Origin of the sequence: Bacillus sp. z60-11, assembly GCF_046464135.1 — a bacterium.
Lineage (GTDB): Bacteria > Bacillota > Bacilli > Bacillales > Bacillaceae > Bacillus > Bacillus sonorensis_A.
This window is the reverse complement of the sequence record NZ_JBIYSN010000005.1, coordinates 114,279-171,949: the sequence shown is the minus strand read 5'-3', so window position 1 is coordinate 171,949 and position 57,671 is coordinate 114,279. Positions and strand designations below refer to the sequence as shown.

56 protein-coding genes, 3 pseudogenes and 1 other annotated feature (2 of these 60 cut by a window edge) are annotated in these 57,671 nt (G+C 46.3%); of the genes and pseudogenes, 45 read left to right on the top strand and 14 right to left on the bottom strand.

Annotated elements, in window-relative coordinates; genetic code table 11:
• Positions 1–1,156: the 5' portion of a T7SS effector LXG polymorphic toxin gene (locus tag ACINLD_RS15520; protein ID WP_410207063.1), read on the bottom strand. It extends 275 nt beyond the left edge of the window; only the first 1,156 of its 1,431 coding nucleotides appear in the window; it begins with the start codon at positions 1,154–1,156; the stop codon falls past the left edge of the window.
• A gap of 290 nt (positions 1,157–1,446) precedes the next feature.
• Between ACINLD_RS15520 and ACINLD_RS15515 the strand changes: the two genes are divergently transcribed.
• The 8 genes and pseudogenes from ACINLD_RS15515 (at position 1,447) to ACINLD_RS15480 (ending at position 4,462) form a co-directional block, all read left to right on the top strand.
• Positions 1,447–2,547 carry an aspartate phosphatase gene (locus ACINLD_RS15515; protein WP_410207062.1) on the top strand — a complete coding sequence of 367 codons (1,101 nt, stop codon included), beginning with the start codon at positions 1,447–1,449 and terminating at the stop codon, positions 2,545–2,547.
• Positions 2,544–2,684, top strand: a complete 141-nt coding sequence (locus tag ACINLD_RS15510) for a hypothetical protein (RefSeq protein WP_277691692.1) — start codon at positions 2,544–2,546, stop codon at positions 2,682–2,684. The genes ACINLD_RS15515 and ACINLD_RS15510 overlap by 4 nt, the downstream gene beginning before the upstream one ends.
• Positions 2,685–2,791: 107 nt before the next feature.
• Positions 2,792–2,906 (top strand): annotated as a pseudogene (locus ACINLD_RS15505) (M15 family metallopeptidase); the annotation flags it as partial.
• Between the two features lie 27 nt (positions 2,907–2,933).
• A pseudogene (locus tag ACINLD_RS15500) lies at positions 2,934–3,005 on the top strand (hypothetical protein); the annotation flags it as partial.
• Between the two features lie 114 nt (positions 3,006–3,119).
• A pseudogene (locus ACINLD_RS15495) lies at positions 3,120–3,293 on the top strand (peptidoglycan-binding domain-containing protein); the annotation flags it as partial.
• A 113-nt stretch (positions 3,294–3,406) separates the two neighbouring features.
• Positions 3,407–3,475: a hypothetical protein gene (locus ACINLD_RS15490; RefSeq protein WP_410207085.1), complete on the top strand. Its 69-nt coding sequence runs from the start codon at positions 3,407–3,409 to the stop codon at positions 3,473–3,475.
• 260 nt (positions 3,476–3,735) lie between these two features.
• Positions 3,736–3,930, top strand: coding sequence for a hypothetical protein (locus tag ACINLD_RS15485; protein ID WP_277691691.1), 195 nt, complete (start codon positions 3,736–3,738; stop codon positions 3,928–3,930).
• Positions 3,931–3,937: 7 nt separating this feature from the next.
• Complete coding sequence (locus tag ACINLD_RS15480; protein WP_277691690.1) at positions 3,938–4,462, top strand: GNAT family N-acetyltransferase; 525 nt, start codon at positions 3,938–3,940, stop codon at positions 4,460–4,462.
• 224 nt (positions 4,463–4,686) lie between these two features.
• Here the strand turns inward: ACINLD_RS15480 and ACINLD_RS15475 are convergent, their stop codons facing one another.
• The 4 genes from ACINLD_RS15475 to ACINLD_RS15460 all read right to left on the bottom strand — a co-directional run bounded on the left by ACINLD_RS15475 (position 4,687) and on the right by ACINLD_RS15460 (position 9,799).
• The gene (locus ACINLD_RS15475) at positions 4,687–5,139 is read right to left on the bottom strand and encodes an SHOCT domain-containing protein (protein ID WP_277691689.1); all 453 of its coding nucleotides are present in this window, start codon (positions 5,137–5,139) and stop codon (positions 4,687–4,689) included.
• A gap of 129 nt (positions 5,140–5,268) precedes the next feature.
• The gene (locus ACINLD_RS15470) at positions 5,269–6,849 is read right to left on the bottom strand and encodes a glycoside hydrolase family 32 protein (RefSeq protein ID WP_410207061.1); all 1,581 of its coding nucleotides are present in this window, start codon (positions 6,847–6,849) and stop codon (positions 5,269–5,271) included.
• Positions 6,850–6,894: 45 nt separating this feature from the next.
• Positions 6,895–8,349 (bottom strand): glycoside hydrolase family 68 protein, encoded by a 1,455-nt coding sequence (locus tag ACINLD_RS15465; RefSeq protein ID WP_410207060.1) that lies wholly within the window; start codon positions 8,347–8,349, stop codon positions 6,895–6,897.
• Between the two features lie 355 nt (positions 8,350–8,704).
• Positions 8,705–9,799, bottom strand: a complete 1,095-nt coding sequence (locus tag ACINLD_RS15460; protein WP_410207059.1) for an NADH-dependent flavin oxidoreductase — start codon at positions 9,797–9,799, stop codon at positions 8,705–8,707.
• Between the two features lie 174 nt (positions 9,800–9,973).
• Here ACINLD_RS15460 and ACINLD_RS15455 point away from each other — a divergent pair, with 174 nt between their 5' ends.
• Positions 9,974–10,309: a winged helix-turn-helix transcriptional regulator gene (locus ACINLD_RS15455; RefSeq protein WP_026588858.1), complete on the top strand. Its 336-nt coding sequence runs from the start codon at positions 9,974–9,976 to the stop codon at positions 10,307–10,309.
• 48 nt (positions 10,310–10,357) lie between these two features.
• On the opposite strand, the gene ACINLD_RS15450 is transcribed toward ACINLD_RS15455, so the two are convergent.
• Together ACINLD_RS15450 and slrR are read right to left on the bottom strand one after the other, a co-directional pair.
• Positions 10,358–10,882, bottom strand: coding sequence for an NAD(P)H-dependent oxidoreductase (locus ACINLD_RS15450; protein ID WP_026588857.1), 525 nt, complete (start codon positions 10,880–10,882; stop codon positions 10,358–10,360).
• A gap of 423 nt (positions 10,883–11,305) precedes the next feature.
• Positions 11,306–11,764: an HTH-type transcriptional regulator SlrR gene (slrR, locus tag ACINLD_RS15445; RefSeq protein WP_026588856.1), complete on the bottom strand. Its 459-nt coding sequence runs from the start codon at positions 11,762–11,764 to the stop codon at positions 11,306–11,308.
• Positions 11,765–12,000: 236 nt separating this feature from the next.
• On the opposite strand from slrR, the gene ACINLD_RS15440 reads away from it, so the two are divergent.
• From ACINLD_RS15440 to ACINLD_RS15370, 15 genes are all read left to right on the top strand, one after another.
• The gene (locus ACINLD_RS15440; protein WP_026588855.1) at positions 12,001–12,744 is read left to right on the top strand and encodes a YveK family protein; all 744 of its coding nucleotides are present in this window, start codon (positions 12,001–12,003) and stop codon (positions 12,742–12,744) included.
• On the top strand, positions 12,734–13,426 hold the full coding sequence (locus tag ACINLD_RS15435) for a CpsD/CapB family tyrosine-protein kinase (RefSeq protein WP_179115685.1): 693 nt from the start codon (positions 12,734–12,736) through the stop codon (positions 13,424–13,426). Before ACINLD_RS15440 ends, ACINLD_RS15435 begins: the two co-directional genes overlap by 11 nt.
• A 264-nt stretch (positions 13,427–13,690) precedes the next feature.
• Positions 13,691–15,508 carry a polysaccharide biosynthesis protein gene (locus tag ACINLD_RS15430; RefSeq protein WP_077736107.1) on the top strand — a complete coding sequence of 606 codons (1,818 nt, stop codon included), beginning with the start codon at positions 13,691–13,693 and terminating at the stop codon, positions 15,506–15,508.
• 12 nt (positions 15,509–15,520) lie between these two features.
• On the top strand, positions 15,521–16,669 hold the full coding sequence (locus tag ACINLD_RS15425; RefSeq protein ID WP_077736108.1) for a glycosyltransferase family 4 protein: 1,149 nt from the start codon (positions 15,521–15,523) through the stop codon (positions 16,667–16,669).
• Positions 16,666–17,508 (top strand): glycosyltransferase family 2 protein, encoded by an 843-nt coding sequence (locus ACINLD_RS15420; RefSeq protein WP_077736109.1) that lies wholly within the window; start codon positions 16,666–16,668, stop codon positions 17,506–17,508. The genes ACINLD_RS15425 and ACINLD_RS15420 overlap by 4 nt, the downstream gene beginning before the upstream one ends.
• Entirely contained in the window at positions 17,501–18,661 is a 1,161-nt protein-coding gene (locus ACINLD_RS15415) for a glycosyltransferase family 1 protein (protein WP_077736110.1), read from the top strand. Before ACINLD_RS15420 ends, ACINLD_RS15415 begins: the two co-directional genes overlap by 8 nt.
• 3 nt (positions 18,662–18,664) lie before the next feature.
• On the top strand, positions 18,665–19,768 hold the full coding sequence (locus tag ACINLD_RS15410; protein WP_026588849.1) for an EpsG family protein: 1,104 nt from the start codon (positions 18,665–18,667) through the stop codon (positions 19,766–19,768).
• 68 nt (positions 19,769–19,836) lie between these two features.
• A complete protein-coding gene (locus ACINLD_RS15405; RefSeq protein ID WP_026588848.1) occupies positions 19,837–20,868 on the top strand; it encodes a glycosyltransferase in 1,032 nt (343 codons plus the stop codon).
• An 11-nt stretch (positions 20,869–20,879) separates the two neighbouring features.
• A complete protein-coding gene (locus tag ACINLD_RS15400) occupies positions 20,880–21,959 on the top strand; it encodes a polysaccharide pyruvyl transferase family protein (protein ID WP_077736111.1) in 1,080 nt (359 codons plus the stop codon).
• Positions 21,956–22,975, top strand: a complete 1,020-nt coding sequence (locus ACINLD_RS15395; protein WP_026588846.1) for a glycosyltransferase — start codon at positions 21,956–21,958, stop codon at positions 22,973–22,975. Before ACINLD_RS15400 ends, ACINLD_RS15395 begins: the two co-directional genes overlap by 4 nt.
• Positions 22,972–24,528 carry an MATE family efflux transporter gene (locus ACINLD_RS15390; RefSeq protein WP_236251198.1) on the top strand — a complete coding sequence of 519 codons (1,557 nt, stop codon included), beginning with the start codon at positions 22,972–22,974 and terminating at the stop codon, positions 24,526–24,528. The genes ACINLD_RS15395 and ACINLD_RS15390 overlap by 4 nt, the downstream gene beginning before the upstream one ends.
• A gap of 19 nt (positions 24,529–24,547) precedes the next feature.
• Complete coding sequence (locus tag ACINLD_RS15385; protein WP_077736112.1) at positions 24,548–25,150, top strand: sugar transferase; 603 nt, start codon at positions 24,548–24,550, stop codon at positions 25,148–25,150.
• A complete protein-coding gene (locus ACINLD_RS15380; RefSeq protein WP_026588843.1) occupies positions 25,150–25,785 on the top strand; it encodes an acetyltransferase in 636 nt (211 codons plus the stop codon). Before ACINLD_RS15385 ends, ACINLD_RS15380 begins: the two co-directional genes overlap by 1 nt.
• 14 nt (positions 25,786–25,799) lie before the next feature.
• Positions 25,800–26,945: a DegT/DnrJ/EryC1/StrS family aminotransferase gene (locus ACINLD_RS15375; protein ID WP_026588842.1), complete on the top strand. Its 1,146-nt coding sequence runs from the start codon at positions 25,800–25,802 to the stop codon at positions 26,943–26,945.
• 10 nt (positions 26,946–26,955) lie between these two features.
• Complete coding sequence (locus tag ACINLD_RS15370; RefSeq protein WP_410207058.1) at positions 26,956–27,927, top strand: polysaccharide pyruvyl transferase family protein; 972 nt, start codon at positions 26,956–26,958, stop codon at positions 27,925–27,927.
• 16 nt (positions 27,928–27,943) lie between these two features.
• On the opposite strand, the gene yvfG is transcribed toward ACINLD_RS15370, so the two are convergent.
• Entirely contained in the window at positions 27,944–28,159 is a 216-nt protein-coding gene (gene yvfG, locus ACINLD_RS15365; RefSeq protein ID WP_026588840.1) for a protein YvfG, read from the bottom strand.
• Between the two features lie 74 nt (positions 28,160–28,233).
• Here yvfG and rpoN point away from each other — a divergent pair, with 74 nt between their 5' ends.
• Entirely contained in the window at positions 28,234–29,526 is a 1,293-nt protein-coding gene (gene rpoN, locus ACINLD_RS15360; protein WP_256860325.1) for an RNA polymerase factor sigma-54, read from the top strand.
• A 30-nt stretch (positions 29,527–29,556) separates the two neighbouring features.
• Here rpoN and ACINLD_RS15355 read toward each other — a convergent pair whose 3' ends face one another.
• Complete coding sequence (locus ACINLD_RS15355) at positions 29,557–31,245, bottom strand: L-lactate permease (RefSeq protein WP_026588838.1); 1,689 nt, start codon at positions 31,243–31,245, stop codon at positions 29,557–29,559.
• Between the two features lie 191 nt (positions 31,246–31,436).
• On the opposite strand from ACINLD_RS15355, the gene ACINLD_RS15350 reads away from it, so the two are divergent.
• From ACINLD_RS15350 to ACINLD_RS15335, 4 genes are all read left to right on the top strand, one after another.
• A complete protein-coding gene (locus tag ACINLD_RS15350) occupies positions 31,437–32,177 on the top strand; it encodes a FadR/GntR family transcriptional regulator (RefSeq protein WP_026588837.1) in 741 nt (246 codons plus the stop codon).
• 157 nt (positions 32,178–32,334) lie between these two features.
• On the top strand, positions 32,335–33,051 hold the full coding sequence (locus tag ACINLD_RS15345) for a (Fe-S)-binding protein (RefSeq protein WP_077736115.1): 717 nt from the start codon (positions 32,335–32,337) through the stop codon (positions 33,049–33,051).
• 41 nt (positions 33,052–33,092) lie between these two features.
• Complete coding sequence (locus ACINLD_RS15340; RefSeq protein ID WP_026588835.1) at positions 33,093–34,520, top strand: LutB/LldF family L-lactate oxidation iron-sulfur protein; 1,428 nt, start codon at positions 33,093–33,095, stop codon at positions 34,518–34,520.
• Positions 34,517–35,239: a lactate utilization protein C gene (locus tag ACINLD_RS15335; protein ID WP_077736116.1), complete on the top strand. Its 723-nt coding sequence runs from the start codon at positions 34,517–34,519 to the stop codon at positions 35,237–35,239. Before ACINLD_RS15340 ends, ACINLD_RS15335 begins: the two co-directional genes overlap by 4 nt.
• Positions 35,240–35,579: 340 nt before the next feature.
• Here ACINLD_RS15335 and ACINLD_RS15330 read toward each other — a convergent pair whose 3' ends face one another.
• Positions 35,580–35,693, bottom strand: a complete 114-nt coding sequence (locus ACINLD_RS15330; protein WP_372708937.1) for a CocE/NonD family hydrolase C-terminal non-catalytic domain-containing protein — start codon at positions 35,691–35,693, stop codon at positions 35,580–35,582.
• A 565-nt stretch (positions 35,694–36,258) separates the two neighbouring features.
• On the opposite strand from ACINLD_RS15330, the gene ACINLD_RS15325 reads away from it, so the two are divergent.
• Complete coding sequence (locus ACINLD_RS15325) at positions 36,259–36,948, top strand: ABC transporter permease (protein ID WP_142246080.1); 690 nt, start codon at positions 36,259–36,261, stop codon at positions 36,946–36,948.
• Positions 36,948–37,880: an ABC transporter ATP-binding protein gene (locus ACINLD_RS15320; RefSeq protein ID WP_026588831.1), complete on the top strand. Its 933-nt coding sequence runs from the start codon at positions 36,948–36,950 to the stop codon at positions 37,878–37,880. The genes ACINLD_RS15325 and ACINLD_RS15320 overlap by 1 nt, the downstream gene beginning before the upstream one ends.
• Before the next feature lie 89 nt (positions 37,881–37,969).
• Here ACINLD_RS15320 and ACINLD_RS15315 read toward each other — a convergent pair whose 3' ends face one another.
• On the bottom strand, positions 37,970–38,845 hold the full coding sequence (locus tag ACINLD_RS15315; RefSeq protein WP_410207057.1) for a LysR family transcriptional regulator: 876 nt from the start codon (positions 38,843–38,845) through the stop codon (positions 37,970–37,972).
• A 128-nt stretch (positions 38,846–38,973) separates the two neighbouring features.
• On the opposite strand from ACINLD_RS15315, the gene ACINLD_RS15310 reads away from it, so the two are divergent.
• Positions 38,974–39,480 carry a YbhB/YbcL family Raf kinase inhibitor-like protein gene (locus tag ACINLD_RS15310; protein ID WP_077736120.1) on the top strand — a complete coding sequence of 169 codons (507 nt, stop codon included), beginning with the start codon at positions 38,974–38,976 and terminating at the stop codon, positions 39,478–39,480.
• 49 nt (positions 39,481–39,529) lie between these two features.
• Here the strand turns inward: ACINLD_RS15310 and ACINLD_RS15305 are convergent, their stop codons facing one another.
• A complete protein-coding gene (locus tag ACINLD_RS15305) occupies positions 39,530–42,385 on the bottom strand; it encodes a S8 family serine peptidase (RefSeq protein WP_410207056.1) in 2,856 nt (951 codons plus the stop codon).
• A gap of 282 nt (positions 42,386–42,667) precedes the next feature.
• Between ACINLD_RS15305 and ACINLD_RS15300 the strand changes: the two genes are divergently transcribed.
• A complete protein-coding gene (locus ACINLD_RS15300; protein WP_026588828.1) occupies positions 42,668–42,985 on the top strand; it encodes a hypothetical protein in 318 nt (105 codons plus the stop codon).
• Between the two features lie 51 nt (positions 42,986–43,036).
• Here the strand turns inward: ACINLD_RS15300 and ACINLD_RS15295 are convergent, their stop codons facing one another.
• Positions 43,037–43,510, bottom strand: coding sequence for a hypothetical protein (locus ACINLD_RS15295; RefSeq protein ID WP_026588827.1), 474 nt, complete (start codon positions 43,508–43,510; stop codon positions 43,037–43,039).
• 314 nt (positions 43,511–43,824) lie between these two features.
• Positions 43,825–44,067: a binding site (T-box leader), on the top strand.
• A 77-nt stretch (positions 44,068–44,144) separates the two neighbouring features.
• Here ACINLD_RS15295 and ACINLD_RS15290 point away from each other — a divergent pair.
• The 11 genes from ACINLD_RS15290 (at position 44,145) to ACINLD_RS15240 (ending at position 56,743) form a co-directional block, all read left to right on the top strand.
• A complete protein-coding gene (locus ACINLD_RS15290; RefSeq protein WP_372708939.1) occupies positions 44,145–45,488 on the top strand; it encodes an amino acid permease in 1,344 nt (447 codons plus the stop codon).
• Positions 45,489–45,628: 140 nt separating this feature from the next.
• Positions 45,629–46,636, top strand: coding sequence for an LLM class flavin-dependent oxidoreductase (locus ACINLD_RS15285; RefSeq protein ID WP_026588825.1), 1,008 nt, complete (start codon positions 45,629–45,631; stop codon positions 46,634–46,636).
• Between the two features lie 316 nt (positions 46,637–46,952).
• On the top strand, positions 46,953–48,347 hold the full coding sequence (locus tag ACINLD_RS15280) for a sugar porter family MFS transporter (RefSeq protein WP_026588824.1): 1,395 nt from the start codon (positions 46,953–46,955) through the stop codon (positions 48,345–48,347).
• A gap of 291 nt (positions 48,348–48,638) precedes the next feature.
• Entirely contained in the window at positions 48,639–49,679 is a 1,041-nt protein-coding gene (locus ACINLD_RS15275) for a sugar-binding transcriptional regulator (RefSeq protein ID WP_026588823.1), read from the top strand.
• Positions 49,680–49,712: 33 nt separating this feature from the next.
• Entirely contained in the window at positions 49,713–50,720 is a 1,008-nt protein-coding gene (gap, locus tag ACINLD_RS15270) for a type I glyceraldehyde-3-phosphate dehydrogenase (protein ID WP_026588822.1), read from the top strand.
• Between the two features lie 162 nt (positions 50,721–50,882).
• Positions 50,883–52,067, top strand: coding sequence for a phosphoglycerate kinase (locus tag ACINLD_RS15265; RefSeq protein ID WP_026588821.1), 1,185 nt, complete (start codon positions 50,883–50,885; stop codon positions 52,065–52,067).
• A 30-nt stretch (positions 52,068–52,097) separates the two neighbouring features.
• Positions 52,098–52,859: a triose-phosphate isomerase gene (tpiA, locus tag ACINLD_RS15260; RefSeq protein WP_026588820.1), complete on the top strand. Its 762-nt coding sequence runs from the start codon at positions 52,098–52,100 to the stop codon at positions 52,857–52,859.
• Complete coding sequence (gene gpmI / locus ACINLD_RS15255; RefSeq protein WP_026588819.1) at positions 52,852–54,387, top strand: 2,3-bisphosphoglycerate-independent phosphoglycerate mutase; 1,536 nt, start codon at positions 52,852–52,854, stop codon at positions 54,385–54,387. The genes tpiA and gpmI overlap by 8 nt, the downstream gene beginning before the upstream one ends.
• Positions 54,388–54,409: 22 nt before the next feature.
• Positions 54,410–55,702 carry a phosphopyruvate hydratase gene (gene eno / locus ACINLD_RS15250; protein ID WP_026588818.1) on the top strand — a complete coding sequence of 431 codons (1,293 nt, stop codon included), beginning with the start codon at positions 54,410–54,412 and terminating at the stop codon, positions 55,700–55,702.
• Between the two features lie 137 nt (positions 55,703–55,839).
• On the top strand, positions 55,840–56,472 hold the full coding sequence (locus tag ACINLD_RS15245) for a type 1 glutamine amidotransferase family protein (RefSeq protein ID WP_026588817.1): 633 nt from the start codon (positions 55,840–55,842) through the stop codon (positions 56,470–56,472).
• A gap of 190 nt (positions 56,473–56,662) precedes the next feature.
• The gene (locus tag ACINLD_RS15240; RefSeq protein ID WP_256860326.1) at positions 56,663–56,743 is read left to right on the top strand and encodes a putative holin-like toxin; all 81 of its coding nucleotides are present in this window, start codon (positions 56,663–56,665) and stop codon (positions 56,741–56,743) included.
• A 311-nt stretch (positions 56,744–57,054) separates the two neighbouring features.
• On the opposite strand, the gene ACINLD_RS15235 is transcribed toward ACINLD_RS15240, so the two are convergent.
• Positions 57,055–57,399, bottom strand: a complete 345-nt coding sequence (locus ACINLD_RS15235) for a hypothetical protein (protein WP_077736156.1) — start codon at positions 57,397–57,399, stop codon at positions 57,055–57,057.
• Positions 57,400–57,482: 83 nt separating this feature from the next.
• Here ACINLD_RS15235 and ACINLD_RS15230 point away from each other — a divergent pair, with 83 nt between their 5' ends.
• A protein-coding gene (locus tag ACINLD_RS15230; protein ID WP_142246081.1) for an MFS transporter crosses the window boundary here: on the top strand, positions 57,483–57,671 show its 5' portion. The gene runs 177 nt beyond the window's last position; the window shows 189 of its 366 coding nt (coding positions 1–189); it begins with the start codon at positions 57,483–57,485; its stop codon lies off the right edge, out of view.

The following is a 57,671-nucleotide window of genomic DNA, read 5'->3' as shown; positions in this document are numbered from 1 at the left end:
CAACATAATTTGGAGGCAATTTTCCTGTCTTTTTCAAGCTATCTACTAGTGGATTAGCTAACTCGGTTGCTTTTAAGACCTCTAAAAATTTTGAATGGAGAGCAATGTTGGTTGCACCAGATTTAATCTGATGTTTAGAAATATCCTTGGCTGTATTCGCACTTTTCCCAACCTTAGAAACTTCGTCAACTTTCAAGGGGTTTTCGGTTAAAGCCTGCCTGATTTCACTCGCTTTTCCAAGTTTGCCTATCTTTCCTGGTCCCCATGGCATTTCAAATTTTTTAACTTCAACATCTGATTTTTTAATTATATATTTTTTGAACTTAATTTCTTTTAGTGCATCTGGATTATTTACCGATTTATTGTGTATTTTGTACTTTTTTATTAATTTTTTTAGTCGGTTAGGCGCGGCGGCAAGTGTATCGACATCTGAATCTTTCTGATTTCCCAATTTCTCTAGCATGATTTCCATTGGAGACGGCTCGGCTTTTTCTAGCTCTCCCTTCAGACCGTCGATCGGACCCTTGATGTTTGTATCCTCATCCGGCTTTAAAATCGAGCCTTTTTGATAGCCGGTGATTTCAATTTTAGGCCCTGTGTACATTTTTTCAAGCCATGTAATATATTTTTGCATCGTTTCAAGGTCATTTTCAGCGGTTTTGAGGGCGTTTGTCTGCTCCCTGTCAAAGGTGTGCAGCTTTTCAATCGTCTGATTGATGTCTTTCGTTGCTTTTCGGTTCTGTTCGTGAAAATCGTTATCGTTCAAATCCGGCAGATCGACAATATGGTTGACTTTCGCCATCGTGGCATTTGCTTTGGATACCAAGTGTTTAGTTGTTCGGTCAGCTGCATTTAATCCTTGTTCCAATTCGTGTTCGAGGAAAGCTTGCGAAATAAATCCGTTATGATTCGGTTCAAGCGATTCCAGGTCATTTTTCATTTTTTTCAAAGCTGACTGATATTCTTCAATAAAAGATTCATAGAACCGGAGGAAAGGGGTGTGGCATTCCTCATAAAAAGAACGAATCGCGTCTCCGCCTTTTCCTTTTAAAGCATCTTCAAGGGACGTGATTCCATCCACACCTTTTTTGACTTTGGCCATTTCTTCTGATTGCTTTTTTAATTGTTCCAGCGTTTGGTCAATTGCATGATGCAACGCCTGAACGTCAAGGGTCTTCCCATTCTCCTCTAATACTAATGGTTACAATCAGTATAGAGTTTACCGCTTTACGGAAAGGGATTGGTTAATAAATCCTTTATACTCGTGAAAATGAATCATATTGATCAGGTCAAAAACCCTATTGAGAAACTTATAACCCTTACATTTCTTTTATTGGGATAAAATAGTTGTCGATATATCATTTTTTCTGTAAAATAAGTTTATATGCAGAAAAAGGAAATATAATATTTTGAATATTTAAAACTGATGGAAAGGATGACCGGGGGTTGGAGAAAATAGCCTATGAAAAAATCGGACAGGCAATTAATGAATGGTATAAGATAATCAAACAAAATAATGTACCGAAAGCTACTGAAATGCGGGAAGAGATACAGAAGAATTTACCTCAAATGGAGAAGAACCAGGATGTTTTGCTTTATTTTAATTTGATTGATTCTCGTTTTAAATTAATGACTGAGAGCTTCAATGAATCAGGCAGTCTGTTAAAAGATATAGAAAAACAGGCTTTGGAAGAAGAAACGGATAATATGATCCAATACTATTTTTATTTCTTTTCTGGGATGTATGAGTTTTACAAAAAGAATTTCACAAAGGCAATCAATTTTTACAGAATCGCGGAAAGTAAGCTAATTAAAATTGATGATGAAATAGAGAAAGCGGAATTCCATTACCGATTGGCTGTTGCCTATTATGAAATAAGGCAAAACTTCTTCTCGTTAAACCATGCGGAAAAAGCGCTCGAATCTTTCACTGCACATGATACATATGAAGAAAAAAGAATCAATTGTCAAATGGTTATTGCGGCAAATTACGTTGATTTATACAGGTTTGAGGAAGCAGAAAAGCAATATAACCTGGCAATAAAGACGGCAGCTACTTTCGGTTATAAGTTTTCAGAAAGTTTAGGATGTTTCAATTTGGGAATTTGTCATGAACGCAGAGAAATGTTGTCGGAAGCTAAAATTTATTTTAGAAAAGCGATTGAAATACCTGAGCATCGAGAATCGGTCATCTGTATTCGTTCCATGTACATGCTAAGTAGGGTTCTATATAAAATGGATTTTCTGGAAGATGCGCGTATGTGGTACAAAAAAAGCCTATCGCGAGCAATTGAGGAAAATGATAACGTATATCAAGCGAAACTCAAGATCATATACTGTTTGTATGATCAGCATGATTTGCAGGACTTAGAGAAAGCTATGGAGCAGCTTCAGGACAAAAATTTGTGGTCAGATGTTGCAGATTTGGCTATAAATGTGGCTTACTATTTCAAAAAGCAGGGAGACGCTGAAGTTTCGTCGAAATACTTTGAGAAAGCTTGTCATGCTAAAGATCAAATCCTTAAATTAACGGAGGCGTTGTCATGAAAAAAGCGAAATTTCTTTGTGGAACTTTAATTTTGGGTAGTCTGCTTGTCTTTAGTTTTGCAAATGAGCCAGCGGGGAAAGCAGAGTTTGGAACTTCAGGAACAATGAAAATCGCTGAAAATGCAGTATTTATATAAGATTTATCAGAGATCAGCCCTTCAAAAAAGAAGGGCGTTTTTATTTGAGATTAACTCCGATTTCTTGTTCGTTGTGGAACGATTACGGATCTGCGGACGTTAAAAAAGCGATGAACTATGCGAAGTCAGTCGGCTTTGAATGGGGCGGAGATTGGTCCGGATTCGTTGATAAGCCGCACTTACAATTCAACTATCGCGGGTATGGAAACGGATACTTTTGGCGGCAAGGCGACATCTTCTAAAGCAGCACTGGCTTCTAAGACGAAAAACTATCTTGAAAGATTTAACTGCGGTGCGGTCGAAGGTATTTTCGGAGCTAAAACAGGAAAAGCGGTTCGGTCGTTCCAGAAGGCGGTGGGGCTTGGCGTAGATAGTCTGAACTGTCCTAAAACGAAGGCTACGCTTGAGTCGTACAAGAAACCTTTGAAGGGAAAATATCCGTTTTCTGACGGAATCATCAAAGTAACGAGTCCGCTGACAAAAGGAAAGAAAGTAACGCAGGTTCAAACCGCATTGGCTGCGTGTTACTTCTATCCGGAAAAAGGCGCAAAGAACAACGGAATCGACGGCTATTACGGAAAGAAAACAGCGAACGCAGTCGCTCGGTTCGTGCTTCTTGGGCTTACACTCGTAAACCAGACGCTTACGATGACGGGGCCCAGTCCGCTTCCGGTCGATGAAAACGATGTGCAGCAATTTATTTCGCTTGTGCGTTTACCGGAGTGGCTTCGCTGTGGGTGTATTGGAAAAATAACGACGTTACGAAGAAAGCGATGACTAAGGGCGAATAGAATAGATAGCGGAACAATTTCGGAGAGGACGTTTGAGACGTTTTCTCCGATCATTTTCGTTAAATTTTCCATGAGCAAAAACATGTCATACTTTTGCCACCTAAGGGTGATTAAAAAATTTACGATGGGAAAGCCTAAAAAAGGCAACGTATGGTGCAGAAAAACTTGTTTTCGTTGTGCCAATATTTTATAATCGTAATATACATTGACTATTCGCTGAATGTATATTACGATTACCATCTCAAAAAGGGTGATCGAACATGAGCGAAAGTGGGGATGATAAAATGGGCGTAGCAAAACCAATCAAGCCTATGCGTATTGAATTCGAAAATGAAAAGCAAGCTGAAGCGTTTGAAAAGTGGGCTTACTCTAAAGAAACGTCTATGAGCGAAAGTGCTATCCGTGTTCGGGAGGCGCTAGCAGCTTATAGAAAAATGAAAAAACGATCTAGGTGATTGAAGAGTGGCTCATCTGGTTGAACTGTTTGACGAGGTTCTTTCCCCGGAGCATCGATCAAAAGTAGATAATTTCAAATGCGAATCGGAGAAAGATGTAGAAATCTTTTTAAAAAAGGATTCTTGGGAGTTACAGGAATATAACATGACCCTTACCCGACTGTTCTTCAATAAAGATGGAGACCTCGTTGGGTATTTTACTTTGTTCAATGAATCTGTACCGAAAGTGGGTAGAGATAAATTAAAAAAAGAGAATTGGAGATTGCCTAATTCAGAAAAAAGTTATCCTGCTGTTAGATTACATTATCTCGGTGTAGATGAGAGGTACCAAAGGCAAGGAATAGGATATACGATATTAATATCGGCCATCGATGTTTGTACAAAAATTTCTAAACTATCTGGTTGCGCATTCGTCTCTGTACAGGCTTTGAACAGTGCAGTGGAGTTTTATGAAAAATACCATTTCAAACGGGTTGCAACGGAAAAGAATTATGTTAATATGTTACTTAAATTAGAAGACGCTGAAGAATAATTTACATAACTCAATCAGACGAAGACTGCCGAAACCGATCGACGGTCTTTTTATAATTTGCGAAACGTGAAGGAACGACTAAATAAAGGAAATTTTGGCGGGCGCCTGCGTTTAAGAGATATTCATAATGACTTTAAGCTAATGAAGGCTTGAAAAGGGGTCTAGATTAGTTCAAAAAGCCCTGTCCGAATCAGGTTAGGGCTTTTGTGTTCTTGATATCTCATTTAAATTCCGAGGATCTGTTTTTTCTTCGCAATAAATTCCTCCTCAGTGATTATTCCTTGATCACGAAGGTCAGCAAATTGTTTTAATTCTTCTGCGCTGGATGGTTTTGAGACGAAGTTATTGGTCGAAGGCTCTTCATTTAGATATTTTTCTATTAACTCTTTCGCTTCAACAAAGCCCTTATACTGTTGTTTATTTTTACACATAATTGTATTCTCATCTTTTACGGCGTCAAAAATACTTTTTCCCTTTTGTTCGGAACTTCCGGAGAATGAAAATTGTATGTAGCCGGCAGTAAGTACAGGCTTTTTAAGTTGAATTCCCGAGATACTATTCAGACGGATCTCTTTTTCTCCCTTACCACTTCCTAAAAACCTACTGTACTTGAGTATAACTTTCGTCGGTGTCACAACTACACTCCCATTACTCCCTTTGAATTCCCTCTGCTCCAACCTTTCTCCTCCTTATCCTTACTTTTCTTTTAGTGCAAATAACTCATTCATATCTGTAATATTAAACTCTTTGATAATTTTTTCAAGTCTTTTCATTAAAAAAACAGGTGCCCAAGGACACCCGTTTCCCTAATCGCGAACCGAACGAAAGTGTTTGATTTTCAGATTTTCAAAGACGGCTGTCCCGTTTTCGGCAAAGAGTGTGATGCCTGTATCATTGATGCCTGGGAATGCTAGATTTGAATGTGTCGTTTGGCCGTCATCAATAAATGCTTCGATCGTGTTTTTGTCTACGATAATCGTCAAATGAACTCTTTTTTTGTTCGGGTCAAAGGGGGCTCTGCTTTCAATAAACGTGCGGGTGCTGTCCGGCTGTCCCGTAGCTCCTCTGTTCACATAAGAGTATCCGCTTTCAACAAAAATGCCTGTGTCGATATGACGCTTTCGATCTGCTGATTCCCTGAGCCTCAATCCCACATTTGTGAGATCAGACCATGTGATATCCGTTTCAAGCTGATAAGTGTCGCCTTTGACATGGAGCGTTTTTGAACCGGTCACCTTCATTTTTTCGAACTCATCGGTTGAAACGGTCAGCTCATCCAATTGATCGATCGGCTGAGAGGCGAGAGTATAAGAATCGCCGCCTTTTCGTTTTAGTTGAATTTGGCGAACGATCGAATCGGTGCCGTTAAAACCTTCCCGCCATGTCGGCGTGCGGTTTGAATAATCCCAGTTGTTCATCCATGCCAAAGCATAGCGTTTGCCGTACGGGTCGCTGGCCTTACCGTCCTCAAACGTTACCCCCGCATACCAGTCAAAGCCGTAGTCCAGCCACTGGGGCTCTTCATCGTCTGCAGAGAATTCCGTTCCATTGAAGCTGCCTGTCCAGTATGCATACGTATTCGGTTTTCCGTCAGCTTTGCCATTGGCGCTGGCGCCAAGCACCCATTTGTATGTCCCGTCATCTGCACGCATCTTAAAGAGGTCAGGACATTCTATAATGCCGATATTCCGTGTCTGAAATCCTCCTGTATAGCGCCATTCTTTCAGGTTGGCAGATTCGTAAAAACCGATTTTCTCTCCTTCCGCAAGAACCATGACCCATTTATGATCCTGTTCATCCCAAATCACTTTCGGATCTCTGAAATCTACGGTGCCCGGATTTGGCAAAACCGGTTCATCACTGTAAGGCTTAAATGTTTTTCCTCCGTTTTTGCTGTACCATAAAAATTGCTCTTCTTTTCCGTTATCGGCCGAAGGCTGTGTCATGATGGCGATGACCGTGTCCTCGCCAAATCCCGCCGTGTTTTGTGAGTCGACAACAACCGAGCCGGACCATGGATCACCATTTTTGGTTGTATATTTCGGGATGGCGACACCTTCATCTTTCCAATGCACAAGGTCGTCTGACACCGCATGGCGCCACTCCGTCCCATTGCCGTCCGGATAATCGCGATTATAGAGATAATAGTAATGATATTCTCCATTGAAATAGACAGGCTTCTGTGGGTCGTTTTTCCATTTGTCAGGCGTTGTCAAATGGAATGCCGCCCGATATTCCGGAGTGCCCGAGTGTTCTCCTCTTTTTTCCGAATCCCGGACTGAAGCCATCATCACCATGAAGATTCCTAGACAAACAGTTAAAATGCTGATCCGCTTATATACTGTTTTCTTCAAGCAAATTCCCCGCTTTATTTTCTTAGATGACATACGAAAAGAAAATGCCGATATTCACCGGCATTTTCCTCTGTTGATTTATTCGTTCACTGTTAATTGTCCCTGCGCAAGAATGCTGTTTTTGACAACGGATGTTTTCGATCCTTTGATCTTCAGCAAAAAGCTTGGTGCAAACGTGCTGTGGTGTTCGGTTGAAATACCTCTGTTTGTAATATAGCTCGTGATCACGACATTGTTGCCCTCGGCTTGCGGCACTGCAAAATGTGAGTAAGTAAATGTGATGTCATTGTAATCTTGATCCATGTGCAGCACAAGTCCGGTTTTGTTTAACGGTTTGAACGGTCCAGTTAAAGAATCGGATACATACCCGAGCATGTAGATGTCTTTTTCGCCGATGCCGTCGATGGTCATTTTTGAGCCCCTTGAGTCAGTGAACAGATACCATTTGCCATTCATTTTAAAGAGATTGGCGCGTTCGATTTCATCTGTCACTGTATTGGAAGCGATCAATGGCTTCATGACTTTTTTCAATGTATAATCATCGTTTAATTCAATGATTCCGAGCGCTCCATTTGCTAAAGAAGCATCCTTTTTCTTCGAACCGTTGAGCAGTTTGCTGCTTTCTTCCCTGAAGAAGTTCTTGCTTCCGCCGTAGTAGGTTCTGTTCAAGAGAGAATTTTCCCCTTGATAGCCGGTTTTTGTTCCTGTATTGGCTTCAAAAACGAGATATTTGTGGCCATGGTCTTCAACATAATGCGGATCTCTCATCGTATGGTTGTCGCCGGAACTGTAATTGCCTTCATCAATGAATTGCTGGATGTTTTGATAGACTGTGCCGTTACCGCCGTCAAAAACGGATTTGTAATCCTCGACACCTTCTATTTTCAGTGAATCGCGATCTGGCTGGGAGAAATTAACCTGTGCGGTCGCCAGTGTTTGTTTGCCGTATTGCTTGCCTGAAAAAGAAGTGTAAAACAATCTGACTTTTCCGTCTTTTGTCAGTGTTGCAGAGCCTGACCATTCCTGTGTTTGAAGTTTTAGGTATGGATCGTTGGGATCGAATTTATCGCTGTCCTTAAACACTTTGCCGGAGTTTTTCCAGCTGTTGATTGATTTTTCGCCTTCCTTTTTATAGAACATGTAGATGGATGTGTCATCGACATTATTCGGGTTGCCTGCTAAAGCAAAAACAAGCTGATAGCCATGGTATGTAGCGACTGTCCCGTCGGCGTTTTGCAACGGCCAGCTGTCCCACACGTCTAGATCAAACTGCTTTCCTGAACCGTCATAAGCTTTTGCCGAAGGAATGTTTTGAATCGTGTTTGCATCAAATTGAGGTACTTTAAATTGTTCACTCTTTTGCTGCTCAGGGATTTTCAGCATGTCTTTCCTTGTAATATGGGAAAATCCGTAGCTTTTTTTGTAATCTTTTGTTCCGCTTTCTTTTGCAAAAGCTTGCGGCGCTGCTCCAGCGAGCAATGCTGCTGCAAAGGTTAATGCTGTAGCTTTTTTTGCAATGTTTTTGATGTTCATCGAAATTCCTCCTTTTGATTTTTGATCGTGTGCATATGTCTTAAAAATAAGCTTCGCCCCATCATCACCCCTATTCGCAGGATTGCAACCCTTAAAAGAGCAGAAAAAAGACCTAAAATGTGTAAGGTTATGCACGGCGAAAGATAGACTTTGCCCTCTACACATTTTAGGTCTTGCCTGATGAACAGTAACAATCCCGACGTTATTGAATTACCATCATTCTAATATACTCATGTCTAGGACTCAACTGGTCTAAGTTCCTCTTTTATCATCCATTTTTTTGAAAATGACATCAATTTTAAGTGAAAAGACACCTTTTTTATATGAATCTATAGTCCATATAAGGGGGAAATCGTCAATCGCTGAAATCAATATACATCGGTATAGTTTCCCAAAAGGCGTCTGGAATCACGAGCTTTCGCTGATCATGTCTTGACAGGGTTGTTTGAATATCGGCCTCTTTTCCGGCTTGGACTTTTTGAAGCCATTCCGGATCCATCAGAAGTCCCCGCCCGATTCCGACGAGATCGGCTCCTGTTTCGAGCGCTTGAAGGGCGTCTTCCGGTGTGTGTACTTGCCCGGCTCCGATCAGGGGGATGCGGTCCCCGGCGGCTTCCTTGATCAGTTCCATCCTTGTGCGGGATCTGTCTGCATCACGGCGCGGGAAGGACCGGAAATCAATGAGAGAAACGTGCAGGTAATCCAATGCTTGTTCCCGCAGTACATTGACGAAAGACAACGTTTCATCCATCGTGATTCCAGGTGTTTCCGGCTCTTCGGGCGAAAATTTGTAGCCGATGATAAAGGATGGTTTATGGCAGCTTTCCGCTACGCGTCTGATTTCTTCTATGATCTGAAGCGGAAACCTCATCCGTTTTTCTAAAGTGCCGCCCCAGCTGTCATTGCGCCGGTTGTAATAAGGGGAGAAGAACTGATGGATGAGAAACCCGTTTGCACCGTGAATTTCGACTCCGTCAAACCCGGCTTCGATCGCTCTTCGCGCCGCCTGGCCGAAAGAATGGATAAGGTCTTGAATTTCTTGGTCAGACAGCGCTCTTGGTACAGGTGCATTCGGTTGATTCGGAGCGACAGCGCTGGCGCTGACTGTTCGTTCTATACCTTTGGCTCCGGAATGGAACAGCTGCAGGATTGCTTTTGCTCCGTGTTTCTTTAAAGTGGCTGCAAGCCGGGTTAATCCTGGGATTTGCTCATCGTTCTCAGCTCCGGGGATGCCGGGAAATCCGGTTCCGGGCTGTACGGTTGTCGCAGATGTGATGACCATCCCGACTTCTATTGCCCGCGCGGCATAATAGACCAGTTCGTCATCAGAAATGAATCCTCCCGGCAATGAGGATGAATGCCCCATTGGCGGCATGATGATCCTGTTTTTCAATTGGATTCCGTTTTTAAAAGTAAACGGGGTGAATAAGGAAGCGTATTGTTTTTTCATGTTTTTTTCTCCTTTTTGATATAACAATAGCAACCACCGGGAGGCTCCACAAGAACGCAATTTTTTTATATATGCTTTATAAAAATAAACCGTAAGATCGTTCTCTTGAATGCTCTGGCGTCCATATGGTAGGATCAAGTCAAAATTGGCGAATGAGGCAATGGAGGAATTGCTATGTATTCAGCTGTCGACCATAAAAAATGCTCTTCTTTAATTCAGGATGTATTGAAAATTTTCTCTGGCAAATGGTCATTTTTGGTTCTCGCCGAACTCATTCAGGGCAAGCGGCGATTCAACGAGCTCAGAAGGAACTTGGGAAACGTCAACACGAAAGGATTAACTGACACATTAAGACATCTTGAAGAAAGCGGTATGATTTCCCGGAAGGTGTTCCCAACGGTTCCTATTACTGTTGAATATGCATTAACAGAAAAAGGTAAAGCGTTCCACAGCATCTTTAAAGAGATGGCCGCGTGGGGGGAAAAGTGGATGGATGAACGTGAACGATAGCCGAAAAAATAACGAAACCCGACTTTTCAGAGTCGGGTTTTTTTCGATCTAAAATGATTTCAAAAGATGATCTCTGTATGTTTTCGCGCTTTCGGCGAGCTCGCTTTCACCGGTTGAACCGGCTCCGTAAAACACGTACGGCGGAAGATAGGTTGCGCTGATAAAATTGCTTGTCGCCTGAAAAGGGCGTAACAGTTCGCTGATGGAGTAGTGGTTCGAACCTCCTGCCTGATAGGCTTCTTCAGGAGCCCCCGCGGAAATTGCGACCATGAATTCCTTGCCGCGAAGCGCAGTCCCGTTTGTTCCATAAGCCCAGCCGTAAAGCAGGACATGATCCAGCCATTTTTTTAATAACGGTGGTGAACTGTACCAATAAAGAGGAAATTGAAATACGATCCGGTCGTGTTCTTCACAGAGACGTTGTTCTTTTTCCACGTCGATCATCTCGTCTGGATATTCCTTGTACATATCGCGGAAAGTAACAACCGGTTCGTCTTGCAGCCCTTTCGCCAAGGCTTTGTTCACAATCGACTGTTCCATATCCGGATGAAACGCCATCACTAATACTTTCATCTATTCATCACCTGCTTTCCATTTTCTTCATTCTAATAGATTCACCGCAGTCGGCACAACAAAAAAGCATCGCCCTCTGTCAAAGGAATCGTCAGGTGACAAAGGTCACTTTATATCCGGCATTTGGCGCATTGAGCCGAAAGGGAGGAGCCTCTTGATCCGAGTTTCTTCCTTTATATATGAACATGAGCAAAAAGTCTTTAAGCACTGAGTGGTTAAAGACCGCCATCTGAGTAAATAAGACAAACATGTGAAAACGGAGCTAAAGACGTATGTCATTCGGTTGATGGGAACATTATATAAATATGACAATTCGGAATTTTTAGCAGATTTGATTTGGATTGACTGATTGCTGCGCCAACTAAAGCATCTGTATGAAGGGTTTAAAGTCAAAAGCTCTTAAAAATGAATGAGTGCTGTAAACTAATGGTTTCTTGTCCTCATGAGGAAATTCTCAATCTCCTGAACGGTCAGTCCCATTTCTTTCGCTTCAAGCATAAGGGCTCTCCATTCGTCAATGTTGGCCTGTGTCAGCTCCCTGTTTCGGTAAAGGTGCCGCTCTTTCTTTTTTTGTTTGAGGCGGTGTGTAAATTGAAACAGTTCCTCCTGATTCATACCAGCTTGTACGGCCTGCACCAAATGGGTTCTCCACTCATCTTCATGCTCAGCCCGCCGGTAAAGGATGACTTCGGTATCGAACAGCTCCTTTAAATCAACTTTCAGCGCCCGGGAGATTTTTTTAAGAAATTCAACGGACGGGTTTCTGTGAACTCCGCGTTCAATTTTGCTTAAATACGATTTTGATACACCTGCTATATCCGCAAGCTGGTTGATGGAGTAGCCTTTTCTCTTACGGTACATTCGGATGACTTTCCCGATCATGCTCTTTCCTCCCCTTCCCCTAGCCATTCAGTTTAAAACGCTTACTTGTTCATTATAAGAAATTATTTGTTCTTTATAAAATTCAAAAATTTAAGATATCGACAGGAAACAAAAGAAAACGAACGAATTTGTTCTCTAAAAAGAACTATATAGCTAAATTCAGCATTTTTCAATTCAAATTTTTTCTTTTATAATCCAATCATTAACAAACGGCATTCCTGAGGAGGCAGTCAAGCATGAAGGAAAACATTAATTTTAGAGAACTGATTGCGATTATACGAAAAAGAACCGTTCTCATTCTTTTTTTGACAATATGTTCAACATTGACTTGCGGCATCTTTCAGTACTTTGTGCTGACCCCTGTCTATCAGGCATCAACGCAGATTTTAGTCAATGAGAAAAAGGGAAGTGCCACTTTCAGCGATATTCAAATCAACCTGCAATACACGAGAACGTTTCAGGCGCTGCTGAAAAACCCGGTGATTCTCGAACAAGTTAAAAAAGAGCTTGATTTGCCGTATTCAGCGGCCAGCTTAAGCGAGAAAATTACAACGAGCACTGAAAGCGAGTCGGAGATTATCAATATTAGCGTTCAAGATGAAAGCCAGAAAAGGGCGGCCGGAATCGCGAACACTTTAACGGCCGTTCTCAAAAAAGAGATCAAAAACATCATGAACACCGACCGTGTCACTGTGCTGTCAAAGGCTGAAGTCGTCGATTCTCCGAGTCCTGTCAGGCCGAATTACAAATTGAATATGCTGCTGGCGTTCGGTGCCGCTTTGATGACCGGAATCGCCTTGGCATTCTTCCTTGATTTTATCGACGACACGGTAGCGCGCCCGTCTCAAGTGGAAAAAGAGGCCGGGTTCATCTATTTGGGAAGCATTGAACAAATGAAACACAAAAAAAGCCGGTTCCGCGGAGATCACGATTCGAACATCCGCGTGAAAACGGGAAGGAGTGAGCCGCTTGGCTATTAGAAAAAAACGCTCTCGCAAATATCAGTCGGCACTTGTTGCCCTGCATCAGCCGAATGCCCCGATTGTCGAACAGTACCGGACGATCCGAACGAATATTGAGTTTTCTTCTTTTGAAAAGCCGTTCAAATCATTGCTCATCACTTCCGGCCTTCCAGGAGAAGGAAAGTCGTTTTCCGCCTCAAACTTGGCGGTTGTGTTTTCACAGCAGGAGAAAAAAGTTCTTTTGATTGATGCGGATTTAAGAAAGCCGACGATTCATAAGATCTTTGAGCTTAACAACCAGTCGGGGATGACGAATATTCTGATGAAAAAAACGTGTCTTGAACATGTCGTTCAAGAAAGCCAGGCGGAAAATCTCCATGTGCTGACAAGCGGTCCGATTCCGCCGAATCCGTCAGAGCTTCTCTCGTCCCAGGCTATGGAAGAGCTGCTTACAGAAGCGTACAGCCGATATGATCTGGTCATCTTTGACTCACCTCCGCTTTTGCCGGTGGCTGACGCGCAAATTTTGGCGAATCAAGTGGATGGCAGCGTTCTTGTCATCCTGAGCGGAAAAACAAAGCTCGATAACGCAATTAAGTCGCGGGATGCGCTTCATTCTTCAAAAAGCGAGCTGCTTGGCGCCGTCTTAAACGGACGGAAAGTGAAAAAAGCCCGTCAATATAATTACGCAACAATGTAATACATGGAAAGCGGCGCTGCCGCTTTCAGGCGATGTCTCCTTGCCTTTATCAATGGAGGCACTCGGCCCTGTTGTGGGCAGTTTTTTGAAGCTGCCTTAGATGCAAGTCGTCGCTGGCGGGGCGTGAGGACGGGTTAAATGCCCATTTTTATTGTATGTACTTTCTTATTTTAGATCCTAAAAATCGCCCGTATCTTTTTAGCTTATGGGATTTTACCTTAAAAAGATCCCATAAGCTAGAAAGATACATTAGGAGGTAGGAAATTGACATATCGGAGAAGGCTTTCCATTATTACCGCACTCGATTCGTACTTGGTTTTGCTGTCTATTTTCATCGGGTATCAGCTGATTTTGCCATCATATGATTTGTATCCTTCGGAAATGCTGCTGATGACCTCGTTGATTCTGCTTGCCGCCCAGCACTTATTCGCCCATTGTTTTCATCTTTATAAAAAAGTGTGGGAGTATGCGAGCATTGGAGAATTGTACATTCTTTTAAAATCGATCACCCTTTCACACCTGGTGACAATCGCAATTGAGCTGCTGATATTCCAAACCGTCCCCGTGCGCCTTTTATGCTTAAGCTGGCTTTTCCAGTTGCTGTTGATCGGCGGTTCACGGATGATGTGGCGGATCATCAGGGAACAGGTGAACAAGGAAAGTAAAGGCTCCGCAAGGGCGCTCATCATCGGAGCAGGTTCAGCCGGAAGCTTGATCGCAAAACAGCTCTTGCAGAAACCGGAATTGAATATTAAGCCTGTCGCATTCATTGATGACGACAAAACAAAATACCGGCTTGAAATCATGGGTCTGCCCGTTTTGGGCGGAAAAGAGCAAATTGTTGAAGCCGTCCGGCGATGGAATATCGACAGAATCATCATTGCCATCCCCTCGTTAAGCGTCACACAGATGCAGGAGATGTATAAAGCCTGTGCGCAGACAGGTGTAAAAACGCAAGTCATGCCGAAAATCGACGAGATTTTGCTTGGCAGGCATCCTGTCGGTCAGCTGCGCGATGTCAGAGTGGAGGATCTCCTCGGAAGGGAGCCTGTTCAGCTTGACACGAGCGAAATTTCCAATACCGTCAAGGACCGTGTCGTAATGGTGACGGGCGCCGGAGGTTCGATCGGCTCGGAAATTTGCCGGCAAATCAGCAAATTCAAGCCGAAATCGATCGTTTTGGTCGGTCATGGAGAAAACAGCATTCATTCGATATTGCTTGAGCTAAAAGAGAAATTCGGCCGAAATGCCAGTTATCATCCGGAAATTGCCGACATTCAGGACAGGGAAAAAATGTTTTTGCTGATGGAGCGCTATAAACCGAATGTCATTTACCATGCAGCTGCACACAAACATGTTCCGCTCATGGAACATTGTCCGAAAGAAGCGATCAAAAACAATATTCTGGGGACGAGAAATGTCGCCGAAGCCGCAGATGAAACCGGTGTGGAAACGTTTGTCCTCATCTCGTCGGACAAAGCGGTCAACCCCGCCAATATAATGGGGGCGACAAAACGGTTTGCGGAAATGCTGATTATGAATCTCGGCAAAACAAGCAAAACCAAGTTTGTCGCCGTCCGGTTCGGCAATGTGCTCGGCAGCAGGGGAAGCGTCATCCCGATCTTTAAAAAGCAAATCGCAAAAGGCGGTCCTGTCACCGTCACACACAAGGATATGACGAGGTATTTCATGACGATTCCCGAGGCCTCCAGGCTGGTGATTCAAGCGGGAGCGCTTGCCAAGGGAAGACAGATTTTTGTGCTCGACATGGGCGAGCCCGTGAAAATCGTCGACCTCGCCAAAAACCTGATACAGCTGTCAGGCTACACGACTGATCAAATCAAAATCGAATTTACCGGCATCCGCCCCGGCGAAAAAATGTATGAAGAACTGCTCAATCAAAATGAAGTGCTGGCTGAACAGGTATTTCCAAAAATCCATATCGGCAAGGCGGTTGATGTCGAATGGACGGTGTTGAAGGCCTTTATGGAAGAGTTTATGTATTTGCCTGACAACGAGCTGAGGGAGCGTTTGTTCAGCGCTATCGGACAGCATGAGAAAAAGCTGGTGACAGCGCACTAGGGGGACATGATCATGCCAAGAACGGTTTTGTTTTGCGCGACGGTTGACTACCACTTTAAAGCCTTTCACCTGCCATATTTAAAATGGTTTAAGGAACAGGGCTGGAACGTTCATGTAGCGGCAAAAGGGGAGATGACCCTTCCCTATGTCGACAAAAAATACGATATCGATATCAAGCGCTCTCCGCTTCAAGCGAGCAATTTGGCGGCCTATCGCGATCTCTCGCGGATCATAGATGAGAATGGCTACACTATCGTCCACTGCCACACGCCGATGGGAGGGGTGCTGGCCAGGCTTGCCGCCCGAAAGCAGAGAAAAACAGGAACAAAAGTGATCTATACGGCACATGGTTTTCATTTTTGCCAAGGTGCGCCTTTCAAAAATTGGCTGCTGTATTATCCGATTGAAAAAACGCTGTCTCGTTTGACCGATTGCCTGATAACGATCAATGAAGAAGATTTCCGCCTTGCGAAAGGTTTGTGTAAAACGATGCGCACGGAAAAAATCCACGGCATCGGAGTCGATACGAACCGTTTTCATCCTGTCGATGAAAAAGAAAAAATGCTGCTCAGAAGGAAACATGGATTCAATGAAGATGACTTTATCCTCATTTATCCGGCGGAGCTGAACACGAATAAAAATCAGGCGCTGCTCATCGAAACGGCAGCATGTTTAAAAGACAGGGCACCGAACCTGAAGCTCGTTTTTGCAGGCAAAGGGCAGATGGAAGAAAAGTACCGCAATCTGGCGGAACAAAAAGGCGTCGCTTCCACCGTCATATTTGCGGGCTTTCAAAAGGAGATTCACGAATGGATTCAGCTTGCAGATGTATCTGTCGCATCAAGCATCAGGGAGGGCCTCGGCATGAATCTGCTCGAAGGAATGGCCGCTGGAAAACCAGCCGTTGCAGCGGATAACCGCGGGCACCGGGAAGTCATTCAGGAGAGTGTCAACGGTTTTCTGATTCCGCAAGGAGATGCCGGAACGTTCAGCGACAGAATCTTGCAGCTTTATCGTTTGCCTGCACTGCGAAAACAGATGGGTGAGGCGGGAAGAAGGACGGCCGCCGCATATTCGGAGCAGCGTACGCTCAAAGAGATGGCCGGCATTTATTCTTCCTTCATGGAAAACGAAGCAGCTGAAAGGAGGCAGAAAGGATGACGGACGGACAAAAGCCGAAAGTTTCTGTCATTATGGGAGTCTATAATTGTGAAGACACGCTTGCCGAAAGCATTGAGTCCATTTTGGACCAAACCTATAAAAATTGGGAACTGATTATTTGCGATGATGCTTCAACAGACCGGACTTATGAGATCGCGAGGACATACGCCGAGCATTACAGCGGTAAAATCAAACTGATCAGAAATGAGAAAAACAAGCGGCTGGCGGCGTCGTTAAACCATTGCCTCAAGTATGCGGAAGGAACATATATCGCGCGCCAGGACGGCGATGACATTTCTTTGCCGAGGCGATTTGAAAAACAGGTTGCGTTTTTAGAATCCCAGTCCCATTATCAGGTCGTCGGAAGCGGGATGATCGCTTTTGATGAAGAGGGTGTGAGAGGCGTCAGAATGATGCCGTCCTCTCCGGGACCAAGAATCATGGCGAAGGGGACCCCGTTTTGCCACGCGACGATCATGATGCGCACGGAAGCTTACCAGGCTCTTGAAGGATACCGTGTAGGCCGGCGAACAAGGAGAATGGAAGATATCGATCTTTGGCTCCGCTTTTTTGAAGCGGGCTTTCGGGGCTACAATCTTCAGGAAGCTTTGTACAAAGTAAGGGAAGACGAATCGGCGTTTAAAAGGAGAAAGCTCAGCTATTCCATCGATAATGCCTGTATTGTCTTGACGGCGTGCAGACGGCTGAAACTGCCGCTTTCGGACTATGTATATGTATTGAAACCGATCATCAGGGGGCTCATGCCACCTTTTGTCATGAACAAATATCATAAAAAAAGATTGATGAATGAAGGCGGAGGGGTCGTAAAACATGAGTGACGGAAGCGCGAGACCAAAAAGGGTGCTTCACATCGTCAGCGGAATGAACCGAGGCGGTGCGGAGACGATGATTATGAACATGTACCGCCATACAGACCGGCGCCATGTTCAATTTGATTTTATTTCCCACCGGGAGGAAACGTGTGACTATGATCCTGAGATCATCCGCCGCGGCGGCCGCGTCTTCTATGTGCCGAGCATCGGCCAATCCGGTCTGATGTCCTATATCAAAAACGTCAGGGACATTTTAATAGAAAAAGGCCCGTATTCGGCCGTGCACGCCCACACGGATTTTCAGACGGGCTTCGCCGCTTTGGCGGCAAAGCTTGCCGGTGTTCCCGTCCGGATCTGCCATTCTCATAATACGGCCTGGAAGCCGAATCCCCGGCTGTGGGATACGGTTCAACTTCACATATTCCGCCGCCTGATCCTCTCTTATTCTACGGCTCTATGCGCCTGCGGCCGCGATGCCGGCCGGTTTTTGTTCGGCGGAAAAAAGATGAGGAACAAAGCGGTTCATCTTTTGCAAAACGGGATTGACCTTGACCGTTTCAGAGAAACGAACAGCCTTGCAAAAGCGGAGATCAAAAGAAGATTCGGCATTCGGGAAAACACAATGGTCATCGGACATGTCGGCCGGTTTTTCGAGCAGAAAAACCACGCGTTTCTGCTTGATCTCACAGCATATTTGAAGAACTCGGGCATCTCCTTTCAAGCGGTTTTCGCGGGAGACGGCCCGCTGCGCCCGCAAATAGAAGAAAAAGCGGCCCGTCTCGGTTTGGAAGGCGATATTCATTTTCTCGGGGTTGTCGAAGACATTCCGGCGCTCATGCAGACGTTTGACGTTTTCGTCATGCCTTCTTTATTTGAAGGGCTGCCGCTCGTTCTCGTAGAAGCGCAGGCTTCAGGTCTTCCTTGCGTTGTGTCCGACAACATTACGGAGGAGACGGATTTGGGCCTCGGTTTGTTGCAGAGGGTGAGCCTTGAAACGGGTTTTGAGCGGTGGACGGAAGAAATCGTTCGCGCGGTGCAGACGGAAAAGCCGCGCTGGCCGGATATTCAGCACAGCTTGACGGAAAGAGGCTATGACGCGAAGGCCAACTTAATGAGACTGATGAATATCTATTCGATCCCCGCTCAAGAAGGACAGTAAATCATGGCTGTTTATATGTTGAATTTGGGGGTCGTTTTTATCTGGTCATGGTTTGCGAAAATGTACGGCAGAGAAGATCACAGACTCGCGACAGGCTATCGGCCGAATGCGATTCTTGCCATCATCCCGCTTATGTCATTGATCATTGTTGCCGGATTAAGATACAAGGTCGGGACGGATTACCAAACGTATATGCTGCTTTATGAATTGGCAGGCAAATACAAGAGCATAGGGGAGATCTTCGGATTCGGCGCCGCCAAAGCGTCGACAGATCCCGGATTTACAGCGCTTTTATGGATCTTGAATAAGATCACGGACGACCCGCAGATCATGTTTGTCACTGTGGGCGCGATCACCTACATTTTGATCGTCCGGACGCTTTATGTATACGCACGGCCGTTTGAACTGGGCATGTTTTTATTCATCGGCATGTTTTACTACTATGCCTCATTTAATGGCATCCGCCAGTATATGGTCGCAGCCGTTCTGTTTTGGGCGGTCAAATATCTGATCAGGGGAAACTGGCTCCGCTATACCATGATCGTGCTGATCTGCTCGCTCTTTCATTCTTCGGCATTGATCATGATTCCGGTCTATTTCATTGTCAGAAGAAAAGCGTGGTCGCCTGTTCTCGGCTGTCTGACTCTTCTGTTTTTGGCGGGGACTTTTTTATATCAAAAATTTCTTTCCGTATTCCTCGTCGTTCTGGAAAACAGCTCCTACGGACACTATGAAGAGTGGCTGATGAGAAACACAAACGGGATGAACGCGATTAAAATCATCGTTCTTCTTCTCCCGCTCGTGCTCGCTTTCATCTGCAGGGAGCAGCTGCGAAAGCACTGGCCTGAGATCGATTATATCGTCAACCTTTGTCTGATCGGATTATTGTTCGGGATTTTGGCGACAAAGGATGTCATTTTTGCGAGGTTCAACATTTACTTTGGCCTTTATCAGCTGATTCTCGTTCCATATTTTGTGCGGATTTTTGAGCCGAAATCGAATGCGCTTCTTTATGTTTTGATTTTGATCTGTTATTTCTTATACAGTTTTATGCTCATGCCGTTCGATTCTTCGGTGCTCCCGTACAGAACGATCTTTGAACGGTGAGCGATAGTAGATCAGGCCGGGCGGATTGATTCCGTCTTGTGAAAAATGTCGACAAAGGAGTAATCATATTGGAAAATCCAGCAGTTAGTCTACTGGTCGCAGTATATAATACAGAAGCTTTTTTGCCGAATTGTTTACAATCGCTGGTCAGCCAGACCTTAAAAAACATTGAAATCATTATCGTCAATGACGGTTCGACGGATGGAAGCCAGAAGATTATCGACCACTTTGCCAAAAAAGACAGCCGCATCAAAACGATCGTTCAGGAAAATCAAGGCCTCGGCGCTGTCCGGAATAAAGGCATTGAAGCGGCAGCAGGGGAGTACTTGGCTTTCATCGATTCGGATGACTGGATTGAAGCGGACTATTGCCGGTCCATGTATGAAAAAGCACAAGCCGAAGACGCCGATCTCGTCATCTGCGATTACGCGGTAGACATTCAGGATACGGAGAAAACGGTCTATCCCGAAATCGCCAAAACATACGCAGGAAAGCCGAAGGATGCCTTCATCAAAGATCTCCTGAGGGGGAAAGTGAGCGGTTTTTCCTGGAATAAACTTTACAGACGGAGGCTGATTGAACAGCATCAGCTCGTTTTTCCGCTTCGGGACGAACTTGAAAATATCGAAGATCAATATTTCAGCTTTAGATGCCTGCTCTATGCGAATGCTGCGGTGTTTGTGGAACAGCCGCTTTATCATTACAGGGTTCACCTGTCTTCGATTGTCCAAAAGTATCAGGCGGGGCTGTTTGACGACGGGCTTGCCCTTTATGAAGCCAACATGGATTGCCTGACAAAGCGCGGGGAGCTCCCGGCTTTAAAGGAGGAACTGCAGGTCTTTCTCATCAACCACGGCTGCAACAGCATTTTGAATGAAGTCAAGAGCAGAAACAAAAGCCCTTCGGCTGAGAAATATAAAAACATCCGCCGTATTTGTACGTGTCCCGAATTCAGAGGGAAAATACCAGCCGTCGATTTGACGGCTTTTGATTCAAAGAAAAAGCTGCTTCTTTTGCTGGTTCGCTGGCGGCTGATTCCGGCCGTGTATGGATTCGCAGCAATCTATCAGAAAATGATCGAGTACAGAATGAAAAAATAGGCGGTGAGGACATGACCTTTCAGGAATGGAAAATCAATCTCGCGGAGTGGCTTCTGCTGAAGGTGAAATATCCTTCGGAATATATGATGGGAACGCCGGGGTTAAAGCGGTTTGAGCAATACAAAGGCAAGAAGAAAATCATTCTGACTTTAATTCCTTCCCATGATAATTTGGGCGATCATGCCATTGCCCTGGCAAGCAGGACATTCGTAGAAAACGAGTTTGCCGATTTTGAAGTCATTGAGATTGGCATCAATGAGATTTATAAACACGCCAAAGCGCTGAGGCGCATCCGTCATCCCGAGGATATGGTGTTCATCATCGGCGGCGGCAATATGGGCGATTTATACAGACATGAGGAATGGACAAGGCGCTTCATCATGAAGAAGTTTAAGCATTATAAAATCGTTCAGCTGCCGGCCACTGCCCATTTTTCTGAAACGCCTTACGGTCAAAGGGAATTGAAGAGGGCGAAAAAGATCTATAATGCCCATCCGCGCCTCCTGATGATGGCGCGCGATCAGACAACCTATCAATTTATGAAACGGCATTTTTCAAAGCAAACGATTTTGAAGCAGCCCGATATGGTGCTCTATTTAAAAAAAGAGCAGCAAACTGAACGGGACGGTGTATTCGTTTGTTTGCGGGAAGATAAGGAGAGCTTTCTCAAACCGGAAGAGCGGAAAACGCTCCTTTCGGCTGTTCGCGACGAGTATGGGGAGGCTAAAACGTTTACGACGACGATCGGCAAACGGGTCAGCCGCGTCTCGCGCGAAAAGGAGCTCAATCAGCTTTGGAATCGGCTGAGAGGCGCAGAGGTAGTCGTCACAGACCGGCTCCACGGCATGATCTTTTGCGCGATTACAGGAACTCCTTGTGTTGTGATCCGTTCGTTTGACCATAAGGTTGTTGAAGGGTTCCGCTGGCTGCAACATGTTCCGTTCATGAAGCTTGTGGAGAATCCGAACACAGGGGAGGTCCTCCGCGCGATTGAAGAATTGATCAAAAACGATTCATCGTATCAAGAACCACCGTCAAGGGACCATTATTTTATCAATCTAAGACAAAAAATCATAGGTGATATCAAATGAGGCCATATGTCAGTATCATTGTTCCAATGTACAATGTCGAAGATTATATCGAAGAATGTGTCAATTCATTGCTCAGACAGACGCTGAAGAATATTGAAATCATCCTCGTCGATGACGGATCTCCCGATAGATCGGGTGAGATCGCGAGACGATATTGCGGACAGGACGCCAGAGTCAAAGTGATCCACAAAAAGAACGGGGGGCTCAGTTCAGCAAGAAATGCGGGTCTCCAGGCGGCGACGGGTGACTATGTCGGGTTTGTCGACGGAGATGACTATGTCGCGGCGGAGATGTTTGAAAACATGTACGCGGCCGCCAAGGAAGATGATCTTGATATCGTGATGTGCGGTTATCATAAATGCTACGGCAAGGAGCAAGCCTATTTTCCGCCTTCATTGCCGGCAGGACGCCTGCTTTTAAGCTGGGATATTAAACGCGCGCTGAAAAAGGCGCACGAAACCCAGTTTATCTGGTATGTGTGGCGGAATCTGTACAAGCGCCGCATGCTGAAAGAAAACGAGCTGTATTTTTATGAAGATATTCGCTTTGCAGAAGATTCGCCGTTTAATCTTTATGCTTTTTATGCCGCCAAACGGGTGAAGGCGATCGATGAAGGCTATTACATGTACAGATCGAATCCGCAAAGCCTGACGGAGATCCCTTATAAACCGTATATGGATGAAAGCCTGAAAAGGCAATTTCGGGCGAAAAAGAGGTTTTACGAGACTTTTGAGCTGCTGGATGAATGTGCTGACGATCTGCAAACATACATGTGCAAGCACCAGATTCCGATGCTTCTGGCCAATGCCTGCGCCGAACCGAAGCCTTCAAAGCAGGTGAGGCGTCATATTAAAGACATCCTCTCTTATCGGATGGTGCAGTCATGTATCAAATCAACGTCCATTCGCAATGAAAAGCTCTTAATCGGTCAACGTCTCGTCTTGCTGTTGTGCAAGCTGAACGTTCCGTTCCTGCTCGAACTGTTTTTTAAACGAAATCTGCCCAGTAAGGGATGAGCCTTTTGAATAAGACCTTTTTCTTGAATCTCGGCGCCAATATGGCGTACTTTGTGTTATCCGTGCTGTTTTCAATGTGGCTGACTCCGTTTGTGATCAAAAACCTCGGGGTGGAGGCATTCGGTTTCGTTAATTTAACGCAAAATATGATCAATTATTTTTCGATTATCACGGTCGCCCTGAGCGCGGTCGTTGTCCGCTTTTTTTCGATTCATGCCCACAGGGGGGCGCTCGCTGAAGCGCGGGGCTATATGAATACTTACATTGTGTCATCGCTAGTCCTTGCCCTTGTCTTGCTTGTGCCGCTCTCCGGAACAGTGTTTTTTGTCGACAAGATCATCCGCGTGCCCGCCAGCCTCCTGGGAGATGTGCAAATCGCCCTGTTGATCGGCAGCATGCTATTTTTACTCACCTTTTTCATGTCGGGGTTTGCCGCCGGGCCGTTCTTCGCCAATAAAATCTATATCACGAGCTCGATCCAGGCCGTCCAAATGCTCATCCGCGTTGTGAGCGTACTGTGCATTTTCTCATGGTTTGCGCCGAAAATCTGGCACATTCAGCTTGCGACTCTGATCGCTGCAGTCTCGGCGTCCATTTTATCGATTCTGTTTTTTAAAAAATTAATTCCGTGGTATAGGTTTCGCGTCAAGGATATGTCGCTGAAAAAATGCAAGAAGCTGCTGCAGGCTGGGGGATGGAGCTCTGTCAGCCAGATCGGTGTGCTGCTTTTTCTGCAAATCGACTTGATGGTCGCCAATGTTATGCTGGGCGTTTCAGCGTCCGGGATGTATGCGGCGATCATACAGTTTCCGCTGTTAATACGGACGATGTCAGGCACGCTCGCCGCCGTTTTTTCACCGACGATTACGCTTTATTATTCAAAAGGCGACAAAAAAGGGCTTGTCCGCTACGCCAATCAGGCCGTCAGGTTTAACGGAATTCTGCTCGCTTTGCCGGCGGCGCTCTTGGGCGGGCTTGCCGGTCCGTTTCTTACGCTTTGGCTCGGCCCTTCATTCGAGCATTTAAAATGGCTGTTATTGATACATGCCGGATACTTGGTTGTTTCATTAAGCCCGGCGCCGCTTTTTTACATTTTCACAGCTTACAACAAGCTGAAAACGCCGGCTTTGACAACGGTCGCCTTCGGAGGCTGCAACTTGCTCTTGGCTATTGTTTTGAGCGGTCCTGCAGGCCTTGGGCTTTACGGGATTGCAATTTCCGGAGCTGTTGCCTTAATGCTGAAAAACGTTGTCTTCACGCCGATTTACGCATCGATCATCACAGGCGAGAGAAAACGGGTTTTCTATAGAGGGATTTACGCGCCGCTTGCCGGAGCTTCCTTTACATTGGGCGTGCTGTTTGCCATGCAGTTCTTTTTTTCGATCGACAGCCTGCTTTCCCTGATCATGACGGCGCTTGCGGCATCCGGAGCGTATGTGTTGTTTGCCTATTTTGTCATGTGTACGAAAGAAGAACGCCATGCCTTGTCAGCCAAGCTGCAGGCATTTCGGGCTTCGGCATCGATCCCTTTTCAGAAGGGATTTTTTAAATAAACGAAAGGGGTGCGGTTTCATGAAAGCGAAACGTTTTTTCGATCTTGTATGCGCGGTCATTTTGCTGATTGCTCTCAGTCCGGCCATGCTTTTCACAGCTTGTCTCATCAGGTGGAAAATCGGCTCGCCTGTCTTATTTCGCCAAACCCGTCCGGGACTGAACGGCGAACCTTTTACATTATATAAGTTCAGGACGATGACTGATGAAAGGGATGAAGCGGGAAACCTGCTCAGCGACGAAATCCGGCTGACAAAAACGGGCAGGCTGATCAGAAAAACGAGCCTGGATGAACTGCCGCAGCTGATCAATGTCATCAAAGGCGATCTCAGTCTTGTCGGGCCCCGTCCGCTTTTGATGGAGTATATTCCCCTTTATACAAAAAGGCAGTGGAGACGGCACGAAGTCAGACCGGGCATCACAGGCTGGGCGCAAATCAACGGCAGAAACAAAGTGACATGGGAAGAAAAATTTGAGCTCGATGTCTGGTATGTGGATCACCGGTCTTTTTTGCTTGATCTGAAAATCCTTTTGTTGACCGTCGGCAAAGTGCTGAGATCTGAAGGCGTCAGCCAGGACCGCCATGTGACGGCGGAAAAATTCACAGGAAGAAGGAATGCCTGATGCAAGCAATCGTGATTATCGGAGCCGGCGGCCACGGAAAGGTCATCAAGGACATCGTTGAAGAGTGTCCGGATCTGTCGCTTGCCGGCATTCTCGATGACCGGTTCGAGTCGCTTGCTCGTAAAAACGGCTTGTATTATGGATCTGCACATGCGACAGGCGAGATGCTGCGCTTCTTTCCGGATGCGAAATTTATCATAGCTGTCGGCAGAAATGAAGTGAGAAAAAAGCTATTTGAAAGCCTCGGCCTTCCGCTGGAGCGGTATGCGGTGCTCGTTCACCCGTCTGCTGTCATCAGCAGCTCGGCCCGAATTGAAAACGGAACGGTTGTGATGGCGAAAAGCGTCATCCAAGCTGACGCCCATATCGGGATGCACAGCATTATCAATACCGGTGCGATCGTCGAACATGACAATCGAATTGGCGACTATGTCCACCTTTCACCGGGAACGATTTTGACCGGAGGCGTAACCGTTATGGATGAGGCGCATGTCGGAGCGGGAACGGTCGTCATTCCTGGAAAAAGGCTCGGGCGGAGAAGCGTGACGGGAGCCGGCGCTGCGGTGATTGACGATATTCCTGATGATTCAACAGCAGTCGGTGTTCCTGCAAGAGCAATCAAATCACAGTTGTAAAAAGGGTGAAAAATATGAGTCAGAACAAGCGAATTTATTTATCGCCGCCGCATATGGGCGGGGAAGAAGAGCGCTATGTCGCCGAAGCGTTTCGGACAAACTGGATCGCGCCGCTTGGCCCCCTCGTCGATCAATTTGAAGAAAAACTTGCCGCTTATGCGGGTACGGCCGGGGCTGCAGCGGTCAGCTCGGGTACGGCCGCGATTCACCTTGCGCTCAAGTTATTGGGAGTCGGAAAGGGCGATACCGTATTTTGTTCTTCTTTTACATTTGTCGCCAGCGCCAACCCGATTTTGTATGAGCAGGCCGAGCCGGTGTTTATCGATTCCGAAAGAGACACATGGAACATGTCGCCTATAGCGCTGGAGCGCGCCCTTGATGAGGCGGAGCGTACGAGAAATCTTCCGAAAGCCGTCATCGTTGTCAATCTATACGGTCAGAGCGCCAAAATGGACGAAATCATCGCCATTTGCGACAAATATGCGGTGCCCGTCATTGAAGATGCGGCAGAATCCCTCGGATCAGAGTATCAAGGAAGAAAGAGCGGAACATTTGGCCGCTTTGGCATATACTCGTTCAACGGCAATAAGATCATCACGACCTCGGGCGGCGGGATGCTTGTCAGCGATGACGAAGACGCTTTGGCAAAAGCGCGCTTTTTAGCTACTCAGGCCCGGGAGAAGGCGATCCATTACCAGCATGAAAAAGCGGGCTACAATTACCGGATGAGCAATGTGCTTGCCGGAATCGGCATCGCCCAGCTCGCCGTATTGGATGACAGAGTGAACGCCAGACGCGCCGTTTTCAAGCGCTATCAGGAGGCGCTCTCTGAGATGGACGGTGTAGACTTCATGCCTGAGCTCGGCATGTCAAACCGCTGGCTGACGACATTGACATTTGATGAAAAGAAAATTCAAACATCACCAGCGGAGCTCATCGAACAGCTGGCCGCTGAAAATATTGAAGCGCGCCCGTTATGGAAACCGCTGCACCAACAGCCGCTTTTTCATGGCGCTTCCTATTATCCGCATGATGAAAGCGAATCTGTCAGCGACGATTTATTCCGCAGAGGGCTTTGTCTGCCGTCAGGCTCAAATCTGACACATGAGGAACAAGACCGGATCATTCAGCTTCTGATCGACCGGATCAAATACAAATGAGGTGCTAATCATGGCGATTACATATTCCATGGACAGCTTGAAAGATAAGCTGGCCGACATTTTGGATGTCATTCCGAGGCACTCGGAAGTCGTTTATTTGGACTACCCGCTTTACGGGAATGTTGGCGACTTATTGATCATGAAAGGAACGGAAGCTTTTTTTCAAGCATACGGGATTCAGGTTCGCGAAAGATGGAACGCAGAAAACTTCGCCTGCGGCCGTAAAATTCCCAAGCATGCGATCATTGTCTGCCAAGGCGGCGGCAACTTCGGCGATTTGTACCCCCACTTTCAGCAATTCAGGGAGCGGGTTATCGAGCACTATCCGGACAACCGGATCGTGATTCTGCCGCAGTCTATTTATTACGAAAAGGAAGAAAACATCAAACGGACGCGGGACATTTTAACACCGCATCCCGACCTCCACTTATTCGCCAGGGAAACGGCGTCATTCCAATTTGCGGCTGAGCACTTCGGCATCAAGAATCTCAGAATGATGCCGGATATGGCCCATCAGCTCTGGCCGATCGCCCCTTCTGAAAAGCCGTCGGCATCTGTGCTGTGGTTGATCAGAACGGATAAAGAAGCAAACAGCAGCTTACAAACGGCGGGAGAGCCTGACACGTATGACTGGAACGTGATTTTATCAGACCGTGACAAGCGGGGGATCAAACGGCTGCAAACATTAAATATTCTCAACAAAAAAGCGGGCAATCCGCTGCCGATTGCTTCTTATTGGAGACGCTATTCCGACAGCCTCGTCAGCAAATCGGTCCGTTTTTTCAGCCGCTATGAATCAGTCATCACATCAAGGCTGCACGGCCATATTTTATCGTGCCTCCTGGACAAGCAAAACGTCGTCATCGACAACTCTTACGGGAAAAACGCGAACTATTACAATACATGGATGAAACACATCCCGAACACAGAGCTGATTCAGAAAAACGAATCGGAAATAGAAAAGCCGCCTGTTCATGTGTAACAGACGGCTTTCCCCATTATGCTTCTCCGCGCTTTACCTTGTTATAGGCTTCATCCAAATGCTGAATCCGTTTTAAGACAACGGCGTTTTTTGTCAGCTGATCCTGCACAAGTGTTGAAACGACCGAGCGGTAATAGCTGTTCATCGCATGGATCTTATCCTCATTCGGGTTCATTTCAATATGGGTTTTAAAGTTTTCGATAAAATACGGTACTGAAAAAAGTTCTGTCAATGAAAACACTCCTTTTTATGTCTATACGGTACGGAACCGATCGTGTAAACTATAAGTGGGAGGGGGAGAAGATGATGAAATTGCATGTACAGCAGCAGCAAACGGTAAAACTTCATTTGACACAGGGGCTTACACAAGCCATTCAATTGCTGCAGTATTCCTCGGCTGAACTAAACAGCCGGCTTGATGAGCTCTCACTGGAAAACCCTCTTATCGAACGGAAAGACACCGATATTCCCCGATCATTTTACCATAAAACCAATCACCAATTACAACGAGACTCCGGGACGGCGCATGAGGATTTGCAAGGCGCGTTAAAGCGGCAGGCGCTCGACTTGCAATTGTCAGACCGGGAAAAGCGCATTTTCGGCTACTTGGTTGAATCGCTTGATTCAAACGGGTATGTCAATGAACAGCTTACCTTTATCGCCTCCGCCCTGTCTGTGCCCGGAGAGGAAGTGGAAACCGTTCTGGCGAAGCTGCAGACACTTGAACCGGCCGGAGTCGGAGCGCGTTCTTTAAAGGAATGCATTCTCATTCAATTAAGGCGCCTCCCAAGGCAGACGGCGGATGCTGAGAACGTCATTTCCGGCTATTTCGAACTTTTTGCCAAAAAGGCATGGAAGGAGCTTTCCGCGAGAACGGGCCTTTCCCTTTCACAGCTTCAGGATATTCAGGATCTTGTCGCAGAACTGTCTCCGAGGCCCGGTTTGCTTTACGAAGCTGAGGAGCGGAACGTCTATATTGAGCCTGATGTGATCATTTACATTCAGGACGGAGCATTGAGTTTGGAGCTCAGCAGCCGCTCGTTTCCGGACATCCAGCTTAATTCATTTTACGAGCCAATGCTCAAAGCACGGACCAATGATGATACAGCCGCTTTTTTATCAGACAAATACAGTCAGTGGAAATGGCTTGATCATGCCCTCAGGCAAAGAAGGGAAACGATGAAAAGGGTGATGGGGGAGATCCTCGTTCGTCAAAAAGATTATTTTCTCAAAGGGAAAGAAAAGATACAGCCCTTGACATTAAAGGATGTCGCCGATGTCCTCGGCATTCATGAATCCACGGTGAGCCGGGCGGTGAAAGGGAAATTTGTGCAGACACCGTATGAGCTCTGTGAACTGAAACGGTTTTTTTCGGCAAAAGTGAAGGATGTCTCAGACGGCCATACGTCAAGCCATACGGTCAAAGTGCAGCTCCGTCGTCTGATCGAAGAGGAAAATAAAATGAAACCGCTTTCTGACCAAAAGCTGGCTGACCTGCTCAAAGAACAGCACGGCATCGTCATCTCCCGGCGAACGGTCGCCAAATACAGAGATCAGCTCAACATCTTGCCTTCATCCGTGAGAAAACGCTATGAATAGAGGCCGTCCGGCAATGCCGGCGGCCTTTTTTTACGGGATCATCCAGGAAAACAGATGATGCTGCAAAAATGTGATGATACAGACAAGGAACAAGAGAAATAAGCTGTGCTTCAATGTAAAGCGGAGCAGATCGGATTCTTTTCCCGCGAGTCCGACAGCCGCGCAGGCAACCGCAATCGATTGCGGGGATATCATTTTTCCGGTGACACCTCCTGAGGAATTGGCCGCCACCGCCAGGACGGGCTCCATTCCGACCGATGTTGCGGTGACTTTTTGCAGACTGCCAAACAACAGGTTCGCTGAAGTATCCGAGCCTGTGATGAAGACCCCGAGCCAGCCGAGCACGGGAGAGAAAAACGAAAACATCGCACCCGTCATCGCCAGTGACATGCCGAGCGTTGTGCTCATCCCGGAAGAATTGGTGACATAGGCGAAGCCCACGACGGAAGCGATCGTCAAAACGGGCTTGCCAAGCTCTGTCAGCGTTTCGGCAAACACCTGCCCCCAGTCTTTCCAGGTGATTGCAAGCACAAACTTTGCCAGCACGGCCGCAAGCAGAATCGCCGTACCCGCCGATCCGAGCAGTTCAAGTTTAAAAAGAGCCTCAATCGGCTCTCCAGATGAGCCGATGATTTGATTGTGCAGGAAAGGCACACCTGGTGCGAATGACAGCCGTCCGCCGATTTCATTTAAAAGCAGCAGCACTGGATTTGCCCCTTGATAATGCCCGACGAGCGCCTGCTTCACGGAAGGAATCCCCCAAAGGGAAACCATGGCGGTCAACAATAAAAACGGTGTCCATGCCTTGAAAATTTGCCCCGGTGAATAGGCAGCCGCCTGATCTCTTGACTGCGATTCTGCGGCAGCCGCCGCTTCCTTCTCGTGCGGAAATTTGAATGGCGTTTTCGGCTTCCAAAACTTTAAGAACACGGCAAGGGCGATAAGCGAAACGATCGCCGACAAAATATCCGGGAGCTCCGGTCCCAGGAAGTTTGAGCTGAGATATTGGGTTACCGCAAACGAAATGCCCGACACGAAAATCGCCGGCAGCACTTCAAAAGATCTGCGAAATCCGCTCATGATCACGATCAAATAAAACGGAATAAAAACAGATAAAAACGGAAGCTGGCGCCCGACCATTTTTGAAATGTCCATCGCCGGAATGCCGGTCGGACCCTCCACCGCAATAATCGGTATGCCAATCGCGCCGAAGGCCACAGGCGCCGTATTGGCGATTAAACAGAGGCCTGCCGCATATAAAGGATTGAAACCGAGACCTGCTAGCAGTGCCGCCGAAATGGCGACCGGCGCTCCAAAACCTGCCGCCCCTTCTAAAAACGCGCCGAATGAAAACGCTATCAAAAGTGCTTGCAAACGACGGTCATCTGTAATCGAGAGCACCGAGTGCCGAATGATTTCAAATTGCCCGCTTTTAACGGTCAGCTTGTACAAAAAAACAGATGTGATGATGATCCAGCCGATCGGCAAAAGTCCATAAACTGCGCCCTGTGACGCCGACATGACCGCTTTCTCCGCAGGCATGCCGTAAACGAAAACGGCCAGCGCCAATGCGATCAGCAAGGTCGTCAAGCCGGCCATATGCCCCTTCATTCGTTTGACGGCCAAAGCCCAGAAAAAATACAAAATCGGGATAAGCGCCGCAAGTGAAGACAGCAGCAAACTGTTTCCCAAGGGTGTATACTCTTGTGTCCATCCCATTTTTATTCCCCCTTTGTTTTAGTCATCTGATGACATGATGACAAGACCAATCATTTAGCATTATATTTCTGAATCTTCAAAATTACAATCTTTTTTTTTGCATGGCGCCCAAGCTATATGTTCCGGACGCAAAGAACGGTATAATAAGAAAAATGACGCATCATGCCCAGTCTGTCTACGAGGTGAAGAAATTGAAATACAAGCAAATCAAGACGAAAAAAATATACGAAGAAGTGGCGGAAGCCCTTCTTGAATCGATCAAAAACGGGGAGCTCCAGCCGGGTGATCAGCTAGATTCCGTTCAGTCGCTCGCCGACAGCTTTCAAGTCAGCCGTTCGGCCGTCAGGGAAGCGCTGTCAGCCTTAAAAGCGATGGGAATGGTAGAGATGAGACAGGGGGAAGGCACCTATGTGAAAAGGTTTGAACCTGAACAGATTTCGATCCCTCTTTCTGCCGCACTGCTGATGAAAAAGAAGGATGTCGCAGAGCTTCTTGAAGTCCGCAAAATTCTGGAAATCGGCGTTGTTTCCGGTGCGGCGCAAAAACGCACGGAAGAGGATCTGGAAAATATGCGCACGGCGCTCGAGGATATGAAGCTGGCCGACGGCAACGACGAACTCGGCGAAAAAGCGGATTTTGCCTTTCATTTGGCGCTTGCCGGTGCATCGCAAAACGATCTCCTGAAAGGCTTGATGAATCATGTATCATCCCTTTTGATCGAAACGATGAGAGAAACGCGCAAAATCTGGCTGTTTTCCAAAAAAACATCTGTAAAGCGCCTTTATGAAGAGCACGAGGCTATCTACGAAGCCGTAAAAGAAAAGGACGGCGAAAAAGCGGAACAGGCAATGCTCAACCATCTGACAAACGTCGAAAAGGTGCTCTCCGCCTACTTTGAAGAAACAAAACAGGCCGACGAATCAGGTATTTGAAAGCAGGCGGAAGCCTGCTTTTCATGGATAGGCCCTCTATGATAACGAATAAGAAACCCCTTTCAAAAAATGTTCACAAGTTGTAAGATGAAGAAAGAGGGTTTTTTACCCAAGTCATCAGATGACCTGATAAATGAGGTCTGGAGAGGGGATCAAGATGAAAGTTTCACTGTTTATCACGTGTTTGGTTGACATGTTTCAGACGAATGTCGGAAAAGCAACCGTTGAACTGCTGGAGCGGCTCGGGTGTGAAGTCGATTTTCCTGAAGGGCAGATCTGCTGCGGGCAGCCGGCTTACAACAGCGGCTATGTCAAAGACTCCAAAAAAGCGATGAGGCGGATGATTGAAACGTTTGGTGATGCTGAATATGTCGTCAGCCCTTCGGGATCATGCGCTTTCATGTTTAAGGAATATCCGCACCTGTTCCAGGATGAGCCTCTATGGGCGGAAAAGGCGCAGCGGCTTGCTGATAAAACGTATGAGCTGACAGATTTTATCGTCAATGTTTTGAAAATCAACGACGTGGGGGCGAGATTAGAGAAAAAGGCGACTTATCACACATCATGCCATATGACAAGGCTTTTGGGCGTTAAGGACGCGCCGATGAAGCTGTTACAGAATGTGAAAGGGCTTGAATTTACGCCGCTGCCGCGCCAACATGACTGCTGCGGATTTGGCGGTACTTTTTCGGTGAAAATGTCGCAAATATCAGAGCAGATGGTTGATGAAAAAGTGGCTTGTGTCGAAGATGCGGGTGCGGAGGTGTTGATCGGGGCCGACTGCGGCTGTCTGATGAATATCGGAGGGCGGATCGGCAGAAAGAATAAGCCGATCGAAGTCATGCACATTGCAGAGGTTTTAAACAGCAGATAACAGATATCCGGTCATTTCACAGATAGAGGGGGACATTGGTCATGGCAATGAAGATCGGAACGGAAACATTTAAAGAACGCGTATCAGATGGGCTTGATAATACGTTTATGAGGGGGGCCGTCTCAAGCGCCCAGGAACGGTTAAGAGCACGGCGGCTTGAGGCGGCAGAAGAGCTCGGAAACTGGGAAGAATGGCGGTCGCTTGCCGAAGAAATCAGGCAGCACGTGCTGGAAAACCTAGACTATTATCTTGAGCAGCTCGCCGACAACGTCGCCAAAAAAGGCGGACACGTTTTCTTTGCCGAGACGGCCGAGGAAGCGACAGGCTACATCCGCGAAGTCGTGAAAAAGAAAAACGGCAAAAAAATCGTCAAGTCAAAATCGATGGTCACGGAAGAAATCAATATGAATGAAGCGCTTGAAAGCGAAGGCTGCGAAGTGGTGGAAACCGATTTGGGAGAGTACATCCTTCAGATTGACGACCATGATCCACCGTCCCATATCGTTGCACCTGCGCTCCATAAAAATAAAGAGCAGATCCGCGATGTCTTTAAAGAGCGGATCGACTACCGCAAAACGGAAAAGCCTGAGGAGCTTGTCATGCACGCGCGGGCCGTTCTCAGAAAAAAATTCCTGGAGGCGGACATCGGCATCACGGGCTGCAATTTTGCGATTGCCGATACAGGGTCTGTCAGCCTTGTCACAAACGAAGGGAACGGACGCCTCGTGACGACCATTCCGAAAACGCAGATCACCGTGATGGGGATGGAGCGAATCGTCCCGTCATTTGACGAGTTTGAAGTGCTTGTCGGAATGCTGACGAGAAGCGCGGTCGGTCAAAGGCTGACAAGCTATATCACAGCATTGACGGGGCCGAAGCTGCCGGACGAAGCGGACGGGCCGGAGGAATTCCACCTCGTGATCGTCGACAACGGGCGTTCGAAAATTCTCGGGACCGACTTTCAATCCGTTCTCCAATGCATCCGCTGTGCGGCCTGCATCAATGTCTGCCCGGTCTACCGCCATGTCGGCGGACATTCCTACGGCTCGATTTATTCCGGGCCGATCGGAGCGGTGCTCTCCCCGCTTCTCGGCGGATACGACGATTACAAAGAACTTCCTTATGCATCATCATTATGTGCGGCCTGCTCTGAAGCCTGTCCTGTCAAAATTCCGCTTCATGAGCTGCTGTTAAAGCACCGGCAGCGGATCGTCGAAAAAGAAGGGCGCGCACCGATTTCCGAAAAGCTGGCGATGAAAGCGTTCGGTCTCGGAACATCGACGCCATCGCTTTATAAAATGGGCTCAAAATGGGCGCCGGCGGCGATGAAGCCGTTTCAAGAAGGCGAAAACATTACGAAGGGTCCGGGACCGCTGAAGCAATGGACGCAAATCCGCGACTTTCCTGCGCCGAACCGATCCAGGTTCCGCGACTGGTTCCAGGACAGACAGAAGGGGGAAGACAGATGACAAACGGAACGATTCAAAACAAGGACAGCTTTTTAAACCGGATTGCGGAACGGCTAGGCCGCAGCAGGCGGACAGCCGGCGTCTCTGTCCCCGATTACGCACATCAGCCGCAGCACCGTGTGTATCAAGGCTTTACACAGGATCAGCTTCTCGGCGTCTTAAAGGAGCATTGCCGGAAGATTCATACGGAACTGCTTGAAACAGATACTCTCGGCCTGTATGAGGCCCTTTATGATCAAGCATCACGATTCGGAGGCGGCCCTGTGATTGTTCCGAAAGACGAGCGTTTTCAAGAATACGGACTGTCAAGCCTTTTAACAGACAGATGGCCGAATGAAGGCACACAAGTATGGGAGTGGAATGCGGCAGCCGGCAGAGAAAATATTCTGCGGGCGGAACAGGCGAACATCGGCATTACATTCAGCGAGGTCACGCTTGCGGAATCCGGAACAGTCGTCCTTTTCAGCTCGAAAGATAAAGGACGCTCGGTGAGCCTCCTGCCAACGACATACATTGCGATCGTTCCAAAGAGCTCGATCGTCCCGAGGATGACACAGGCAAGCCGGATGATCAAACACATGATCACAGACGGCAAAGTCACACCGTCATGCATCAACTATGTGACGGGACCGAGCAACTCAGCCGATATTGAAATGGACCTTGTTGTCGGTGTCCATGGTCCGGTGAAAGCCGCATATATCGTGGTAACCGACCGCTAGAAACATACCTTCAGAGCATATCAGCCTCTGAAGGTATTTACATCAGGTCAGTTTCTAGGGAATCACAGGGAGAATAATGGCAGACGGGTGCTGCTTGTCATGCAAAATGGTTTGCAATGCTGTTTGAGCATCATCTCTTTGCCCGGCGCCGATATCAAACCCGGTATTGGGATTTCGATCCCAACGTGGAAAATGGCTGCTTGTAACATCCAAGCGGAGTTAAATACATTGCTTGTGGACCACAGATCGATTTCATCGAGATACCCTTTTCCCGGTTTGATCAGGCTGGGCTTTTCTCCTTCCGAGACATTCCGAAATCGGGCCCGAATGATTCCGTCTGTCAAATTGTATGCCGAGCATCTGGATGCACATCAATTAAGCGGACGACAAAATCAGTATCCGGTGTACTCGATGCAGCCCAGGGCCTGACTTTTACCGGACCCGTCACCTCCATGTTTTCTTCGAGAATAGGTGAGCTGTACACCAGTACATCTTGCCGCTCTTCAATGTCTCTTTGCTCAAAGGCTCCGCTTGTAAAAATCCGGCGGCATCATGATGGCTCCTCTTTTGTAGGAACAGGTTGTAATGGATCGTAGAGAAAACGATCAGGTGTTTCCCGTTCAGGAGGAGTGATACTGCGTGTTCCATCTCCATGACAGGTGTTCGCATGACCGCCGCTGTGCAGATAATATGCCGTAACTTCGCGTTTCCAAGTAAATGTCCACAAAAAACCTCATTTCAATGCCCCTTCCCGCATCAAAAAGATCGCTCCAGGAAAATGCCGGAGCGGCTGCTTTAAACGGTTTTGAATTGTGCTCCATTCCCGCCATTGCGTAAATGCGTAATTAGACGAACCTTCCGATCCGCCCGCTTCTGTAAGGAACTTATATACACCTTCCAGCCTGGGGGAAAGTCAAGCTGTAACCGTTTTTCGAACGATTTAAGGTAATGTTAAGGATCAGATTATTTTCCGATAATGTTCGCTTACTATAATGGAGGGAGTGAAGGAGTGACCCGTCTTGTGGACAATTTGTCTGAATGAATGTAAAAGTCTTTTTAAAAGTGTAAAATCGCTCATTATGATCGTACTGATTTTTTGGGTAAGCTATAAAGTTGCCGACCTCATAAAAAGCGCGCCGACCGAGGCTGTTCGGGAAATGGGCCTTGGTGAAAACCCCTACGAAGCCGGAATCTCGGTTATCGTCTTTTTGTTTGGTTTTCTGCTGGTTTCGGGATTGTCCCATGACATGATCAGCCGGGAAGTCCATTCGCGGACGATCAGATTTCTTGTGACCAAAACCTCACACAGCAAAATTATTTTGGGGAAATTTTTGGGTGTCTTATTGTTTTGGTTTCTTTGCATCACGGTATCTTTCATATTGGTGATGATGGTTTCCAAATCTTTTTTGGGGCTGGGGGCTGTTGAATGCATGGCGTTTCTTGCAGCTGCAATCGCTTTAAATCTGCTGTTTTCCGTCATCTTTTCCAAGCCTGGCATGACCATGTTTTTCGCGGTTGTCTTTTCCCTGCTTTTCCCGGCCGTCAGCTATTGGGCGATCAATTCTCAAAACGCGATGATCAGCTGGTTTCAATATGTGACACCCTATTATTATTCCGATCTTGGGGGCTGCTTCAGCCTGATCAACTTAGTTTACGCCGCCGTGGCTTTGTCCGGGGCCATCGTGATCTTGAAAAGGAGAGACCTATAATGAATGTGGTGATCGAGGCAAACGGACTGACGAAAAGCTACGGGGCGAAAACGGTCGTCAACAAGGTCGATCTGCAAGTGGAAAAAGGCGAGATTTACGGATTTCTAGGCCGCAATGGCGCGGGGAAATCGACATTTATGAATATGATCACCGGCATCACTCAGCCGTCTGCGGGAAGCTTTCGATTATTAAACGAATCTTCGCTTGAAAAAGTGAAGCACCGGATTGGCGTGCTGCCGGACTATTCCATGTTTTATGATTCGCTGACAGCGGTCGGCCACTTGAAATATTTCGCCAAGCTCAACGGATGCAGGGCATCAACAAAGCGGTGCGAAACCGTTTTGGAAAGGGTTGGTCTCTTGGAAGACGGGTATAAAAAAGCGGGCCGTTTTTCATTCGGCATGAAGAAAAAGCTAGGCATTGCCCAGGCTATAATTCATGATCCTGAGCTGATCTTTTTGGATGAACCGACCTCCGGTGTTGATGCCGAATCGGCTCTCTATATACATAAACTACTTATCGATCTGCAAAAAGAGGGAAAAACGATATTCATGACTTCTCATAATCTTTATGAGATCGAGAAAATGTGTACAAGAATCGCAATTATGAAGAACGGAAGCATTTTAAAAGAAGGTACGATTGATGAGTTACGGAAACACTTCATGTCGAACATTTCCGTTCAGATTCGCCATTCGGATATTCCTGATCAGCATTTCGGTCTGATCAACGGCTTCCTCGAATCAGCCGGGGAACAGCTTGAATACCGCGGTCGTGAAATCTCGATTATCGTAAATTCGGAGGAAAAAATTCCGGCTATCGTCAGAGTATTGACCAACTGCAAGGTGGGCATTTACAGAATTCATGTCGATGAACCGTCGCTTGAAGAGATTTTTTTGGATGACACTGAGAAGAGCAGTGTGTCGTCGATATGAATTTAAAAAGACCCTGAAGTGTTTTTCAGGGTCTTTTTGATGTCGTATCCGTTGATCTATGGCCTGAAAGGATGGCTCCAACCGGCAGATTAAATCTGTTCACGTTTCATAAAATCATCCAGCATGGCGTGAAATTGTCTGATATGTCCGCTGTTTCTTTTCCACATGATATAGGTTTTGGAAGCGGGCAATTTGATGTTTGGTATATCGACCGTGATCAGTCTTTTTTCATTTTGATCATGCTTAATCATATATGCCGGCAGGAATGATGCGCCGATTCCCGCCTTCACCATGTGAAGTGCCGCATCAATTTGTCCGGCGGACATCGTTTGTACGCCTGGGTAATGCACAAGAATGGTCCTTAACAGATCATCCCCTGTGGAAGAGTGATCATGCGTCAGCAGCCTGTAGCGGCTGAAAATGGCTCCGGCGTTAGCAAGGCCGGTTTCTTGATACGGGGCGGCAAGGCATAGTGTTCCTTCGCATATGTGCTGATAGTAAAGACTGTTAGTATTTGGGGCGTTTCGCGATATTCCGATATCAGCTTTATTGTCTTCAACTGCTTTTTTGATGTCATCTGCCTCGGCCACAATGGTTGAAATCTCCATATCCGGCTGTTTTTCGATAAAAGCCGGCAAAAACCGGGGCAATATATAGGAAGCGATGTAGGGATGTACTGCCAATCTAATCATGCGGCTGTAGCCCTGCTTCCATTGAGCCACCTTCTGCCTTCCCGAATTGTACACATTCATCATGTCTTTCGCATAAGGCAAAAACAGTCTGCCCTCGTCGGTGAGAACGACACTTCTTCCGGTATGTATAAATAATCTCATATCCAATTCGTTTTCCAATTTTCGAATATGCTGAGAAACGGCAGGCTGGGTCAGGTAAAGCCGTTCAGCCGTTTCTCTGAAATTTTCTGATTCTGCAGCGGCGATAAAAGTCTGCAGCCATTTTAAATCCATGAACATATCTCCTAACAGGTCCCAATCTATAACAAAACGTTATCTCAAAAAAGCCGTTTACTTATCAATGATTATACATCGATTCGTTTAATATAAATAGAGAATCAAAAATTGAAAGAAGGATAGACATGAACATTTACGTAGAAGCAAAGCCATATTTGCATGATAAGTATTCTAAATACGCGAAAGATGAATTCAGGAGAGAGGGGCATCCATTTGTTTCATTCCCTATTGGATTTGAACATCTTCCTAAAGGGGCAAAAACGATTGCACTGACATTAATCGATCATGATGCGATTCCTGTATGCGGGTTCAGCTGGATTCATTGGACAGCCGCCAACATTCCAGCGGACATAAGGGAGCTTCCTGAACATGCAAGCGAAGAAAGGCAAGATTTAATGATCCAGGGACAAAACAGCTTCGCCTCTGAGCTTGGGGGAAGCCGGGACCCTAAGATTATTCACCAGTACTGCGGACCGACACCTCCTGACAAGGATCACTTCTATACATTGACAGTGTATGCTCTAGACGCTGAACTGGAGCTAGAAAGAGGATTTTACTTAAATGACCTGTATAGAAAAATCAAAGGACACATTTTAGCCGTGGCAGAACTTGATTTGAAAGCAAGAGTGTAAGAAAAACACTGTTTTCTGAATGCATCAGAAAACAGTGTTTTCATTTTGATTAAGGTAATTTATTCAGCGGTTTCAGCTTGATGTTTTTCCTCGTGTTTTCTCCCAAATTAATCTTAAATTCATACGGGCTGTAGCCTTCCGCAAGCACTCTGATCGTGTAGGCTCCTTGATATGCGTTCAGGTTGTATTCGCCTTTTCCGTTTGTCACAGCAGGGGTGACGGAAGCGTCTTCGATCAGATAGAGGGTGGCGTTTTCAACAGGCTTCCCTGTGACCGCGTCTTTGATCGTCCCGCTGAGCACTCCTTCCTTTGCTTCTTCAAGCATCAAGTTTTCGAGGATCGTGTCTTTTCCCCATCCTAGTTCCACCTTTTTCGTGACGGTTTTATAACCGTATGCTTCGGCTTTAAGTGTATATTCCCCTCCTGTATGCTTCAGGGCGAACTTTCCAGTCTCAGGGTCGGAATAGGTCGATTTTTCGGTTTCAGCGATGCTGACTTTTGCTTGAACAGGGGGGAGCCCTGTCTGAGAATCATTCGGTTTTGGTTGATTCTGTTTTGCCATTTTGGAATTTAAACCTAAACCGCCAAATGGATGATAGAGTTCAACATCATCAAGGTAAAAACCGTCTTTTTGAACGGTGCCGTTTGATACGACTCTCCATTTGATTTCGATGCTTGATGTCCGATATTTATAGCCAGTGAGCGGTATCTCTTCATCAATCCATTTGGATGAAGAGCCGGTGTATGTTTTAACGATTTCCCATTTTGGATCAGGTTCATAAGGTCTAATCATGAGATAAGCGAAGTCTTTGTCATCTTCAAGTTCATACCATGCTTTAAACCTGAGATAGGTTCTTCCTCCCATCGGCAATTCGACGGTCGGCATGTATAAGTCCATTTCGGCATCAGCGTCATAAGGACCATTTAAGTTTGTAGCGAATACCTTTTCACCCGAAGCGGCTGCGTTCGGTCCTGAAGCCGGTGTCCCCCATTCCCAGCTGTTATGCTTTCCTTCGCTGAACCAGCCGTTTGTCCCTGATTCAAAATTTTCTTGATAACCGCCGGTAATCCGGTCGGAAATCGGCAACTCATAAATCTGCGATTCCGTCTTGTTTCCGCTGAAATCAGTTGCGATCCATTTGTAATTTAAGGTTTGGCCGCTTTTTCCAAAAGTGATTTTTGTTTGATATATGTCGATTTGCGCGTTCCCATTTGCCGCATTCACTTCCTCCGTCTTCCATTCAGACATCCCCGCAATTTTATATGCGAGCTCCGCTTTGCTGACGCTTGTGTTGTCTGATATTTGCGCGGTCAGCTGAACAGGACTGTTTTCAAACGCTGCGGTCGGCATTTGATGGGAGATGGACGGCGGCACCTCGTCAACGCCTTTTTTTCTGACTTCTCCTTTAATGACGGATTTGCTGACATTGTAGGTTAGAAAGACGCTGACTAAGCCATAGCCGTAGCCGTTGTTTGGTGACTCGGAAAATTCATTGTCCGTTAATTTATTTGTATGTTTTGTTAAGATTTCTTTCATTTCATTCGACGTAACTGTGGCATCGATCTGCTTCAATATGGCCGCCGTTCCCGCAACATGCGCTCCCGCCAGCGCTGTTCCTTTCAATCCTTCTTCGTATGATTGATTTAAAGCGGAGGTGCGGATCTCCTCTCCCGGGGCGGATAGCTCGGGTTTGATTGCTTTGTCAGGGGAAGGCCCCTGTAATGAAAAATCAGACAAGGTCAAATCTCTATTGACAGAGCCGACTGTAAACGCTTCTGGATAGTTGGCTGGACTTGATATTGTTCCGGGGCCGGCGGGATTCTTGTCATCCGCGTCTCCGGCCGCAAATACCGGAAAGATCTCGGCTTCTCTCCAGGTTTTTAAGATGTCCTTGTACCACTCATCAAGGCCTGGGCCTCCGCCCCATGCATTATAGACGACATCAGGGGCAAGTTCAGGATGGGGATTTCCCTCCGCATCTTTCGGGGCTAATATCCATTCGCCCGCCGCTAATAGGTCGGTATCTTTTCCGCTCGCATCCGTAAACGCTTTAACCGCGATCCACTTCGCGCCGGGGGCGACGCCGATTTCGTTGTATCCGTCCGGTTCAGAACCGACCATCGTTCCCATTACTTCGGTTCCGGAACCGATGTCGTCATATGGCGCTTCCCTTCCGTTGACCGCGTCAAACCAGTTCAGCGTATGGCTCGGATCATCGGGATGCTCAGGATCGTATCCTCTGTACTTTTCTTTTAATGCAGGGTGATCCCATTCCACTCCCGAATTGATTGTGGCAACGACTGTACCTGAGCCGTCATAGCCGTGAAGCCACCAAGCTATTTGAGAACCGATTATCTCTATATTCCATTCGATCTCTTTTTTTCGGGGTTCTGATATTTTCGCAGAAGTTTTAATCGGTTTGTACAGCTTTCTCGTTTCATTTGGGAGGATTTTCTCCACTTCATCATAGGCGGCTGCTTTTTCCATGACTTCTTTCGTGCCGTGAACGGCGATCGCGTTAACAATGTAATAGGATCGGATGTGGTCGGCATGACCTTTCTTTTCTTGCGTCTTGAGGAATGTCTTGAGGTTTCTTTGGGTGTCGTCAGCTGTCATGCGAAGGGAAGAAACAATGGCTGAGCGTTTTCGATCTTCTGCTTGGCCGGTGGTTTGTTGATTTTTTTGACTGGTTTCCTTTCCTTTGCTGACGGCTTTTTTAGGATCAGCTTTTTCCTTCAGCTTAATCAGAAAAGTGACTTTTTCGCTTTGTTTAAATTGCGAATAGAGGGTGGCGGAAATCTTTGCTGATGGACGGTCTTTAACCGCAGCTGCAGGTTCTTGCTGAAACATTGCCGCTGTAAGCAACATCATGATGTATAAGATCATAACAGAACGCTTTTTCATGTTTTTGTCCTCCTTTGTCATTTTACAGTTCTAATGTAACCAATGAGATTTGCGAGATTTGTCGTTTTTTGAAAATAAATTCTAAAAATTTACATTATCAAAAGGAATCCTGGCCGCTTGTGAGAAATGATAGATACATTGGTCGAAAAATGATGTTGGAGGAGGGGGCAGATGTGCAAAACAAAAAAACAAGCCTTCTTAACAATAAGAACTACCGCTCTTTATGGATGGGGCAAGCCGGAAGTGTCATGGGGGACTGGTTCAACCAGGTGGCGATGGCCCATGCTTTACTTCATGCGAGTCAGCTCAGGCGTTATCATCCCGCTGGACAGCTATATGCTGCAGACCAACACGAGGGAAGAAGTCCGCGGGCGCGTGTTTTCATTTCATCTTGCAACGTACGGGGGATTTATGCAGCTGTCATATCTCGCTTCAGGCTTTGCTTATGACCAATGGGGAATTCCATTGGTCGGGCTGGTGATAGGGGCGGTTTCATTAATTTGCGGAACTGGCTGGCTGATTCAGTATATGCAAGGAAAGCTGGGACCTGCCGACAGGGCTTATTCCGGCGGGGCTTATCGCCGGGATGTCTCCAAATGAGAAAAACACCCTGTATGTAAAAGGGTGTTTTTTAAAGGGAGCATTCAGGCTTTAATATTTCCACAAAATCGACATGTCGCCGACTGTTTTTTCATCGATCACATTTCCGTCCTTGTCGACCTTGACAAAATATTTTCCTCCATTGGTTACATTTTTGTATTCGGTCTCAGATGTACCGTCATCGTTTTGTTTAAATGTAAATTGCACTTGTGCGATTAATGTGCCGCTGTTGAGGTCGACATAATACGAATCGAAGCTGACATGGCTCCAGTCCTCTTTTTCAGCGGGGATGTCGGAAATGATACCGATTTTTTCTGCGGGATCATTGACGATCACCCCGTAATCCTTTTCTAAGTTTTCGGTTTGAATACCCGCCTCATCGAGTATTTGTTCAATCTGGCTAAATTCTGTGTCAGTCGGTGAAGTATACCGATTTTCAGGGAGGTCTTTCGCAAAGCTGACAGGCGATGAACCGAAGACAAGCGTCATAACGGACAAGAACAACATTAACGAAAGCTTCTTCATGGATTCTCCTCCTTTAGCGAATCATTGATTCGGTTCACACTCTATCATCGTTAAAATATTTTGTAAAGTTTGAATAATATATCAATTTAACTATTTTTTTCGGAGGATATAGGACTGTTTTTCTTGAGAGTCTCTATGTGAATCACTCCATTCGAGAAAAAGTTGTGCTGTTTTTCTCTTGTATTTTCTGATAGAAAAGGCGATTTTCCTTGAAAATAAAGAAAAATTCAAATTTTAAAAAGAAGTTCTATCATTTTATATTGACAAAGTGAAAATAAGAACGTATATTATATGAATATATTTTCAGTGGATAATAAAACACAGAGAACGGGAGCAGTAAAAGATCCTTCATTAGCCAAGAGAGCTGCGGGGCGGTGTGACGCAGTCTAATGAATCTTTGAACTCGCCCGGGAGTGGACTTGCTCAAAAAGGAAAGACATCGATCCTGCAGGCTTTACGGCTGACCTTCGTTATCGGGTTTTTAAGCTGGGTTCTTATGAAAAGGAATCAAAAAGAGTGGTACCGCGGTAGGCGTTCAAAGGCTCATCGTCTCTTTATCTTCAAAGTAAAGAAGAAAAAGAGACGATGAGCCTTTTTAATTGATATAGAGGAAGTGAAAAAGTTGGAAAAAGAAATGCAGAAGCTTGAGCGAACGATGACAGCCCGCCATATTATGATGATGGCGCTGGGCGGAGCCATCGGAGCGGGATTATTTAAAGGAAGCAGCAATGCCATCGATTTGGCCGGGCCGTCCGTGATGATCGCTTATTTGATCGGCGGAGTCATTTTGCTGTTTATCATGCAGGGGCTCGCAGAAATGGCGGTTCGAAATAGTAAAGCGAGAACGTTCAGAGATCTGGTGCAATCGATTTTGGGACCGTATGCCGCATACTTTTTAGATTGGATTTACTGGAAAATGTGGGTGCTGAATATTGCCGCAGAGGCTGTCGTTGCTGCGATATTTTTGCAGTACTGGCTTCCGGGGATGCCGGTTTGGGTGCTGGCGCTGTTTGTTTCCCTTGTTATCACCAGTGTGAATTTGCTTTCTGTCAAAAGCTTTGCAGAGACTGAATATTGGCTCGCTTTGCTTAAAATTACAGTAATTGTCGTCTTCATCATATCCGGATTTATATTGTTATTTTTCTCTTTTGGCCATCACTCTGCTGTGGGATTTTCGAATTTGACAGATCATGGCGGCTTTTTCCCGAACGGCGCCGGCGGGCTCATTACGGCAATGCTTGTTGTCATTTACTCTTATGGAGGAACTGAGATCATCGGCGTGACCCTTGCGGAGACGAAACGCCCGGAACAGGTCGTCCCCAGAGCTGTCCGCGGCACACTGACGCGAATTATTGCCTTTTATCTTCTGCCGTTTTTCATCATCGTCAGCCTGATTCCGTGGAATCAAGTCAACAGTGTGCCGGAAAGCCCTTTTGTCATGGTCTTTAAAATGATCGGGATTCCCGGAGCGGATCACTTGATGAATGCCGTCATTTTATTGGCGGTCATCTCATCGATGAACTCAGGACTTTACGGAGCCTCCCGTGTGTTGTATACACAGGCTTCTGACGGCCGGGTGCCGAAAGTTTTTGCAAAGCTTTCCGTTCGAAAGGTGCCGGTTTACGCCATTTTGCTATGTACGTCATTTTTATATTTAGGCGTATTGTTTTCCTTATTTGCGGGAAGTCAGACATTCGAGTATTTGATGGGGTCTCTCGGCTATACGGTCCTGATGATCTGGATGCTGATCGCCATTGCCCATGTGAAATCGAGAAAACGCGGCGCAATCGTAACAGAAGGCTACTATGTGAAATGGTTTCCTTATACGACCTGGCTGGCGATTCTTGCGCTTGCGGCTATACTCATCGGCGTCATTTTGACCACGTCGATCGTCATCACCGTTGTCACGGCAGGTATTTACCTGCTCATTACTGCCGCTTATTTTTTGAAAGGGCGAAACCAAAACGTCAATGCTTAAGCTGCTATGCTTGCCTCCTTCCTCAGGGGGCAAGCATTTTAAACATTAGTTCGAGAATGGTCGAACTAATTTCTTTTAATCCCGCCCTCTGTTATGTTATCGTTCTATCTGACAATACACTCTAGGAAGAAGGAGAAAATATGTCAGTAGAGCCTTTTAAACATACAAAGTATTCCGTGCTGAATTTGTCCCCAATCGTACAGGGCGGAAATGCGGCGCAATCCTTCAGGGATTCCATCGATTTGGCGCGCCATGCCGAAGACTGGGGATACCACAGGTTCTGGCTGGCCGAGCATCATAATATTGAAGGTGTTGCAAGTTCGGCCACTTCGGTATTGATCGGCTATATTGCCGGGGGAACGAAGACGATTCGTGTCGGGTCCGGCGGCATTATGCTTCCCAATCACTCTTCCCTTGTGATTGCCGAGCAGTTCGGAACGTTGGAGTCCCTTTATCCGGGAAGAATCGATTTAGGACTCGGCCGGGCTCCGGGCACCGATCAGCTGACAGCGAGGGCATTGCGGCGGAACATTAGCAGCGGAGAGGACTTTCCAGAGCAATTGGAAGAGCTGCGCCGATATTTTAAACCGTCAGGCAATGTGAGAAATCATGTGCGCGCCATTCCGGGGGAAGGCCTTGATGTGCCGATTTGGCTGCTTGGCTCCAGCGGATTCAGCGCCCGTCTCGCGGGAGAGCTCGGTCTGCCGTTTGCGTTTGCAGCCCACTTTTCACCGGCGAATACGATACCTGCTTTAGAGCTGTACAGGAGCTCGTTTACACCCGGTATATTGGATGAGCCGTATGCGATGGTCGGCGTGACCGTGATCGCCGCCGATACGAATGAGAAAGCACAGCGCCTTGCGACATCCCACTATCAGAAATTTTTAGACCTTGTCCGGGGGGCTCCGACTCAGCTCAAACCGCCTGTAGACGATATGGATCAAGTCTGGACGCCGCGAGAAAAAGCGATGGTCAATGAACAGCTCAGCTCCACCATCATCGGAGGTCCAAAAGAAGTGAAGGCAAAGCTTGAAGATTTTATCCAGACGACGCAGGCAGACGAAATCATCATCAACTCAGAAACATTTGATCATGGAGACAGACTGCGCTCATTTGAAATCATCGCCGACGTATGGAAAAACGGATAATCGGTAAAAAGCAACGGTATGGCAATGTCCATCCGTTGCTTTTTAATGTTTCAGAATATGGATCATGACCTTTGATTCGAAGGGCTCGTGCGGCTGACGTATTTTCGCAATATATTGATTCCCCGACATGTTCACGAAAAATTCTCAGGTGAAATGAAAGCGCTAACCGAAAAAACGTTGACAGAAAATACAAATATAATTATTCTATAATTGTACGTACTAATTGAGGTTTGAGTTCTTACGTTTCAAAATATGTACGTACAAGAAAACTTCACATTGAAAGCGCTTTATCATTTCGTGGGAGGAGAGGCAAATAATGAAGAACAATCCAGCTCAGTTAGAAACAGAAGTGTCAGTTGCTCGAAGCCATTCAATGGGATTTGTGATATTGATTTCATGTGCGGCGGGTCTCGGCGGTTTATTGTACGGCTATGATACAGCGGTCATATCCGGTGCAATCGGTTTTCTGAAGGATTTGTACAGTCTGACCCCATTTATGGAAGGCCTTGTGATATCGAGCATCATGATCGGGGGCGTTGTGGGCGTTGGCATATCCGGTTTTCTGAGCGACAGGTTCGGAAGGAGAAAGATTTTGATGACAGCGGCGCTGTTGTTTGCGATATCAGCGGTCATTTCAGCTCTTTCACAGAATGTGTCCACATTAATCATCGCAAGGATCATCGGCGGTTTGGGAATCGGAATGGGGTCTTCTCTGTCTGTCACGTATATAACTGAAGCGGCGCCGCCTGCGATCCGCGGCAGCTTATCTTCCTTATATCAGCTCTTTACGATATTGGGGATCTCCGCGACTTACTTTATCAATCTCGCAGTTCAGCGGTCTGGTACATATGAATGGGGTGTGCACACCGGCTGGAGGTGGATGCTTGCCTATGGTATGGTGCCGTCGGTCATTTTCTTCCTCGTGCTGCTGGTTGTGCCGGAAAGTCCGCGATGGCTGGCGAAAGCCGGAAGGACAAATGAAGCGCTAAAGATTCTGACACGTATTAATGGAGAAAAAGTGGCAAAAGAAGAATTACAAAACATTGAAGATTCCTTGAAGATCGAACGGATGGGGTCGTTGTCACAGCTTTTCAAACCGGGCCTCAGAAAGGCGCTGTTCATCGGGATTTTGCTGGCGCTGTTCAATCAAGTCATCGGCATGAACGCGATTACCTATTACGGTCCGGAAATTTTCAAAATGATGGGCTTCGGCCAAAATGCCGGATTTGTTGCAACATGTGTCGTCGGTGTCGTCGAAGTGATTTTTACCGTGATCGCAGTTCTCTTGATCGATAAAGTCGGGCGGAAGAAGCTTATGTCCATCGGTTCTGCCTTCATGGCCATTTTTATGATCTTAATCGGTACATCATTTTATTTTCATCTGACTGAGGGACTGATGCTGACCTTCTTTATTTTAGGATTTGTCGCCGCCTTCTGTGTATCGGTCGGTCCCATCACATGGATCATGATTTCTGAAATATTCCCGAATCACCTGAGGGCGCGGGCCGCAGGGATTGCGACCATTTTTCTATGGGGAGCCAACTGGGCGATCGGACAATTTGTGCCGATGATGATCAGCTCGCTGGGGCTTGCCTATACCTTCTGGATTTTTGCGGTGATTAATATTCTCTGCTTCCTGTTTGTTGTCACGATCTGTCCTGAAACAAAAAATAAGTCGCTTGAAGAAATAGAGAAGCTTTGGACAAAATGAAAACGTTTTAATAAAGACGAGGCCCTTTCGAGAAAAGGGCTTTTTATGATGGATGCACCTTTTTGGAGGATGGGAATAAAATAGAGATGATAGGAAACAATGCTGAATAAGACGGTTGTGTGAAGATGTGCGAATATTGTCGAGGAATTGACGCTTAACAGTTGAATAAACGATTTAACCCTGTTAAAATAATGAATGTAAGCAGGAGTAATTTTTTTTTGGCTGAGGTGGGACGTTTTCAGTCATAGCGGGACAATATTTGTCCATGACGGGATGAAAGGAACGTTTGACATGAATCAACTAATACAGGCTCAAAAAAAATTATTGCCGGATCTTCTCGATGTCATGCAGAAAAGGTACGAAATTTTGCAGTACATAAGGCTGACTGAACCGATCGGCAGAAGAAGCCTTGCCGCCAGTCTCGGAATCAGCGAGCGGATTTTAAGGGCGGAGGTTCAGTTTTTAAAAGAACAAAATCTCCTCGAGATCAAAACGACCGGCATGACATTGACAACGGAAGGATCTGACCTGCTGAAAATTCTCGAAGATACAATGAAGGATGTTTTAGGCTTAACCCATTTGGAAAACACATTAAAAGAGAGGTTGAACCTTGAACAGGTCATCATTGTCTCAGGAGACAGCGACCATTCCCCATGGGTCAAAAAAGAAATGGGGAGAGCGGCCGTCGCATGCATGAAAAACAGGTTTAAAGGGGAAAATATCGTCGCCGTAACCGGAGGTACGACCCTTGAAGCCGTAGCAGAAATGATGACGCCCGACTCGAAAAACCGCAAGCTGCTTTTTGTTCCGGCAAGAGGCGGACTCGGCGAAAACGTCAGGAACCAGGCCAATACGATCTGCGCTCATATGGCTGAAAAAGCATCCGGTACATACAAGCTGTTATTTGTTCCGGGTCAGCTAAGCAAAGAAGCCTATTCTTCCATCATTGAAGAGCCTTCTATCAAAGAGGTGCTGCAGACGATTCAATCGTCCAGTATGGTGATTCATGGAATCGGGGATGCTAAAACAATGGCCGAACGAAGAAACACACCTGAGGAAGATTTGAGGAAGATCGAAGAAAATGAGGCTGTTGCAGAGGCTTTCGGCTATTATTTTGACCGTCATGGAGAGGTCATTCATAAAGTGCACAGCGTAGGCATTCAACTGGAGGATCTTGATTCGATCCCCAACATCATCGCGGTGGCGGGAGGCTCATCAAAGGCGGAAGCCATCGAGGCTTACTTTAAAAAGCCGCGCAACACGGTTCTGATCACTGATGAAGGAGCCGCAAAACAGTTATTAAGGGAAGTTTCTTCCCTCAATATAAATTAAATATCTCTTATTTACTTAAAGGAGGAAATCATCATGGCAGTAAAAGTCGGTATTAATGGTTTTGGTCGTATCGGACGTAATGTATTCCGCGCAGCATTGAATAATCCTGAAGTAGAGGTTGTAGCAGTTAACGATTTAACAGACGCTAACATGCTTGCTCACCTATTACAATATGACTCAGTACACGGAAAATTGGACGCGGAAGTTTCTGTAGACGGAAGCAACCTTGTTGTAAATGGCAAGACAATCGAAGTTACAGCTGAACGCGATCCTGCTAAATTAAGCTGGGGAAAACAAGGTGTTGAAATCGTTGTTGAATCAACTGGTTTCTTCACAAAACGCCCAGATGCGGCAAAACACTTAGAAGCTGGCGCGAAAAAAGTCATCATCTCAGCTCCTGCAAGTGAAGAAGATATCACAATCGTTATGGGTGTAAACGAAGATAAATACGATGCAGCTAACCACCAAGTTATCTCTAATGCATCTTGCACAACAAACTGCCTTGCGCCGTTTGCAAAAGTTCTGAATGACAAATTCGGCATCAAACGCGGTATGATGACAACTGTTCACTCTTACACAAACGATCAGCAAATCCTTGATCTTCCGCACAAAGACTACCGTCGTGCGCGTGCAGCAGCTGAAAGCATCATCCCAACAACAACTGGTGCAGCGAAAGCCGTTTCCCTTGTACTTCCTGAACTAAAAGGAAAACTGAACGGCGGAGCAATGCGTGTTCCAACACCAAACGTATCACTTGTTGACCTTGTTGCTGAACTTGACAAAGACGTAACAGCAGAAGAAGTAAACGCAGCGTTTAAAGAAGCAGCAGAAGGCGAACTTCAAGGCGTTCTTGGCTACAGCGAAGATCCGCTTGTATCTAAAGACTACAACGGCAATGCCAACTCTTCTACTATCGATGCCCTTTCTACAATGGTGATGGAAGGCAGCATGGTGAAAGTGATTTCTTGGTATGACAACGAAAGCGGATATTCTCACCGCGTAGTTGACCTTGCCGCTTACATTGCAAAACAAGGTCTTTAATTCGTAACCTTAAGAATCAGACTTGGTTCTGATAGACAAAAAGCGCTATAATGAAAGCGGACAAGGGAAGGGGATACACACTCCCTTTCCCTTTTTCCATATGCGCCGGGATTTTCGAGTTTTCAGGCTTGTAAATCATTTAAAGGAGGAACTCCTCGAGTCATGAACAAAAAATCAGTAAAAGACATTGATGTAAAAGGCCGCGTTGTTTTCTGCCGTGTTGACTTTAACGTTCCGATGAAAGAGGGAAAAGTTACGGATGATACGCGGATCCGCGCTGCACTTCCAACGATTCAGTACTTAACAGAGCAGGGAGCAAAAGTTCTTCTGGCCAGCCACTTGGGCCGTCCGAAAGGTCAAGTTTCTGAAGAGCTCCGCCTGACTCCTGTAGCAGCACGCCTTGGAGAGCTGCTTGGCAAGGATGTGAAGAAAGCGGACGAAGCCTACGGTGACGCCGTAAAATCACAAATTGCCGAAATGCAAGAGGGAGACATTCTCGTACTTGAAAATGTCCGCTTCTATCCTGGAGAAGAAAAAAATGATCCTGAGCTTGCAAAAGCGTTTGCCGATCTGGCAGATATTTATGTCAATGATGCGTTTGGAGCGGCTCACCGCGCCCACGCTTCAACTGCGGGCATCGCTGAACACCTTCCGGCTGTTGCGGGCTTCTTAATGGAAAAAGAGCTTGAAGTGCTGGGTAAAGCCCTGTCAAACCCGGAACGTCCGTTTACAGCGATTATCGGCGGAGCGAAAGTAAAAGACAAAATCGGTGTCATCGAAAGTCTTCTTGATAAAGTCGACAATTTGATCATCGGCGGCGGTCTTGCTTACACATTCGTTAAAGCGCTGGGATACGAAATCGGCAAATCCTTGCTTGAAGAAGACAAAATTGAATTGGCCAAATCGTTCATGGACCGCGCCAAAGAAAAAGGCGTCAACTTCTACATGCCAGTTGATGCACTTGTAGCGGACGACTTCTCAAACGATGCCAATACGAAGATCGTGCCGATCAGCGAGATTCCTAGCGACTGGGAAGCACTTGATATCGGTACGGAAACGAGAAAAACGTATGCCGATGTCATCAAAAACAGCAAGCTTGTCGTTTGGAACGGACCGATGGGCGTCTTTGAAATCGATGCGTTTGCAAAAGGAACAAGAGCGGTCGCTGAAGCTTTAGCAGAGGCAAAAGATACATACTCTGTCATTGGTGGAGGAGACTCTGCAGCTGCTGTTGAAAAGTTCGGTCTTGCTGACAAAATGAGCCATATTTCAACCGGTGGCGGAGCTTCCCTTGAATTTATGGAAGGCAAAGTACTTCCAGGCGTCAAAGCATTAAACGATAAATAAGAACAAAACACAGCATAAGGAGTGGAGCACATGAGAAAACCAATTATAGCCGGCAACTGGAAGATGAACAAAGTGCTTTCAGAAGCTGTAAGCTTTGTAGAAGAAGTGAAATCTTCCATCCCTGCAGCGGATAAAGCGGAAGCTGTTGTCTGTGCACCTGCGCTGTTCCTTGAAAAGCTGACTTCAGCCGTAAAAGGCACTGACCTTAAAGTCGGCGCGCAGAACATGCATTTTGAAGAAAGCGGTGCTTTCACAGGTGAAATCAGCCCTCTCGCTTTAAAAGACCTAGGGGTTGAATATTGCGTGATCGGCCACTCTGAGCGCCGTGAAATGTTTGCCGAAACAGACGAGTCAGTCAACAAAAAAGCGCATGCCGCGTTCAAATACGGCATTGTGCCGATCATCTGTGTGGGTGAAACGCTTGAAGAACGTGAAGCCGGCAAAACAAATGATCTTGTTGCCGACCAGGTGAAAAAAGCGCTCGCGGGTCTGACAGCTGAGCAGGTATCTGCTTCTGTCATCGCATATGAGCCAATCTGGGCGATCGGAACAGGAAAATCTTCAACAGCCCAAGATGCAAATGAAGTTTGCGCACACATCCGTAAAACAGTGTCAGCTGAATTTGGACAAGCTGCAGCAGACAGCATCCGCATCCAGTACGGCGGCAGCGTAAAACCTGTGAACATTAAAGAATACATGGCCGAATCCGATATCGACGGCGCTCTTGTAGGCGGCGCAAGCCTTGAAGCACAGTCTTTCGTGCAATTATTGGAGGCAGGTCAATATGAGTAACAAGTTAGCCGCGCTCATCATTTTAGATGGGTTTGGACTAAGGGACGAAACCGTCGGAAACGCCGTAGCGCAAGCGAAAAAACCGAACTTTGACCGCTATTGGAACAAGTATCCGCACCAGACGCTGACAGCTTCAGGAGAAGCGGTAGGTCTTCCAGACGGCCAGATGGGCAACTCGGAAGTCGGCCATCTGAATATCGGCGCAGGCCGGATCGTTTACCAAAGTCTGACGCGCGTGAACGTTGCGATCCGCGAGGGAGAATTCGAACAGAACGAAACATTCCTTGCCGCGATGAAGCACGCCAAAGAAAAAGGCACAAACCTCCACTTGTTCGGACTGCTGTCTGACGGCGGAGTTCACAGCCACATTCACCATTTGTACGCACTCTTGAAGCTTGCGAAAAAAGAAGGCGTTGAAAACGTCTATATTCACGGCTTCCTTGACGGCCGCGATGTAGGCCCGCAAACAGCCGAGAAATATATCAAAGAGCTTCAGGAGCAAATCGAAGAAATCGGTGTCGGCGAAATCGCCACATTGTCGGGCCGCTACTATTCAATGGACCGCGACAAGCGCTGGGACCGCGTTGAAAAAGCGTACCGCGCGATGACATACGGAGAAGGACCGAAATATCAAAATCCGCTCGATGTCGTGAAAGATTCTTATGAAAACGGAATTTACGATGAATTCGTCATTCCTTCCGTCATCACAAAAGAAAACGGCGAGCCTGTTGCGACAATCAAGGACAACGATGCGGTCATTTTCTACAATTTCAGACCTGACCGTGCGATCCAGATTTCCAACACGTTCACAAATGATGATTTCCGCGACTTCGACCGCGGAGAAAATCATCCGAAAAACCTTCATTTCGTCTGCTTAACACATTTCAGTGAAACGGTTGACGGGTATGTAGCATTCAAACCGGTCAATCTCGACAACACAGTCGGTGAAGTGTTGTCACAAAACGGACTGAAGCAGCTTCGCATCGCTGAAACTGAAAAATATCCGCACGTCACATTCTTTATGAGCGGCGGACGCGAAGAGAAATTCCCGGGCGAAGAGCGAATCTTAATCGACTCGCCTAAAGTCGCAACATATGACTTGAAGCCTGAAATGAGCGCATATGAAGTAAAAGATGCGCTTGTCAAAGAAATTGAGGCTGAAAATCATAACGCGATCATCCTCAACTTTGCCAACCCTGACATGGTCGGACATTCAGGAAAAGTCGAGCCTACGGTCAAAGCAATCGAAGCAGTTGACGAGTGCCTCGGCGAAGTCGTTGATGCGATTCTTGCAAAAGGCGGCCACGCGATTATTACGGCCGATCACGGTAACGCAGACGTGCTGATTACCGAAGAAGGCAAGCCGCACACCGCCCATACGACAAACCCGGTTCCTGTCATCGTCACAAAAGAAGGCGTGACATTAAGAGAAGGCGGAATCCTCGGGGATCTGGCGCCAACTCTTTTAGACTTGCTGGGCGTTGAAAAACCGAAAGAAATGACAGGATCGTCATTAATTCAAAAATAAGCATTGAAGGAGAGAAACAAACATGCCATACATTGTAGATGTTTATGCACGTGAAGTATTAGACTCCCGCGGTAATCCGACGGTTGAAGTTGAAGTATATACTGAATCAGGAGCTTTTGGACGCGCGCTTGTTCCAAGCGGAGCTTCCACTGGCGAATATGAAGCTGTTGAGCTTCGCGACGGCGACAAAGATCGCTACCTTGGAAAAGGTGTTTTAACTGCCGTTAACAACGTAAACGAAATCATCGCCCCGGAAATCCTTGGCTTTGATGTGACTGAACAAGTATCAATCGATAAACTATTGATCGAACTTGACGGAACTGAAAACAAAGGCAAGCTCGGCGCCAATGCGATCCTTGGTGTATCAATGGCCGTTGCCCGCGCAGCTGCTGATTTCTTACAGATTCCGCTTTACCAATACCTTGGAGGATTCAACTCCAAAACGCTTCCAGTACCGATGATGAACATCGTCAACGGCGGAGAGCATGCGGATAACAACGTTGACATTCAAGAATTCATGATCATGCCTGTCGGCGCAGAAAACTTCCGTGAAGCGCTTCGCATGGGCGCGCAAATTTTCCACAGCCTGAAATCAGTTCTTTCTGCTAAAGGAATGAACACTGCTGTAGGTGATGAAGGCGGATTCGCTCCAAACCTTGGATCTAACGAAGAGGCGCTGCAAACAATCGTTGAAGCGATCGAAAAAGCCGGCTTCAAACCTGGCGAAGAAGTGAAATTGGCTATGGATGCTGCATCTTCTGAGTTCTACAACAAAGAAGACGGCAAATACCATCTGTCCGGCGAAGGCGTTGTGAAAACATCTGCTGAAATGGTTGACTGGTACGAAGAAATGGTTTCTAAATACCCAATCATCTCAATCGAAGACGGTCTTGATGAAAACGACTGGGAAGGCCACAAGCTGCTGACTGAGCGCCTTGGCTCAAAAGTTCAGCTTGTCGGAGACGACCTTTTCGTAACAAACACGAAAAAGCTTGCTGAAGGTATCAAAAACGGTGTTGGCAACTCCATCCTGATCAAAGTAAACCAAATCGGTACATTGACTGAAACATTCGATGCGATCGAAATGGCAAAACGCGCAGGCTACACTGCTGTTATCTCTCACCGCTCAGGTGAAACGGAAGACAGCACAATCGCTGACATCGCTGTCGCAACAAACGCAGGACAAATCAAAACAGGTGCTCCGTCTCGTACGGACCGTGTTGCGAAATACAACCAGCTTCTTCGCATCGAAGATCAACTGGCTGAAACTGCACAATACAACGGAATTAACTCTTTCTACAACTTGAACAAGTAAGCATAAAAAAGAGCTTGGCCGTGTGATGCGGCCAAGCTTTTTTTAAGTGTGCAAGCTGAATTTCCTTTACCCTGACAAAAGCTGTCAGGGTTTTTGATTATAATAGGCTGTATCAATTGCGATTGGAGTGTTACTGGATGCAGTCGAAAACAGTTTATCTTTATGCATTTCATACCATGTCAGATTGGGAATATGGATATTTAATGGCCGAACTGAACTCGGGAAGATATTTCAAAAAAGATACGGCACCTTTAAAAGTCATGACAATAGGAGTGAATAAAGAAATGGTGACGACGATGGGAGGGCTGCGCATAAAACCGGATATCTCCCTTGATGAGTGGACGCCTGAGAGTACGGATCTAATCATTTTACCCGGAGGGAATACTTGGGGAGAAAAGATTCATCAGCCGATCTTGAAAAAGGCCGGCGAAGCTTTAGAGCTTGGCGCGATGGTTGCCGCAATTTGCGGTGCAACTGCGGGACTGGCGAATAGCGGATATCTGGATTCAAGAAAGCATACAAGCAATGACTTGGCCTATATGAAAATGGTCTGTCCTCATTATAAAGGAGAACCGTTTTATGAGATGGGACCAGCGGTATCTGATGGGAATCTGGTTACTGCATCAGGAGCGGCTCCTCTCGAATTCGCAAGGGAAGTACTGAAAACATTAGACGTGTTTGCATCGGATACATTGGATTCATGGTATCAACTCAATAAGACCCACCAACCTGAATACTTCTTCAAGCTAATGAATTCAATCAATAAATGAGCTGAAAGACCAAGAGTTTAGCCGATGCCGAAGCATGGTTTTTTCGGCGGAAAAGCTAAATTTCATGAGTGAAAAAGGTTTTTTTCTTTATTTTATGTTCTGCTTGATATGGTATAATCTACCTCGTATTAGAAGCTCTGCTCACTCAAGGGAAGTCTTGCTCATCCCCTTCTGAAAGGGGGTGATAAAGATGACAGCATATGAAACAATCTCTTTAATGATTGCTTTTGGCATGCTGATTGCCGTGTTGTCAAAGAATAAAGAAAAATAGACCGCCCCTTGAGCCTGGAAAGTGATAGGGAGTGGTCTATTTTTGGATCAATCTGAGCAAGCCCTTTCGATGGGCTGGCTTTTTGTACAAGCCGAAGTGTTGGAGCACTTCGGTTTTTTTAGTATATGCAACATGCTTCCTTATATCATAAAGAATTTTCATTAATTTGTAAATGGCGAAAGCAAATTGTTGTTTTTAAAAATCAATCGTCAGATTACGCATCGGCAAGTGATTTTTATCCCATACAGAAAAACACTAAGTTCGACCTTGGGCTCCAACACCCCTTCAACCAAAGAAGAATCCACCCGTTATCACAGATTTTTCACAGGCTTCAGAAACCAGGCGGGAAGAAAACCGCTGATGCCAATGATCAAAAAACCAATGATCGACAACAGCGCAATCGCGATGGGAGAGAGCGCTTGCTGAAGGCTGTAAGCCGTGCAGGAAAGCAGCACGCCTAATCCTAAAGCGATGAGGTAGACCTTTTGATTCGTAAAAAACAACGTTTCAGATCTTTTGAATTTGATATAAATTAAAGGAAGCCCCGTATAGCCTCCTATGATAAGTGTGAATAACATCGCTAAAATAAACTGAAGTATTGCTGAAACATTTACTCCGAACATGTCTCCAAATGAAACTGACCAGCTGCTTAACATCACAAATCCTAAAAGATAGAGAATGGATAAGGTCAAATGGCTTCATTTAAATCCCTCCAATTGAATACATTTATTCAGAACACATGAATCTGCTTATTTGTTTTATACTGATGTTCTTTGGATCGGCAGGATTGTGGTTTGCGAATATTTCAATCTTATTCGTTCTATGCTCTTCATTATTCGGCTTTTCCTTTGGTTTCGTTACGATATTTCTGCAAAAAACAATTGCAAAAAATATTGAAGATCACCTTCAAACAAGTGCATTCTCCCTT

Excerpts from the sequence above, each read along its gene's own strand:
- ACINLD_RS15510 (WP_277691692.1), top strand. The coding sequence starts at position 2,544 with ATGAAAAAAGCGAAATTTCTTTGTGGAACTTTAATTTTGGGTAGTCTG.
- ACINLD_RS15485 (WP_277691691.1), top strand. The coding sequence starts at position 3,736 with ATGAGCGAAAGTGGGGATGATAAAATGGGCGTAGCAAAACCAATCAAG.
- ACINLD_RS15470 (WP_410207061.1), bottom strand. The coding sequence starts at position 6,849 with ATGTCATCTAAGAAAATAAAGCGGGGAATTTGCTTGAAGAAAACAGTA.
- ACINLD_RS15465 (WP_410207060.1), bottom strand. The coding sequence starts at position 8,349 with ATGAACATCAAAAACATTGCAAAAAAAGCTACAGCATTAACCTTTGCA.
- ACINLD_RS15460 (WP_410207059.1), bottom strand. The coding sequence starts at position 9,799 with ATGAAAAAACAATACGCTTCCTTATTCACCCCGTTTACTTTTAAAAAC.
- ACINLD_RS15455 (WP_026588858.1), top strand. The coding sequence starts at position 9,974 with ATGTATTCAGCTGTCGACCATAAAAAATGCTCTTCTTTAATTCAGGAT.
- ACINLD_RS15450 (WP_026588857.1), bottom strand. The coding sequence starts at position 10,882 with ATGAAAGTATTAGTGATGGCGTTTCATCCGGATATGGAACAGTCGATT.
- slrR (WP_026588856.1), bottom strand. The coding sequence starts at position 11,764 with ATGATCGGGAAAGTCATCCGAATGTACCGTAAGAGAAAAGGCTACTCC.
- ACINLD_RS15440 (WP_026588855.1), top strand. The coding sequence starts at position 12,001 with ATGAAGGAAAACATTAATTTTAGAGAACTGATTGCGATTATACGAAAA.
- ACINLD_RS15425 (WP_077736108.1), top strand. The coding sequence starts at position 15,521 with ATGCCAAGAACGGTTTTGTTTTGCGCGACGGTTGACTACCACTTTAAA.
- ACINLD_RS15420 (WP_077736109.1), top strand. The coding sequence starts at position 16,666 with ATGACGGACGGACAAAAGCCGAAAGTTTCTGTCATTATGGGAGTCTAT.
- ACINLD_RS15415 (WP_077736110.1), top strand. The coding sequence starts at position 17,501 with ATGAGTGACGGAAGCGCGAGACCAAAAAGGGTGCTTCACATCGTCAGC.
- ACINLD_RS15410 (WP_026588849.1), top strand. The coding sequence starts at position 18,665 with ATGGCTGTTTATATGTTGAATTTGGGGGTCGTTTTTATCTGGTCATGG.
- ACINLD_RS15400 (WP_077736111.1), top strand. The coding sequence starts at position 20,880 with ATGACCTTTCAGGAATGGAAAATCAATCTCGCGGAGTGGCTTCTGCTG.
- ACINLD_RS15395 (WP_026588846.1), top strand. The coding sequence starts at position 21,956 with ATGAGGCCATATGTCAGTATCATTGTTCCAATGTACAATGTCGAAGAT.
- ACINLD_RS15390 (WP_236251198.1), top strand. The coding sequence starts at position 22,972 with ATGAGCCTTTTGAATAAGACCTTTTTCTTGAATCTCGGCGCCAATATG.
- ACINLD_RS15385 (WP_077736112.1), top strand. The coding sequence starts at position 24,548 with ATGAAAGCGAAACGTTTTTTCGATCTTGTATGCGCGGTCATTTTGCTG.
- ACINLD_RS15380 (WP_026588843.1), top strand. The coding sequence starts at position 25,150 with ATGCAAGCAATCGTGATTATCGGAGCCGGCGGCCACGGAAAGGTCATC.
- ACINLD_RS15375 (WP_026588842.1), top strand. The coding sequence starts at position 25,800 with ATGAGTCAGAACAAGCGAATTTATTTATCGCCGCCGCATATGGGCGGG.
- ACINLD_RS15370 (WP_410207058.1), top strand. The coding sequence starts at position 26,956 with ATGGCGATTACATATTCCATGGACAGCTTGAAAGATAAGCTGGCCGAC.
- rpoN (WP_256860325.1), top strand. The coding sequence starts at position 28,234 with ATGAAATTGCATGTACAGCAGCAGCAAACGGTAAAACTTCATTTGACA.
- ACINLD_RS15355 (WP_026588838.1), bottom strand. The coding sequence starts at position 31,245 with ATGGGATGGACACAAGAGTATACACCCTTGGGAAACAGTTTGCTGCTG.
- ACINLD_RS15345 (WP_077736115.1), top strand. The coding sequence starts at position 32,335 with ATGAAAGTTTCACTGTTTATCACGTGTTTGGTTGACATGTTTCAGACG.
- ACINLD_RS15340 (WP_026588835.1), top strand. The coding sequence starts at position 33,093 with ATGGCAATGAAGATCGGAACGGAAACATTTAAAGAACGCGTATCAGAT.
- ACINLD_RS15335 (WP_077736116.1), top strand. The coding sequence starts at position 34,517 with ATGACAAACGGAACGATTCAAAACAAGGACAGCTTTTTAAACCGGATT.
- ACINLD_RS15330 (WP_372708937.1), bottom strand. The coding sequence starts at position 35,693 with ATGGAGGTGACGGGTCCGGTAAAAGTCAGGCCCTGGGCTGCATCGAGT.
- ACINLD_RS15320 (WP_026588831.1), top strand. The coding sequence starts at position 36,948 with ATGAATGTGGTGATCGAGGCAAACGGACTGACGAAAAGCTACGGGGCG.
- ACINLD_RS15315 (WP_410207057.1), bottom strand. The coding sequence starts at position 38,845 with ATGGATTTAAAATGGCTGCAGACTTTTATCGCCGCTGCAGAATCAGAA.
- ACINLD_RS15310 (WP_077736120.1), top strand. The coding sequence starts at position 38,974 with ATGAACATTTACGTAGAAGCAAAGCCATATTTGCATGATAAGTATTCT.
- ACINLD_RS15305 (WP_410207056.1), bottom strand. The coding sequence starts at position 42,385 with ATGAAAAAGCGTTCTGTTATGATCTTATACATCATGATGTTGCTTACA.
- ACINLD_RS15300 (WP_026588828.1), top strand. The coding sequence starts at position 42,668 with ATGCTTTACTTCATGCGAGTCAGCTCAGGCGTTATCATCCCGCTGGAC.
- ACINLD_RS15295 (WP_026588827.1), bottom strand. The coding sequence starts at position 43,510 with ATGAAGAAGCTTTCGTTAATGTTGTTCTTGTCCGTTATGACGCTTGTC.
- ACINLD_RS15290 (WP_372708939.1), top strand. The coding sequence starts at position 44,145 with ATGCAGAAGCTTGAGCGAACGATGACAGCCCGCCATATTATGATGATG.
- ACINLD_RS15285 (WP_026588825.1), top strand. The coding sequence starts at position 45,629 with ATGTCAGTAGAGCCTTTTAAACATACAAAGTATTCCGTGCTGAATTTG.
- ACINLD_RS15280 (WP_026588824.1), top strand. The coding sequence starts at position 46,953 with ATGAAGAACAATCCAGCTCAGTTAGAAACAGAAGTGTCAGTTGCTCGA.
- ACINLD_RS15275 (WP_026588823.1), top strand. The coding sequence starts at position 48,639 with ATGAATCAACTAATACAGGCTCAAAAAAAATTATTGCCGGATCTTCTC.
- gap (WP_026588822.1), top strand. The coding sequence starts at position 49,713 with ATGGCAGTAAAAGTCGGTATTAATGGTTTTGGTCGTATCGGACGTAAT.
- ACINLD_RS15265 (WP_026588821.1), top strand. The coding sequence starts at position 50,883 with ATGAACAAAAAATCAGTAAAAGACATTGATGTAAAAGGCCGCGTTGTT.
- tpiA (WP_026588820.1), top strand. The coding sequence starts at position 52,098 with ATGAGAAAACCAATTATAGCCGGCAACTGGAAGATGAACAAAGTGCTT.
- gpmI (WP_026588819.1), top strand. The coding sequence starts at position 52,852 with ATGAGTAACAAGTTAGCCGCGCTCATCATTTTAGATGGGTTTGGACTA.
- eno (WP_026588818.1), top strand. The coding sequence starts at position 54,410 with ATGCCATACATTGTAGATGTTTATGCACGTGAAGTATTAGACTCCCGC.
- ACINLD_RS15245 (WP_026588817.1), top strand. The coding sequence starts at position 55,840 with ATGCAGTCGAAAACAGTTTATCTTTATGCATTTCATACCATGTCAGAT.
- ACINLD_RS15240 (WP_256860326.1), top strand. The coding sequence starts at position 56,663 with ATGACAGCATATGAAACAATCTCTTTAATGATTGCTTTTGGCATGCTG.
- ACINLD_RS15235 (WP_077736156.1), bottom strand. The coding sequence starts at position 57,399 with ATGTTAAGCAGCTGGTCAGTTTCATTTGGAGACATGTTCGGAGTAAAT.